The following is a 55747-nucleotide window of genomic DNA, read 5'->3' on the forward strand; positions in this document are numbered from 1 at the left end:
CCGACGCCGGACGCCTCACCGAGGCACGACTGGTGCTCGACAAGATGCTGACCTACGCCAACCCGCTCGGGCTGTACGCCGAGGAGATCGGCCTCACCGGCGAGCAACTCGGCAACTTCCCGCAGGCGTTCAGCCACCTGTCGCTGATCAACACCGCGATCCGCCTCAACCACCGACTCGACCACGGTGTCCTCGCAACCGTCGCATGACACTCCCTGTGTCAACCTCAGGCAGCGACCAACGTGGTTTGTGTGGGTTGGTTCAGTCGTACAGCGTTGCCGTGCCGGTCGGGGTTGTATGGCGTCTGGTCGGTCCAGCAGCGCCAGATGACGCGGATCCAGGCTCGGGCGAGGACGCGGATGGCGTGTGGGTGGTCCAGGCCGCGGGCGCAGGCGGCGGCGTAGACCCTTGCTGCCCAGTCGCTGTCGTGGCGGCTGTTGTCGGCGAAGGTGGTGACCGCGACGCGGAAGCGTTTGTTGCACGCCCATCTGAAGTGCACGGCTCGGTGTTTGCCGGATTCCTTGGTCACCGGGGTGACACCGGCGAGCGCGGCGATGGAGTCGGGTCCGGCGTAGGCTTCGCGGGAGTCGCCCCACTCGGCGAGGATCTGCGCGGCGTTGATCTGACCAGACCTTGGCAGCGATGTGAAGATCTCGGCGTCCGGGTGTTCGCCGAGTGTGGCGACGACACTGCGGCTGAGCGTTTTCAACGCGGCCACGACCGCGCGCAGGACGGTGACGAGGGCGGTCACCGCGTCGCGGACGGCCTCGCACAGGACTTCGTCGGTAGTCCCCGCTGGGGCGGCGCGCAGCCGGGCGAGGAGCTGCTCGCCGGTGCGCCGGCCGGAGTAGCCGTGTTTGACGCAGAACGCGGTGAGGCGTTTCGCGCCGAGGTGCGCTGCGTGGCGGGCGGTCGGGTAACGGGTCAGGAAGTCCAGGGCGATCGGGGACTCGACGTCGGCGAAGACGGCCACGGCGCCGGGCCAGTGCGTGTCCAGCAGCGCGGTGAGCTGGTTGGTGGCCGCGACGCGCATGTCGACCAGGTCCCCGCGGGTCCGGGTCACGGTGCGCAGCGCCTTCGTCTGCGCCGTGTACGGGGTGGCCAGCTGCAGCCGGTGGTGCCGCAACCGCAGGTACTCGGCGATGACTTCCGCATCGCCCGCGTCGGACTTGGCGCCGGACAACACTTCGCCGTCCCGCCAGGTTTTGATCGCGTTGGGTTTGACCGGCACCACAGGGTGTCCGGCCTCCAGGAGGATGTCGACGAGCCGACCGTCGGGTCGTTCGATCCCGATCGGCATGGCCTCGGGGTGCCCGAGACCGGCCAGGCGGCGCAGCAGCCCGGCAAGACCGACGGCGGTGTGCTCCACGGTGAACGCGGCGACCCGCCGCCCGGCGCTGTTCTGGACACAGACCGCGTGGGTGGCCGAGGCCCAATCGATCCCGACGAAGAACTCAGCTCCAACAACGTTGAGCGACAACGGTTCTCCTCAGCTTGGCAGCGATGTGACTCGACGAACGGGGCTGACTGCCGGGTGGTCACTAACCGGCGCTCTACGGCGCTTCTCCCTGTTGCCGGTCGGCAGCCCCGACAAGAACCGAGAGCGGCGGTGTCATGCAGGCCCTCGAAGGGCGACCGGCACAGGCCGTCTCTCAGTTCTCGCCGAGTTCCAACAACAACCCTCTCAGAGGGCCCTGTCAGAAGGATGGTGCCCTAGTGACCGGCGCCGATGAGCACCGCCGAGGTGCAGGAGCCGGAGCGCGGAGGCTGGCGGTCCTGGCTGTTGCCGGCCTCGCAGCGCAGGACGATCGGCGAGCTGGCCGACCACGTCGACCTCGCTGGCGGGGACCGGGCCTCGAAGCGGTCCGCGTTCTGGTCGATGCTGGTCATCTCGGCGGTGATCGCCGGCGCCGGCGTGCTGGCCGACTCGACCGCGACCGTGATCGGCGCGATGGTCATCGCTCCGCTGTCGCGGCCGATCATGGGCATGGCCCTGGGCATCGTGACGGCCGACCGGCGCCTGCTGCCGCGCTCGGCCGGTGTCGTCGCGCTCGGTGTCGTCGTGGTCGTCGGCGTCGGTGTGATCGCCTCGCTCGCGGTGCCGGGCGGCGTGGACCTGCTCGCCAACACGCAGGTGTCCGGGCGCACGTCACCACGGCTCGCCGACCTGGTCGCCGCGGTCGCCACCGGACTGGCCGGGGCGGTGGGGCTGTCCCGGCGCGACGTCGGCGGCGTGCTGCCGGGCGTTGCCATCGCCATCTCCCTCGTGCCGCCCCTCGCAGTGGCCGGGATCTGCCTCGGCCAAGGAGAATTCGCGCTCGCCGCCGGCGCGTCGGTGCTGTTCGCGTCGAACGTGCTGTCCCTGGTCCTGGCCGGCACGGTGGTGTTCGCCGGCTACGGCTACGCATGGCAGGCCGCCCGTGCCACCCGGGCCACCCGGGCCTACGCGACCATCGCGCTGCTCATGGTGCTGGTGCTCGTTCCGCTCGGTGCCAACACCGCGGCCAACCTCCTGGTCAACGCGTGGACGAACCGGATCACCGCCGCGGCAGTCCGCTGGGTCGCGGCCGTCCCGGGCGCCGAAGTCCGCGGGGTCAGCATCGCATCGCACACCGCGACGATCGACGTCATCGCGCCGCGGCAGCTCCCGCCGGTCGGCACGCTGCTCAGCTCCCTGCACGACCAGGTGCCGGCCGGGGTACGGATCGTCGTCAACGTGGTCAACGGGCAGCGGATCGACGCGGGCAGCGTCCGCTGAGCAGCCGACGGGTGCCTCATCCGATGACGCGGTGGACGGGGCAAGAGGAGCGAGGCCGGTTCTGGACGGGATGGCGCCGTTGCCGTGTGCAACGGACCCCCGCATCCGGTTGGCGGACCTGGCGCCGCTGCGGACTGCGCCCCGACCCCGCGACCTGGCAGACCCGGATCGTCCAGCCGATCGCCTGACGGACCGGGAGCGCGGCGGAAGCGGCGCTGCCTCAGCCCGGCGCGGCCGGGACGGGCGCGTCGCCGGGCAGCAGGCCGGCGGCCTTCAGGTCTTCCCACAGCCGGGCCGGGATCGCGTGTGCGAGCAGCGCGGCGTTGTGCGCGACCTCGCCGGGCTGCCGCGCGCCGACGACGACGCCCGCCACGGCCGGGTGCCCGAGCGCGAACTGGATCGCGGCGGCCAGCGGCGGCACGTCGTGGCGGGCGCAGACCCCGGACAGGGCGCGGGCCCGCTCCAGCACGGCGGCTGGGACCTCGGCGTAGCCGTACCCGGGACCGGGGCGCGGCGCGGCCAGCAGCCCGGACTGGAACACCCCGGCGGCCAGCACCGCGATCCCGCGCTCCCGGCAAAGCGGGAGCAGGTCCTGGAGGCCGGACTGGTCGAAGAGGGTGTACCGGCCGGCGAGCAGGACGGCGTCGAGCGGCCCGGGCGCCTCGCGGATGAACCGGGCCGCCACGTCGGCGTGGTTGACGCCGATGGACACGGCGCGGATCAGGCCGTTCGCCCGCAGTTCGGCGACGGCGCGGTACGCCCCGGTGACGGCGGCGCCGAAGTCCTGGTCCGGGTCGTGGACGTGCAGCACGTCGATGCGACCGGTGCCCAGGCGGGCCAGGCTGTCCTCGAACGAGCGCATGACGCCCGCATAGCTGTAGTCCAGCCGCGGACCGACGCCGGGCGGCGGATCCGCCCAGATGGGCTGGGTGTCCGCGCCACCCGCCACGATCAGCCGGCCAACCTTGGTGCACAGCACGTACTCGTCGCGTGGCCGGTCCCGCAGCGCCCGCCCGGCGCGGATCTCGGAACGCCCGTAGCCGTAGACCGGCGCGGTGTCGAACACCCGCACTCCGCAGTCCCAGGCGGCGTCGACCGTCGCGGCGGCCTGCTCGTCGTCGACGGGCTCGAACAGCCCGCCGATCGACGCCAGACCCAGGCCCAGCCGGGTGACGCTCAGCCCCGTGCCACCTAGCGGCACCCTGTCATCGGCCCGCATGACACGCGGTTCGCGAGGAGCTGTCACGGCGGGCTACTCCTCGCCGTCCAGGGCCGGGCCGGAGATCAACGGCGGCCGGTCGGGATCGTCCCGCATCCGCGGTTCCGGCACCACCGTGATCCGGTGATGCGCCATCGACGTGCGCTCGTGGCCGGCCTCGACGTCGACAACCATCAGGCGTGCCTTGACCCCGGGCCTGGTCGACCGCGACACGGCCGGCTCCAGCTCCAGTTCCACCCGCCCGAGCCGGAACCACAGGCCCTTGTTCTCGCCCTCCCACATGTCCAGGGCGAACTCGCCGCGCACCTGCCGGATGACGTCCGCAAGCTCGATACCGTTGTCCAACACAGACCGTCCCAGGAGTTGGCGTCAATTGTAGGAAAGAGTCCCGCCGTCTGCGACCAGGCGTTGGGTGATGTGCCGGCCGATGCCGTTGCAGCCCTCCACCGCCCAGACCCGGTCTTTGTGCTGCCGGCCGAGCTTGAGCATCGCGGTGCAGCCGTCGCGGCCGGTGCCGAACCGGCCTTGCGCCAGAACCTTCTCCCGGCTGTTGATGATCTCGATGGTCGCGGACCGTTGTGCGGGTCCATGCTCGCCAACGCCATCTGAGAGCGGCGGCCCGCTGGCTCAACGCACCTACCGATCGGCTGACGCAACAGCGCCGCTGTCAGTCCTGCGTCGCCGTCGTGTCCGCCGGCATCGTGGTTGACGGTGCGCTGGAGGGACGGCGGGCGAACCTCGTCGGCCGGCGTTTGACGGCGCTGATGCGTGGTCGCCGGTCGCCCCAGCCGGGAAGCCACTCCACGTCGCGCAGGCGTGCCTGGTGGATCGCGTCGCGGTACTGCTCGTTGGTGAACAGCGTCAGGCTGTGCTCCTCGGTCCAGTGCCGGATGCCCGTGCCTGTCTCGCCGAGCAGGTAGTGCATGGTCAGCGTGGATGTCGTGCCGGCACTACGGGACACGCACATCCTGGTGAGGTGTCGCCGGCCGTCGGTGGCCGTGCCGGTGTCGACCGGTCCGGCAATCCACTGGGTCGGCGTGAACCACGGCTCCAGCAGCAGGACGCCGCCCGGATCCAGGTGCGCGGCGAGACAGTCCAGGGTCTGGTTGAGTTCCTCGACCGACCGCGCGTAGCCGATGGACGAGAACAGGCAGGTGACCGCGCTGAATGTCCGGGGCAGCCGGAAGTGACGCATGTCGCCGGCGTGCACCGGTACACCGTCGAGGCGGTCGATCGCGGCCCTGCGCATCGGCTCGGCGATCTCCAGGCCTTCGACGTGCGCGAAGCTGTGGCGGAAGTGGGACAGGTGCAGGCCGGTCCCGCAGGCTACGTCGAGGAGGCTGTCCGCGGTGGGATTTCGCCGCCGGATCAGGTCGGTGATGTCGTAAGCCTCGCGTTGGTAGTCCTTGCCCGCGGCGACGGTGTAGATGAGCTCATAGGCCGAGGCGAGATCCTGGTCGTTGGCCACGTTCGTTGTTCCTTAGTCGGCAGGCCGGTGGCTGATCATGGTAGGTGGACGACGTGGCCCGCGTCGTGCCCGGCCGACGTCGCTGCTGCGTCACCTGCCTGCGTCACCTGTCGCAGTCGCCTTGCCGGTGCGGTGGATCGGCACCGTACGTGCCGGCGTTGCGTCGGCACCCGCGGCGGTCGCGGCGCGATTGCAGGGGTCCGATTGATATGAGGTACAACCGATCGGCGATGACCTGCAGCAGTTCGGCAACGTCGGCCCGATCGCTGCCTTCGGGTATGCCGCGCAGCGCGGCGAGCAGCATAGGGCCGTGTTCGCCCCACAGCGGTGCGTACCGCTCGATCCGCACGACCAACCCGCGCAGCTCACCATGGGTGGCTGCCGGCCGGATCGTTTCGTCGTTCACGGCCGGCAACAATCGGCGGGTCATGGTGAGGTAGGCGTCCCATGCCGTCCGCTGTGCCGCCGGCATCCTGCCCGCAACCTCCCTCGACGTGACGTCGCCTGCGAGTGTGGAGGCCGGTCGGATCGCTCATGTCGATCCCGCCGCCGATCCGCAATTGCAGATGTTTGCAATGTATCATGTCATCACTCGTACGGGACCTGATGATCCTCATCACAGTCCGTCCGACTCCTGCCGGCTACGGGGTTTGCCGACGCGGTGGGCGGGGCCATCGGTGAGGTGGTGCTGTTGTGTTGGCGGTTCGCGTGATCGAGGCACGCTTGAACGGTGAGGCGTGCACCCCAGCGCAGCCGTGTCCTTCCATCCCGTTATTTTCCGCAATAGTGAAACCCTCTGCCTAGGGTCTGTGAGCAGCCACGACGGTTCCTTCAACGCGCAGCAGGCAGAAGGGCGCTACCGCATCGATGGTCGTGCTGAGGCAACGCCCCTGGTCGGAGGCGGATCACCAGGGCAAGCTGTCGATGCCGCCGGGGCGTGTTCTGGGACGTCTTGCTTCGCTCGCCCTGTAGCGAGATGGGTGGGCGCGTCGCCTCGAACAGGCGTCGGTCATTGGTGCGGTCGAGTCTCTGGGACCAACGAGGCGCGGGATCGGCTCAGCCCTTCGGGGTCAGCGCTGTCGTCCTCGGTGCTTGAGGTGCCAGTAGGCGATCCGGGTGCGCACGGAGCGGCGGTCGGCGCGGCGCCAACGGACAGCCCCGCTGCGCTCGATCGAATGTTCCGGCGCTTCGCCGGCTTCGGCAACTGGACCCCCGAAGGCCCACGCATCCAGCGGCATCCGTGCGGCTGTGGATGAACCTGTGGGCAACATCGTCGACAGCGCGGCAGGGAACGGGCGGACGGCCGCTCGGACATCCGGAGCGACGACGATGCCGCAGACCTCCGCCCGACCGGTAGGGAGGCGCCTGTCTCGGCCGCGCCCCACAACGCACAACGCTGAAGGACGGGAACAGCAGCGGCCGACCGGCACGACCAGATGTGGACCGTGGGCTGTGCCGACCGATGCGTGCCATGGGCCGATGCTGACGCCGACCTCGAGCGTGGCCGTGACGAAGGTGTGTCACAGCACGTGGGGTGCGTCCGGTGCCCACGTCGACGGCGCCCTTGCCATGAGGAAGGGCGCCGTCGCTGGGTACGGGTCAGCGCTCGACGGTCGAGGAGCGCCGCTGCTGTACGCCTGGGATCGCCTTGTTCCCGCCCGTGGTGAGGCCTCGCTTGGCGGAGGTGCCGGCGAGGGATCTGGCCGTGGACGGTGGGACGGTGAACGTCTCGGTGTAGTCGACGTACTTGTGGTAGCCGGGCACCGAGATGGCGTCGCCGACGGGGGTGATGAGGCTGCTGTTGAGGGCGAGCGGGCCGCCGAGCAGGACCCCGTACTTGATGGTGGAGGAGTTGCGGGACAGGTAGTCGCGGGTCTGGGGGCTGAGGCTGCCCGGCGCGCTGAGCAGCAGCGGGCCGAGGTTGCCGCCGATCATCGCGCCGCCGGTGAGCGCGTCGTACCAGGTGGTGGCGGTGGCGACGGCGGCGGTGCGGGGGCCGGTGAAGAAGAACTCGGCGACGGCGATGGCGGTCTCGAACGCGGTGGCCCCGTAGACGGGGTAGTAGGAGATGCGGTCGGGCCAGTTGGGCATCTGGCCGGCGTCGTAGGCGTTGAGCAGGGCCCGCACGCCGGGGCCGCCGACACCGATCATCGCGGTGCCGGTGTCCGGGTCGGGGTCGAGGCTGTTGAGGTACGCGGCGGTGGCGGCGGGCATGGTGTCGCCGGCGGTCAGGACGATCACGGTGCCGGGGTTCGCGCCGGCGGCGGCGCCTGCGGCGAGGGCGTCGTAGTACTCCAGCGAGGTTGCGATGATGACGCCGGTGGGGTTCGGAGTGATGGCCTTCGCCACGGCGATGGCGGTGTCGTACCCGCTCTGGCCCCACAGCCGGACCGTGGTGTATCCGAGGGTCTTGAGCCGGTTCTCGACGTTCACCGACAGTGCGATGGTGCCGCCGAGCAGGTACACGGTGCCGCCGGGGGCGAGGATCCGCTGGATCTCCGCCTCGGTCTGCCCGTGCAGTGACCCGGGTGGCGTGATCAGTAGCGGGGCCTGCTTGTTCACGGCGAGGGCGGAGCCGCCGAGCGCGTCGAAGTACATGTCGTCGCGGGACAGCACGACGGCCTGGGCCTGCACGCGCAGGCCGTCGCTGACGCCCTTGTCCGCGAAGTTGTACCGCGACGTGGCGACCGCGGTGCCCAGGGCGGTCTGGCCCCAGACCCGCTCGACGTAGTTGGGGTTGAGCGGCTGGCAGGTCGGCTCGCTGCCGTTGGTGACGACGGTGGTTACGTTGCCGGTGGTCACGTCGACCCGCTTGACGCTTGGCGAGCCGTACGGGTCGCTGGTGAAGAGGATGAAGTCACCGTCTGGCGACCAGGAAGGGTCGCGGTTGTTGTTGCTGCCGGTGCTCGCCACCGTCGTCAGCTGCTTCTGATTGCTGCCGTCCGCGTCGGCGAGCCAGATCTGCCAGCCGTCCGGCGCCTGCAACCGCACGAATGCGATCTTCGAGTCGTCGGGCGCGAAGTCGGGGGACATGGCCGAGTCGATGAGTTTCGTGACCTTGTCGAACGCGTCGATGCGGTAGATCTTGGACGAGGAGTCGTCGGCGGAGCTGCCGTGCTGGAAGATGATCGTTCCGTCGCTCGCCGACGCCGGGTAGCTGTCGGTGCCGTCCTTGATCTCGGGGACGCTGAACAGCTGCAGCCCGGTTGTGCCGGTGCCGTCGGCAGGCGTGATCGACAGCTTGCCGAACCAGGAGTAGATGACGTACCGGCCGTTGTACGCGTACACCGGGCGGTCGATGGAGCCGGTGCTGCCCCGGTACCCGAACAGCAGCACGTCGGTGCCGTCGGGGCGCACCGAGACCGGGCCGCCGCCCGCGTAGACGAACCGGCTGCCGTCGGGCGCCCAGCTGCCTGCACCCGGCCCGGCGGCCTGCACGAGCACCCGCTCGCCGCTGCCGTCGGGTTCGGCGATGAAGACCTGGTACCCCCGCCGGAACGTGATCTTGCCGGTCTGGCCGGGCGGTGACGCGTGCGCCGACCTCTGCCTCGGCACGATCCCCGGCACTGCCACCGCGGTGGCCGCGGTAGCGGCCCCCAGGATGGCGGAGCGTCGCGTAAGTGCGAACGACAACGTTCCTCCCCATGCAGTATCCGACCGCCGGGAGAGCCCCGTGATCATCGCGAAGAGTGTATGGGCGCCCAGACCGTTTCCACAGACCCGAACGACCGGATCAGTGCTGTGGCCGATCTATGCCGTGGTGCTGCGCAACCTGCCGTGGGCGCCGTTCATCTGGTTCGGCATCGAGCAGGCCGCCCGATAGACGGGGCGGGGCGTGTGTCAGCCGATGCCTGCGTAGCGGCCGGCGACGGCGACGGCGACGGGCGTCAGTGGCAGCAGCGCGGCGGCAACGGCGGCGACCCGGGTGCTGGCGCGGGGCAGTGGGATCGGTGGCTGGAGCAGTCGTTCCAGTCGCTCGGCGGTGTCCCCGCCGTCGGCGGCCAGCAGCCCCGGGTTGGCTGCGGCGGGGCGGGCGCCTGATTCGGCGAGGGTGACCAGCGCGCGGGCGAGCGCGATCGGCCGGCTGGACCGGACGGCGACCTCGTCGGCGCGCAGCTCCACGAGCCGGTGCACCTGGTGCAGGGCGGTCGCGAACAGCGGCACCCACGGGAACGCAATGTGGGCGAGGCGCACGGAACGCAGCAGCCAGTGGTGCCGACCGCTGGCGTGTGCCCGCTCGTGCGCCATGACGGCCTGCAGCTCGTCGGGCGCGAGCTGCCGTACCGCGGCGGACGTGACGACCACGTCGGCTGCGCCGCCGGGGACCAGGAACGCCGCCGCGTGCTCGGCCGGCACGACGGTGGCGTCCAGCGCCGGTATCCGGTTGCCGGCCAGGCGCAGCATCGTGCGCACGGAACGCCGCTGCCGTCGCTCCGTGACGGTCACCTGCCAGGCGCCGAACGCCAGCCGCCCGGTCAGGCCGACCAGCAGCGAGGCGCCGAGGATCGCCGCGGCCTGCGCGGGCCGGCCGTGCGCACCCTGCAGCGCGTCGAGGCAGAGCCGCCACGCGCGGCACATCAGCGAGTGGGTGGTGTCCCAGTGCAGGGTGGTGGTGAGGCCGATCAGCGCCACGGCGACCAGCGCCGTCACGCACGTCATCTGCCAGGTGAAGATCGCCAGGCCGGGGGCGCGGAGCACCCATCGGGCCCGCGCGAGACGTGGGGCGGCGACCAGGATGAGGCCGGTGACGAAGGCGCCGAGCAGGACCGCGCTCATGATCCGGTGATCCGCTGCTCGTAGCTGCGCAGCGCCTGGCGCAGGGCGGCGGCCTCGTCCAGGGTCATCTGCCCGACGAAATGCAGCAGCGCCTGGGCCCGGTCGTCGCTGTCGGTGAGCGCCTCGCGCATCAGCCTCGCCACGTACTCCTCCCGGCTGATCACCGGCTGGTAGGTGTGCGCCCGGCCCTGCGGCGCCCGCCGCAGGTACTTCTTGCGGTACAGCTTCTCCATGACGGTCAGGACGGTGGTGTAGGCGAGATCCCGGTCGCGGATGAGGTCCGTGTGCACTTCGCGCACCGTCGCGGGTGCCGATCGTGCCCAGAGGTGCTCCATGACCGCAGCCTCCAGGTCGCCGAATCCCCGCACAGCGCCTCCTCATCCATCACGCCCCGGCTTGGTCCCCGAATGCTACGGCCATGGCGGAGACCTGCCATCCCTGGACCTGCGGAAAGTGCGCTCCACGGCCCGTCCGGTCGCTGGCGCGGCGGGCGCCGCCGGGGCGATTGCGCCACCCGCTGGGCCGGCGGGCGTACGGACACAGATGCTCCTACTCATCATAGGAGCGCGAGTGTACGGGCGGGAAAAGCGGATCAGCCCAAACCGGCGGTTTCACGGAAGCATGGCTTCCGCGTATGCGCCCGTCAGCGATCTGCGCAACAGGTCTGATCGACCGTAGGAATGCACAACACGTGACGATCCGGCTGCACAGCGAAGGAAGTCGGCCATCGGGTTGATTTGCGGTCACCGACCTCTTTACGGTTGGCCACGGCCCGTCCTGGCCGTTGGCCTCTGCCCCCGAGGCCCCGGGACGGTTGCCGCCGCACGATGCCCGTCGCCTGGCCCCGGCCCGGTGACGGAGCGGTCCGTGCGGGGGATGGTGAGGAAGGGCGTCTCCTCGGTGGACCGTAGCCGCATGTTCTCGATCGTTCGCAGAACGCTGGTAGTGGCCGCCGTCGCCCTCGTGGGACTGGCGCCGTCCGTCTCCGCCCACGCCGAGCCGTCGCTGCCGGAGATCGAACGGCAGCTCGACGAGGCCTGGGAGAAGCTCGAACCGGTCATCGAGCAGTACAACGACCTGCACAGTCAGCTGCTGGCGAACCAGGCCAAGGCCAAGACGCTCACCGACACGCTCACCCCGCTGCAGCAGCAGGTCGACGCCGCCATGCACGAGGTCGGAGCGATGGCGTCCCGGCAGTACAAGTACGGCAGCGCGTCGGTGCTCAACGTGCTGCTGTCGACCGACTCGCCGCAGACGTTCGCCGAGCAGCTGGCAACGCTGAACCGCCTGGCGAAGAACAGTGCCGATCAGATCTCGTCGGTGGCGCACCTGCGTGACGGGTACGCCGCGGACAAGGAGAAGATCGACGCCCTCGTGGCGCAGCAGCAGGCGCAGGAGACCGAGCTCGCCGCCCGCAAGAAGTCGATCCAGGCGGAGGTCGACCGGCTGCAGGCGCTGCGCCGTCAGCTCGGCGCGACGGACGTGCCCAAGAGCGCGCTGTACATCGGCCAGTGCCCGGCCGTGTACATCGGCGGCGCGGCGGGCACCGCGGTCAAGACCGCGTGCGCGCAGATCGGCAAGCCGTACGTGTTCGGCACCGTCGGCCCCAGCACCTTCGACTGCTCCGGCCTCACCCAGTACGCGTGGAAGGCCGCAGGGGTGTCGCTCACCCACTACACCGGGGCGCAGTGGAAACAGGGCAGCGCCGTCAGCAAGGCCGACCTGCGACCCGGCGACCTGGTCTTCTTCTACAGCGACCTGCACCACGTCGGCATGTACGTCGGCAACAACCTGATGGTCCACGCTTCCCGCGCCGGGGTGCCGGTCCGGATGTCCCGCATCGACACCATGCCGTACATGGGCGCCCGCCGCCCCGGCTGACAGATCTCAGCCGTCGCGAACCCGTGCCGGCCGCGCAAGGTGGCGGACATGGGCGATGGCGCCGGCCACTCCGCCAGGCGATCGGCGTTCGTCGCAACCGGGTGACTCCTATGCAGCATCGTTGAGCAGTGGATTCCGCTGTTGTCCGCCAGTACGGCATCCATGACCTGCTCGCGAAGTCCACGCCCCGGGGGCGGCAGACGTCATCCAGCGTGTTCGACGGCGCGCTGTGGTCGCTGGTGTACGAGGTTCTCTGCTACGCCGTGACCGGGCTGCTCGCCGTGACCGGGCATCTACATCTACGGGTTCCTCATCCAGCAGATGTTCGCCGCCTATGGCTGGAACCGGTGGGGGTTCTGGCCGTACACCGTGCTGTCGCTGCTCGCCACGGTCGCCGTGGCGGCCCTGTCCTGGCACCTGGTGGAGCGGCACGCGCTGCGCGGCAAGGACTGGACGCCGGCCCGCAGGTCGCATCCGGTGTGACAGCGGGGGAGTTCGTGGCGTGCGACGGCGCCGTCCGGCAGTTGGTGTGCCGGACGGCGCCCGCGGTGCCCGCCGAGTTCACCCGCCGGGGATGAGCCGGACCCGGCGCAGCAGTTGGGCGTTGAGCGCGACGACGATCGTCGAGGCGGACATCAGCACGGCACCGACGGCCGGGCTGAGGGTGATGCCGGCCCAGGCGAGGACGCCGGCGGCGAGGGGGATCGCGACGATGTTGTACCCGGCTGCCCAGGCGAGGTTCTGGATCATCTTGCGGTAGCTGGCCCTGGACAGGCGGATCACGCCGGTGACGGCACGCGGGTCGGAGGACGCGAGGACGACGCCGGCGGATTCGATGGCGACGTCGGTGCCGGCGCCGATGGCGATGCCGACGTCGGCGCGGGCCAGGGCCGGGGCGTCGTTGACGCCGTCGCCGACCATCGCCACCCGCAGCCCGCGCTGCTGCAGTTCCGCGACGGTGCGGTCCTTGTCCGCCGGGAGCACCTCCGCGAACACCTCGTCGACGCCGGACCGCAGACCGAGGTCGGCGGCGACGGCGTCGGCGACCTGCCGGGCGTCGCCGGTGATCATGACGATCTTGCCGACGCCGAGCTGCCGCAGCTGCGCGATCGCCTCCTTCGCCTCGGGCCGGACCTCGTCCTCCAGGGCCAGCGCGCCGACGGCCTGGGCGGCGTCACCGTCGAGGCGGACGAGGTGCAGCACCGCGGCGCCCCGCCCCGCCCATGCCGAGGCCGCGGCGGCGATCTCGTCGGGCAGGCCGACGTGCAGCTCCCGTAGCAGGGCAGGGCCGCCGACGGCGTAGCGGATCCCGCCGACGGTGGCCTGCACGCCACGACCGGTCAGCGACTGGAACTGCTCGGCGCGCAGGTGCGTCGCACCGTCGCGGCGCGCGGCGGCAACGATGGCCCGGGCCAGGGGGTGCTCGCTGTCGGCCTCGACGGCGGCGGTGGTGTGCAGCACCTGCTGCTCGGTGAGCCCGGCCGCCGCCGCGACGCCGGTGACGGTGTGCGCGCCCTTGGTCAGCGTGCCGGTCTTGTCGAACAGCACCGCGTCGACGGTTCGCATCCGCTCCAGCGCGAGGCGGTCCTTCACCAGGATCCCCGCCCGGGCGGCGACGGCGGTCGACAGGGAGATCACCAGCGGGATGGCCAGGCCGAGCGCGTGCGGGCAGGCGATGACCAGCACCGTGACGGTCCGCACCACGGACCCGGTCAGGTCGCCGAGCGCCCACCAGGCGGCGAAGGTGACCAGGCCGGCGCCGGCGGCGATGAAGAACAGCCAGGCGGCGAACCGGTCGGCGAGGACCTGCGCCCGGCCGCGGGACTGCTGGGCCTGCCCGACGAGCCGCTGGATGCCGGCGAGGGCGGTGTCGTCGCCGACGGCGTCGACCTGGACGCGCAGCGCGGAGTCGGTGGCGACGGTGCCGGCCACGACCCGGTCGCCGACGGTGCGTGGGACCGGCCGGGACTCACCGGTCACCATCGACTCGTCGAGCTCGGCGCGGCCGTCGACGATGCGGCCGTCGGCGGGGACCCGGCCACCGGAGCGGACCAGCACCGTGTCGCCGACCCGCAGCTCGCCGACCGGCACGGGCTGGGGCCGGCCGTCGGCGTCGAGGCGTTCTGCGTCGTCGGGCAGCAGCGCGGCGAGGGCCGCGAGGGCGCCGCTGGCCTGGCCGATGGCCTTCATCTCCTGCCAGTGGCCGAGCAGCATGATGGTGACCAGCGCGGCGAGCTCCCACCAGAACTCCAGGTCGAACCAGCCGAGGCTGGTGGCCAGCGACGCGGTGTAGGCGACGGTGATCGCCATCGAGATGAGCAGCATCATGCCGGGCGCGCGGTCGCGGACCTCGGTCACCGCACCGGCGAGGAACGGCCGGCCGCCGTAGAGGAACACCACCGTGCCGAGCACCGGTCCGACGAGGCTCATGCCGGGGAAGTCGAGCTGGTAGCCCAGCCAGTCCATCACCATGTGGCTGGTCGCGACGACCGGGACGGTCAGCGCGAGGCTGAGCCAGAACTTGCGCCGGAACACCTCCGGGTCGTGCCCGGCGTGCTTGTCGTGGACGCCGTGCTGGTGGCTCGCGTGGTCATCCGGGTGACCGAGCGGGTGCCCCCGCGCTTGGTGATGGTCATGTCCGGCGTGGTGGCCGGGGGTGGCTGTGCGGTGCGGCTGCGACATGGCAGGCTCCTTCCGTCACTCGGACAATACCCCTGGGGGGTATAGGCGGCAAGGGGTGGTGGTTCTCGCCACCGTCTACGATGGTGCGTAGGAGGTGGTCGGGGAGTGGTGCACAGCCGTCGCAAGCGGCCTGCCGGCAAGCGATCGCACGCCCGGCTGCTGACCGCTGCGCTCCTCGTGCTCGGTGTCGCGTGGATGCACGCGCTCGCCGCCGCTCCCATCCCGGCCGCCGTGCACGCGGGCGCGATCATGGCCACCCAGGCGACGCCGCGGTGCGCATCGGACGGCGACCACGACCCCTGCCCGGATTCTCAGCACGACGGCGGGCACGCCACGGCGATGTGCCAGTCCGGTCTCCCGCCCGCCATCGGCACCCCCACCCCGACGTTCACCGTCTCGCAGGCCGCCGTGCCGGCGACGCCGGCACGGGCGTTGACCGGCACCGTCGCGGCCGACGCCGCCGACGGCACCGGCTGCGGGCCACCACAGCGCAGCGAGCTGTCGATCTGGCGGACGTAGGCCGGCTCCGGAGTCGAATGACGCCGCCGGACGCACCCGTCCCGCGGCGACGTCCTCGACGCGTCCGCGTCACCGTTTCGGAACTCCAGGAGCTCGATTCACCATGCGTACGATCAACCTCCGCCGGGCCGTCCGGGCCGTCCTGGCCACCGGCGCGCTCGGCCTCGCCCTGCTCGCCGGCGGCTGCGGCGGGCACGGGACGGACCACGACACCATGGGCGGCAACCCGTCCGCCGCGGCCCCGAAGTCCGGTGCGACCTTCAACGCCACCGACGTCAAGTTCGCCACCGACATGATCCCGCACCACCGTCAGGCCCTCGACATGGCCAAGGCCGCGCAGTCGAAGGCCGTCACGCCAGAGGTCAAGGCCCTCGCTGACAGGATCGCCAAGGCGCAGGAGCCGGAGATCGCCACCATGTCCGGATGGCTGACCGCCTGGGGCGAACCGGTCCCCAGCCCCGGCGCCATGCACCACGGCATGGGCGACATGGGACAGATGCCCGGCATGATGACCGACCAGGAGATGCAGGACCTGGACAAGGCCGCCGGCAAGCACTTCGACATGATGTTCCTGCAGATGATGATCAAACATCATCAGGGTGCGGTCGAGATGGCCAAGACCGAACAGGCCCAGGGCCGGGACCCGGCGGCCAGGCAGCTCGCCGCCAGGATCGCCGCGGACCAGACCGCGGAGATCACTGAGATGCAAGGCCTGCTGGCCAAGCTGTAGCAGCGCGAGTCACCCCGCGGGTGGGGTCAGCAATACCCCCCCACCCGCGGGTCGTTCAGTGTCGAGGCTCGGGGCGGATCGCGGCGATCGTGACCGTGACGAGCCGTTCCACCGCCGCCTCTGACGGCAGATCCGCCGCGGCCCCGAGCGCGTGCCGGCAGAACTGCGCCAGTTCCGCGGCGTCCACGTCGGAACGGGCAGCGCCGGCCGCGGCGCTGTCGGCGATCAGGTCGCGGATGAGCGCGTGCAGATGCTGCTCGGCCGCGGCCAGGTGCGGGCCGCGGTGCAGCCCGGCGGCGAGGTCGGAGCCGTGGTGCCGGTGGCCGATGAGCGCATACGTGCGCAGCACCGCGGCCAGCTTGTCGAGGGGTTCCCCGGCCGCGTCGCGGGCCGCGGCGAGCTGCCGCACATGCCCGGCGACCTGCCGTTCGTGCCACGCCAGGAGCACCGCCTGCACGTCGGGGAAGTACTTGTACAGCGTGGCCCGGCCGATTCCCGCGGCGGTGGCCAGCTGCGACATCGTCACCCCGGTCAGCCCGTGCTCGTGCACCAGCGCCGCCGCGGCGTCCAGGATCGCGTCCCGCACGGCGTGCCGGTGCTCGGTGATCGTGTCGTTCCACAACTTCGGCACCCCACCACTGTACGTCTCGCCGCTGCCGTGACACTATGAATCGGTCGTAGACATTGTGTATTGAAAAACTGGAAGGTCGAGATGGCGAACGAAGACGACGCGACGCGGATGCCGCGGTGGGTGAAGATCGTCGGCGCTGCGGCGGTCGTGCTCGTCGTCCTGCTGATCGTCGCGCTGCTCAGCGGGCACGGACCGGGGCGGCACATGGGCGGGCACGGCGCGTCGGCGCCCCTGACGGCGGTGGACGGGGTCGCCGGGTGGCTGCGGTGAGGATGGCGCCGCCGCTGCGCAAGGCGATGCTCACCGTGCACGTCACCGCGTCGGTCGGCTGGCTCGGCGCGGTCGCGGCGTCCATCGCCCTGGCCGTCGCCGCGCTGACCTCGCACGACGTGCGGGTGGTCCGTGCCGCGTACCTGGCGATGGACGTGCTCGGCTGGGCGGTGCTGGTGCCGATCAGCGTCGCGTCGCTGCTGACCGGACTGGTGCAGTCGCTGGGCACCGTGTGGGGTCTGGTGCGGCACTACTGGGTGCTGTTCAAGCTGCTGATCAACGTGGTCGCCACGGCCGTGCTGCTGCTCTACACCCAGACCCTCGGCCTGCTCGCCGACCGCGCCGCGGACCCGTCGTCGACCCTGGCACAGCTGCGGAGCCCGTCACCGCTCGTCCACGCGTGCGCCGGCCTGCTGCTGCTGGTCGCCGCGACGGTGCTGTCGGTCTACAAGCCGCGCGGTGTCACCGGCTTCGCCGTGCGCCGTGCGGCCGCCGCGTAGTGCGGGTGGTCAGCCGCGGCGCAGCAGCCGGCCGACGGCGGCCATCATCTCGGTCGCCATCTCCTCGCCCTTGCCCTCCTCGGCGCCGTGCTGCATGCAGTGCCGGGCGTGGTCGTCGAGCAGCCCCAGCGCCACCTTGTCCAGCGCGGCCTGGATCGCGCCGATCTGGGTGAGCACGTCGATGCAGTAGCGGTCCTCGTCGACCATCTTCTCGATCCCGCGCACCTGCCCTTCGATGCGTTTCAGGCGGCCCTGCAACTGGTCCTTCGTCGCGGTGTAGCCCCGTGCCGGTGTCGTCATGCCACCAGTGTATGTACCCCCGAGGGGTATGTGCCAGGTCGTGGTGGCGTCGCCGTGCGGGTCGGTCGGCATCGTGCTCACCCGCTCAGCGGACCGGATCGGCGCACGGACCTGGTGCGGACCTCGTCGCGGGCCTGGGCGGGGAGCCCGTCGGCGGCGAGCCGGCCGAAGAGGCGGCCGCGTTGCCGGCGCCGGGTTCGAACACCACGGTGGGAGCGCCGGAGCCGGTGCAGTGCAGGTGCAGGCGGTGGCCGCCGACGTCGATGCGCTGCCCGGGCATCGGGTGTGCGCGGGCGTCCGCTGCCGCCCGGGCGGTTTCGTAACCGCCGCTGACGGAGGCGAGCGCAGGCAGGGCGATCACCGGGTACAGCAGCCATCGTCTGCCCCGGCCGAGCGGATCCCGGTGGGCGCGGACGGACATCCAGATGGCGAGGGCCAGAGCGGCGGGTGGCCACAGCCAGTTGAGCACCGGGTTCGCGGCGGGACCGAACCCGATCAGGAGCAGGCCGCTCACACCCAGGAACAGGGCGGGCGCGGCCGCCCACCGCTGGGGCCGGTCGGTGTACCGAGTCGACAGTGCGGCCAGGGCGACCCAGCCCAGTGCGAACCCGCACAGCACAGATACCGCCTGGGGGTATTTCCGAAAGAGTTGACACCGATACCCCTGGGGGGTAAGGATGACGTCACGCAGATACCCCATGGGGGTATGAAGGAGTGTGATGGAGATGGCAACCGCATCCCGGCGATGGTGGGCCCTCGGGCTCATCGCCCTGGCTCAGTTCATGGTCATCATGGACACCTCGATCATCGGTGTCGCCCTGCCCCGCATGCAGGGCGACCTCGGCTTCACCCCGGGCAACCTGTCCTGGGTCTTCAACGCCTACGTCGTCGCGTTCGGCGGCCTGCTGCTGCTCGGCGGCCGCCTGTCGGACCTCTTCGGCGCCCGGCGCGTGTTCACCGCCGGCTGGGCGGTCCTGCTCGCCGGCTCGCTCGCCGCCGGCCTCGCCGACGATGTCGCGGTCGAGCTGACCGCCCGCGCCGTGCAGGGTGCCGGTGCGGCGCTGATCGCACCGTCGGCGCTGACGCTGCTGATGATGCTGTTCGGCGCCGAGGCGAAGGAGCTCACGAAGGCCCTCGCGCTGTATGGCGCGGCCGCGCCCGCCGGCGGCACCGCCGGGGTGTTCCTCGGCGGGGTCATCACCGAGTACGTCAGCTGGCCCTGGGTGTTCTACGTCAACATCCCGATCGCCGTGCTCGTCCTCGCCGCTATCCCGGCGGTCATGCCGGCCGGCGGCGCCCGCCGCGGCTCCCTCGACCTGCTCGGCGCGCTCACCGTCACGGCCGGCCTCGCCGCCGCCGTCTATGCCATCGTCCGCGCTCCGGAGATCGGCTGGGCGTCGGCGCAGACCTGGCTGGTACTGGGTGCCGCGGTGCTCGCGCTCGGTGTGTTCGTCGCGATCCAGGCCACCCGCCGTGAGCCGCTGGTCCGCCTGTCGATCTTCCGGGCGCCGGACCTGGCCGCGGCCAACGTCGCACAGCTGCTGCTGGGCGCGGCGTGGATTCCGATGTGGTTCTACCTCAACCTGTACCTGCAGCAGGTCCTCGGCTACAGCGCCTTCCCCAGCGGTGCCGCGCTGCTGCCGATGACCGTCCTCATCATGCTCGGCATGATCCTGCTCGCGCCGCGGGCGATCGGCCGGTTCGGCCCGAAGGCGACACTCGTGGCCGGCCTGACCGTGCTCGCCGCGGGGCTCGGCTGGCTGGCGTTCGTCCGCCCGACCGGCAGCTTCGTCGCCGACGTGCTGCCCGCCTCGCTCGTCGCGGCACTCGGCATGTCCCTGGCGTTCATCCCGTCGCTGGGCACCGCGATCGGCGCGGCCCGCCCCGAGGAAGGCGGCCTGGCCGCCGGCATCGTCAACACCAGCTACCAGGTCGGCTCCGCGCTCGGCCTGGCCGCGATGACCGCCGTCGCCGCCGCGGCCGGCGGCGACCAGCTCGGCAACCTGCCCGCCCTCACCGACGGCTACTCCGCCGCGTTCACCGGCGCCGCCGTCATCGCCCTGGCCGGCGCGGTCCTCGCCGCGCTCACCCTGCGCCCCGCGCCCTCCGCACCGGCCGCCGCGGCCGAACCCGAGCAGCAGACCGCCGCCCGGGTGTGAGCATCCTCTACACATGCCCGCTCGATACCCCTAGGGGGTACAGGTACCATGGAAGCAGACCAGCCACTCCCGGAGGAGCCCGCCATGACGACGACCACCTACACCGTGACCGGGATGACCTGCGGCCACTGCGTCAACTCCGTCAGCAGTGAGATCGGCAAGCTCAGCGGCGTCAGCAACGTCCAGGTCGACCTGACCACCGGCGCCGTCACCGTCACCAGCGACCAGCCCCTCGACGACGACGCCGTGCGCGCCGCCGTCGACGAGGCCGGCTACGAAGTAGCGAGGTAGTCATGCGCACACCGCTCAGACTCGGCGCCTACGCGCTCGGCCTGGCGGCCGTGTTCACCGCCGCGCTCGGGATCGGCCACCTGGCCGGTCCCGCCGCGGCCCCGGCCGCCCACACCAGCACCGACCACGACCCCACACAGCAGCCCGCCGCCGGCCACGACCAGCACACCGGCACCGCGGCACCGCTGCCCGGCGGACTGCAGATCACCGAGGACGGCTACCGGCTCCAGCCGCTCACCGCGACCCTCAGCACCGGCACCGCGGCACCGTTCCGGTTCCGGATCCTCGGACCCGACCAGCAGCCCGTCACCAGCTACACCACCAGCCACGACAAGGACCTGCACCTCATCGTCGTGCGCCGCGACCTCACCGGGTTCCAGCACGTCCACCCGCAGCGCGACCCCGACGGCACCTGGAGCATCCCGCTCACCGTCAGCGCCGCCGGACAGTACCGGATCTTCGCCGACTTCCAGCCCACCGGCCACTCCCGCGGGCTCACCCTCGGCGCCGACGTCCCCGCACCCGGCAGCTACCAGCCGCAGCCGCTCCCGGCCGCACAGCGCACCAGCACCGTCGACGGCTACACCGTCACCCTCGACGGCGACCTGGTCCCCGGCACCGCCTCCAGGCTGACCCTCACCGTCAGCCGCGACGGCGCACCCGTCACCGACCTGCAGCCCTACCTCGGCGCGTACGGACACCTCGTCGCGCTGCGCGACGGCGACCTCGCCTACCTGCACGTCCACCCGGACGGCGCGCCAGGCGACGGCCGCACCGCCGCCGGGCCGCAGATCACGTTCTACGCAGAGGTCCCCACCGCCGGCACCTACCGGCTGTACCTGGACTTCCAGCACAACGGCACCGTCCGTACCGCCGAATTCACCGCCGTCGCAGGCACATCACCTGCCGCCGCGAAGGCCCCCACCTCGACCGCGCCGAGCCCGGCACCCACCGCGACCGGGCACGGCGAGCCCGGCCACACGCACAGCTGAGGACACGTCATGGCAGTCAAGCCGCCGCTGATCGCGGCACCCCAGCAGTTCGAACTGACCATCGGCGGCATGACCTGCGCCTCCTGCGCCGCGCGGATCGAGAAGAAGCTCAACCGCATCGACGGCGTCACCGCCACCGTCAACTACGCCACCGAGAAGGCGTCCGTCTCCGTCACCGGCGACACCACCGCCGCCGACCTCATCACCACCGTCGAGGCGACCGGCTACACGGCGGCACTGCCGAAACCCGCCGAGGACGCCGCCCCGGCCGACGAGCTCGCCGCGCTACGGACCCGGGTGTGGGTTTCGCTGGTACTGACGGTGCCGGTGATCCTGCTCGCGATGGTCCCGGCGTGGCAGTTCGACTTCTGGCAGTGGGCGTCGCTGACCCTCGCCGCGCCCGTCGTCGTCTACGGCGGGCTGCCGTTCCACAAGGCCGCCTGGACCAACCTGCGGCACGGCGCCGCCACCATGGACACCCTGGTGTCCCTCGGCACGATCGCCGCGTTCGGCTGGTCGCTGTGGGCGCTGTTCCTCGGCACCGCCGGCACCCCCGGCATGACCCACCCGTTCGAGCTCACCATCGAACGCACCGACGGCGCCGGCAACATCTACCTCGAGGCCGCCGCCGGCGTCACCCTGTTCATCCTCGCCGGCCGCTACTTCGAGGCCCGCGCCAAGCGCCGTGCCGGCGCCGCCCTGCGCGCCCTGCTCGAACTCGGCGCCAAGGACGTCACCGTCCTGCGCGACGGCGTCGAGCACCGCATCCCGGTCGAGCAGCTGACGGTGGGGGACCGGTTCGTGGTCCGGCCGGGGGAGAAGATCGCCACCGACGGCGTCGTGCAGGACGGCACCTCCGCCGTCGACGAGGCCATGCTCACCGGCGAGTCCGTCCCCATCGAGGTCGGCCCCGGCAGCACCGTCACCGGCGCCACCGTCAACGCCGGCGGGCGCCTCGTCGTGCGCGCCACCCGCATCGGCGCCGACACCCAGCTCGCCCAGATGGCGAAGCTCGTCGAACAGGCCCAGACCGGCAAGGCCGCCGTCCAGCGGCTCGCCGACCGCATCTCCGGCGTCTTCGTGCCGATCGTCATCGCCCTGGCCGCCGGTACCCTCGGCTACTGGATCGGCACCGGCGCCGGCCTCACCGCCGCGTTCACCGCCGCCGTCGCGGTGCTCATCATCGCCTGCCCCTGCGCGCTGGGCCTGGCCACCCCGACCGCGCTGCTCGTCGGCACCGGCCGCGGCGCCCAGCTCGGCATCCTCATCAAGGGCCCCGAGGCCCTCGAATCCACCAGACGCGTCGACACCGTCGTGCTGGACAAGACCGGCACCGTCACCACCGGCCGGATGACCCTCCTGTCCACCGTGACCGCGGCCGGCACCGACGCCGATGCGGTGCTGCGGCTCGCCGGCGCGCTGGAAGCCGGCTCCGAACACCCCATCGCGCAGGCGGTCACCCGCGCCGCCACCGATCAGCTCGGCACCCTGCCCGCGGTGACCGGCTTCAGCAACGCCGAAGGCCTCGGCGTCCGCGGCACCGTCGACGGGCACACCGTCGTCGTCGGCCGCGCCCGGCTCCTGCTCGACGACGGCCTGACGATCCCCGACGAACTGCGCGCCGCGCAGGCCGCCGCCGAACACGCCGGGCAGACCGCGATCCTCGCCGGCTGGGACGGCCAGGCCCGCGGCGTGCTCACCGTCGCCGACGCGGTCAAACCCACCAGCCGCCAGGCGGTCACCGAACTGCGCCGGCTCGGCCTCACCCCGATCCTGCTCACCGGCGACAACCCGACCGTCGCCCGCACCATCGCGGAGCAGGTCGGCATCACCGACGTCATCGCCGACGTCCTACCCGCCGGCAAGGTCGACGTCGTCAAACAGCTGCAGGCCGACGGCAAGGTCGTCGCCATGGTCGGCGACGGGGTCAACGACGCCGCCGCCCTCGCCCAAGCCGACCTCGGTCTCGCCATGGGCACCGGCACCGACGTCGCCATCGAGGCCTCCGACCTCACGCTGGTCCGCGGCGACCTCCTGGCCGCCGTCGACGCGATCCGGCTCGCCCGGCGGACCTTGCGCACCATCAAGAGCAACCTGTTCTGGGCGTTCGCCTACAACGTCGCCGCCCTCCCGCTGGCCGCCGCCGGCCTGCTCAACCCGATGCTCGCCGGCGCCGCCATGGCCCTGTCATCGGTGTTCGTCGTGTCCAACAGCCTGCGCCTGCGCGGATTCACCTCGGCGCACGCCACCGCATGACGGAGCCGATGACCCGTGATCACGGGCGGGTGAACCGCAGTGTTCGCCCGCCCGTACGACCGCACACCGGATGATCGACAAGTCGTAGGCGTCGGCAAGGAGGGCGCCGAGCGGACGGCCGGAACTCACCTGCGGTGACCCGGTCGACGAGGGCCGTCGCGGTACCATCGCCGGGTCGACCGATGTGCGACCAGGGTTGCGCCGGGCAGCTTCCCGGGGCCGGTCCGAGCGTCGCGACTGCCGCGAGGCAGACACCTTGAAGCAGCATGAAGGCGCTGTGGCCGCGGCTCGTCCCGGACGGCACCACCCTCGGCACCGCGTACGCCGCCGAGTCCCTGATCCAGCAGGTCCTGCTGCTTGTTGCGCCGCTGCTGGCCGCGGCGCTGCTGACCTGGTCCGGGCCGGCTGCCGCGCTGTGGACCGCGGCAGCCGCGACGCTGTTCGGCACGGTCGCGTTCGTGTCCGCCGGCGCCGGGCTCGATGACGGTACACCGCCCGCGGAGCACGGCACCGGCAGCGCGTTCGGTGTCCCGGAGATCCGGGTGCTGCTCGCCGCCACCGCGGTGCAGGGCCTCATCTTCGGCGCCCTTCCGGTGGTGCTGTACGGGTTGGCCGCCCGCGCCGGCACGCCCGCTACCGGTGCACTGCTGCTTGCCGCCTGGGTCGGCGGTGGCGTGAGCGGCAGCTTCCGCCGATCCGATGCCGACTACCCGCGGGCCCTCACGTGGCTGGCCGGTGCCCTGGCCGTGCCGGCTCTGGCCACCGCGGTCACCGGCGGATCGCTGATCGCGGCGGCGGTGACGTTCGCCGTGGCGGGACTGTTCCTCACCCCCGTCGCCGCGGCCAGCTACGTCCTCGTCGCCGACCCGGCGCCGCCGGCGCGCCGGATCGAGACGTTCACCTGGATGTCCACCGCGCTCGCCGTCGGCGGCTCGGCCGGCTCGGCGCTGGCCGGATTCGCCGTCGCCCGTCGTGGGGTCGTACCGGCGATGTTCCTGCCCATGCTGGCCGCCGGCTCCGCAACGGCGATCGCCGCTGTCCTGCGCCGGGAGCGGGGTGCGACGGGCCGGTCCGGACGGGCCAGGCCGTGACGCGGTCGAGGAACGACAGCAGCGCACCGTACCTCTCATTGCTGGCTGAGCGGCCGATTCTCCGCCTGCCCGGTGATGTTTACGTTTGGCGGGTGGACGGGCGGTGGCGCGGGATGGGTATCGACTTCGGCACGTCCAGCACGACCGAGCTGATGGGGAGCCGATGAAAAAGGTGTCCTGGGTGACTCCGGTCGTCCTGCTGGTCCTCGCCGCCGGCTGCGGCCTCTTCGGCTGGTACTTCGCCGACAAGGGTGAACGGCTCGACCGGTTCGGCATCACCACCGAGGCGGTCATCGCGGAGCAGGGCACGTCCGGCAGGAACGGCCACAGTGCGAAGGTCACCTTCGTCACCGAGAACGGCGAACGCCCTGAGGTCCCGTGCGACACCTGCTCCAAGGACCTGCGCAAGGGCGAGCGCCTCGACATCCGCTACGACCCGGACAACCCGTTGGACCCGGTCGAGCAGGCCGGCCGCCCCGCCGGCCCGGAAGGTGCCAGGTTCGGCTGGATCGGCGCCGCCGTCCTGCTGGCGCTGTCACTGCTCACGACCTGGCTGCGCATCAAGCAAACCCGGGCGGCGCGGCGGCCGTGATCGACAGCCTGAGCCGGCCCAGTCGCGGATCTGCTGGTTGCACCGCCGGCACTGCGATGCGACGAACGCGCAGCGGTTACCTACCCGTCGCGACCGTTACAGCCCGGCGGTGGGCAGTCCCGCCAGGGTGAAGCGTTCCTGGAGCCAGGGCAGCAGGTACTGGTAGGCGGTGATGGTGTTCGGCTGGCCGTTGTCGTGGGACAGCACGATCGAGCCTGGGCGCGTGTGGCCTTTGACGTGGTTCACCACGCGGGAGATGTGCGCCGACGCGCCGTTGTCGTGGGTGTGTTCCCAGTCGCGCGGGTCCACGTCCCAGGAGATCGAGTCCATGCCCAGCGAGCGCGCCTTCGCCACGAGGGCGGGTGTGAAGTTGCCGCCGGGCGCACGGAAGTACCGGATCGGTACGTCGGTGCCGACCGCCGCGTGGATCATGTCGTTGGTGTGTCTGAGGTCCCAGTCGATGTAGGTGTCGTCGCGCTGGGCGAGGTTCAGCAGGTGCTGCCACGAGTGGTTGCACAGGGTGTGCCCGTCGGCGTGGATGGCCCGGACGAGGTCGGGCCGGTCGCGGACCCGGAACCCGACCATGCAGAACGTGGCGTGGATGTGCCGTTCCCGCAGCATGGCCAGCAGTTTGGGGGTGTTGATCGGGTCCGGTCCGTCGTCGAAGGTCAGGGCGACCGCTTGGCTCCTCGTGGTGATGAAGGCGCCGAAGCGTCCGTCGCCGTCGTGGAAGGTCGGGCTGGGTGACGGGGGCGGCGACGTGGTGGGGCTGGGCAGGGGCGCGGCGGCGGCCGGGACGGCGGACACGGCCGGCTGCGGGGGCCGTGTCACGGTGATGCTGTCGCCGGACAGCGTGACCAGCAGCAGCACCAGCACGGCGGCCGGCAGGCCGAAGATTGCGAAACGCACACCTGCCAGACGGGCGGACACCGCGACAGGGTTGCACGCCGCACCGGCCGCCGAGCCGGCGACCCGGTCAGTAACTGAAGGTCACGGCGGGATCGCTACGGGGTCGCTACAGGGGTCTTGCGCCACGGAGTGCGTCCCGGTCGAATACCTCAGCCTCGGAATGTCTTCCGGTACACGTACGTCTGACCATCCCGGCGGGCGAAGAAGACGTCCACCCTGTTCGGTCCCCAAGAAGCGACGGCCGGGGGACGTGCCGCATCGATCTGGTTTGTCGCCGTGTCGTCCAGTGGGGTAGGTGGCGTGTTCCAGCCGTGACCGTGAATCCATCGGCGGTCGACGAGTTGTCCTCCGGAGTTGTAGAGCACATGGATGGAGTTCAGTTGATCGGCCACGGCGGACGGATCGGAGCTCAGGGATCCTCCGAGGTCCTCTTCGCCGGCCGCCGCGCCGTTGCGGTCCTGCAACGAGCTCCACACGACGTCGATGCGGTTCGGTCCCCAGGACACGGCGGTCGGACACGCCATCATGGATCGCATGGACGACCACACGGTCGCCGGCCGAGTAGTGGTCATACTCGACGCGGTCGCACGCCTGGGCGGCGGGACGTCCCTGGCCGCCCTCACCCGTGCGACGGGCCTGCCGAAGCCCACGGTCCGGCGCATCGCCGCCGACCTGGTGGCGCGCGGCCTGCTGCAGCGCTGTGAGGACGGGTACCGGCTTGGTCCGCACCTGCTGCAGCTCGGTGTACACGCGGCCGAACAGCAGGGTCTTCGCGGCGCCGTCACTCCGCACATCCAGGACCTGTTCGCGAGGACCGGCGAGATCGTCTGGGCCAGTGCCTTCACCGACACCACCAACGCGATCGTGAGCCACGCCTTCGGCAGTCACCGTGCCGCCGACATGCGCCGCCCCTGGCCGACCGCGATCCGTAACGCCGGTTTCCTGGCCAGCGCGGTCGGTAAGATCGTGCTGGCAGACCGGCCAGACCTCGCCGCGGAGGTGCGCTCACACCCGTTGCCACGGCTGACCCGGTACACGCCAACCAACTGGGCGCAGGTTTCGCGGACCATCGAGGGTGTGCGCGACGGCGGGGTGGCGATCGAACACGAACAGACCATGCTCGGCTACAGCTGCATTGCCGCACGAGTCCTCGGCCGTGACGGCAATGCCGTTGGCGCCATCGGCATCATCGGGCGGACAGGCAGCTTCGTCGCCGAGCGTCTGACCCGGCCGGTGCTCGACGCGGCGTCCGCGATCAGCCGCATCGTCTCCACCGTGTCTCCCGATCCGCCGCGCCTCGTCTCGCCGACTGCCGGCGACGCCGACGTGGCCGACCAACGCTGGAAGTCCATCGAAGGCGCACGGTAGTCCCGGACGCGGTTGCCCAGAAGCAGAATTACCGCGACCGGGTCACTCAGTGACACGAAGGGCTGTCGTCGTCCCCTCAGGGTGCCTGAACGTGGAACGTGACAGCTTGACCATTGCCGGTAGGGGGCAGCATGAACCGCTGGATCAGTAAGCTCGGGCGGGCCGGAGCGGCTCTGCTCGTCGTCGCCGCCGTGCTCGTGCCCGCCGGTGGCGCCTCGGCCGCGGACGAGGTCGACGGCCCGTGGTACATCGTCAGCAGTGCCGCGGGCAACCGGTGCCTCGACGTCCCCGCGCAGTCCGGCGGCGGCAACGGCACGACGCTGCAGGTGTGGGACTGCTATCCGCCCAGTCAGACCAATCAGATGTGGTGGCGGCGCTGGCGCACCAGCAACACCTTCGAACTCATCAGTGCGGCCAACGGCAGGTGCCTCGATGCACCGGCCCAATGGGGCGGCGCCGATGGCAAGCCGATCCAGTTGTGGGACTGCTACCCGCCCAGTCAGACCAATCAGATGTGGCGTCTCATGGCGCCCACGGTCGGCTGGCGGTTGCAGAGCGTCGGGTACAGCAAGGTCGTCCAAGCTGGTCCCGGTCAGGGAAACCAGAACGGGACCGGTGTTCAGAGCTGGTACCTGGATACCGGCAACCTCAACCAGGCGTGGACGCTCAAGAGCCCCAACGGGTTCTAGGATCTGTAGCGCCTGCAGTACGCCGGTGACCCGCCGGGACGGTGGGTCACCCACCGTCCCGGTAGCCTGCTCGTGTGGCGAATCTGCTGGTGCGGCGGAGGATGCTCGTGCATCCGACGTACCGGATGTTCGTGCTGCACGACCCGGAGTGCGACGACAGCTCGAATTTCAACGAGGCGATCGTCGCGGCGATCGCGGACTCTGTCGGCTGGGCGTATGGCATGGTCGCCGTCACCACCGTCGCGGAGGTCGGCCGGGTCCCGGTGACCGTCGAGATCTGGGACGCCGCGGCCGAGGACCCTGGTGCGGCCTGGTTCACCGACCTGGACTTTCCCAGCGGGCGGTACTGCATCGACGCGGCCGTCGAGGCGGAGGACCGGCTCGGCATCGACCTGCCCGGCGGGCCTGCCGTCTATCGCGTCCATCTCACCGCCCGGCGCGACGCCGAGGAGGAGTACCTCTTCCACCTGTGGCGGATCGCAGACTCGCCGCCGTTGCCGGACGACGACGAGTAGGCCGGCGTTTTTGTCATACCCATGTGGGCGCTCGTGCCGGCGGTGTTGAAGGCTGGCTTCGGCGAGCCTCGCGTCGACGTGCACGGCCGTGACGGATCGGTACAACGAGGCGTTTCAGCGCCAGTTCTCGGGCGAATCGCATCCAGGTCGCGGCCAGCTCCGGTCGTTCGCTGTGCTCGCCGGCCAGGATCTCGACGCAGGCTTGCGCGCCGTGCTGGGCCATGGCGGCGGTGACGGGGCTGGGGCGGCGCGGCGGTCCGGTCGGCACCCCTTGGCACTGGTTGCCACCTTGACAGCGCACTGATCTGAGCCGATGACCGTGCAGCCGATCATCGCCAGGAAAGGAAGTCGCTCGAGCGCGGATCGCTTGCTGTTTCAGCCGGGAACGATGGGCGGGCCGAGGTCGACCACTCCGCCGATTCTCGCGACGATGCCGGATCCGGTACGGGTCGCGCTCGCGGAGATCGATGATGGTCTCTTGAGTGTGTCACCCTGGTGGACTTCGATGTCGCCGTTGCCGGAGGTGTCGAGGAGGTGGGCGGCGAGGCAGCCGACACTGTTGGCGTTCGCGATGTCCTCGTTGATCCCGATCGCGGGGGCGAACATGCGGGCTGCCGCCGTTCTCGCGGTCGGCGAGAGTGCGTAGGTGAAGCAGCCGAGATATCCGAGTCGCCGGCACTCGGTTGCCAGCCGATCGAAGTCGGGCTGCATGGACTGCAGCGTCCCGTGATCCTGGACGGGGACGAGCAGCCGTGGCGTGCCCGGCGAAGCGACTCGTACGCCGGCGGCGATGTCCGCTCGTTGCAGGCCGAGGGCCGCGATGATGCCACCACCGGTGGCGTCGCCGTCGTCAGCCAGGACGATGGCGCCTTGGTCGAACCAGACTTCGATGCCTTCGCGACGGCGGATGGCGGTCGTGGCGAAGGTGCGGCCTGCGGTGCGCTGGCACCCGCGGTGCTCGGTGGCGCCGCTGCGGTGCAGCAGGACGGCTTGCGCGGCGATGGTGCCATGGCCGCAGTTGGTGAGTTCCCCGGCGCTGGTGAAGAAGCGCACCGTGGGCGTGTCCGCTGTGCCGGTGTCGATGAACGCGGTGTGGGAGGTGCCGGTCCTGCGGGTGATGGCGTGCCGGTCGCCGTCGGTGAGCGTGGCGTCGTCGATCACGACCGCGGTCGGGCTGCCGCCCTGCCCGTCGCGGGTGCAGGCGTTCACCACTGCCACCGGTGGGCCGGCCATCAGGTGGGTGTGACGTCGGCGAAGCGAGGAGCACCGGCCTCGAGGTCGACGCGAGCGGCGCGGGCGGCGAAGCAGATCGCGTGGTACCACCCGCACAGCAGGAGCACGTCGAGCAGTTGTCGCTCGTCGAACGATTCCTGCGCGGATCGCCACAGTGCGTCGTTGATGTCGCACGAGTCGTGCAGGGCGTCTGCCATCCGGATGAGCGTGGCTTCGCGGCCGGCCGTCCAGCAGGGATCGTCAGGGCACCCGTGGGTGAGCGAGGTGACCTCGGCCGCCGTGAGTGCAGCACGGTCAGCGAAGACCATCACGTGGACGCCCCACTCGTATTCGCAGCCGCAGCGCGCGCAGATGCGCAGGATGACGATCTCCCGCTCTCGGAGTGTCAGGGTCAGGTCACGGCCGAGTTCATACCTGCCCAAATGGCTCATCGCGACGGTCATCGGCAAGTTCTTGGCCAATGTCCGGAAAAGGCCGATGGGAGGCACGCCGGCCGGCATCATCGTGGCGAGTTGTGCCGCCACGTCTGGCGTGAATGGCGGTTCGAGCGCTGGGATACGGGCCACAACCCCTCCAGGTGATTCGGATTCAGAAGCACCGTAGCGATTCGGTTTCCGAAGCGCCAGGGGGCGGGGCGGTGCTTCAGGGGTTCAGTGTTCGCCGTCCTCGCCCAGGGCCGAGGCCCACGCGTCGGACCAGCGGGCGAGCGGACGCAATGCCTGGTAGGCGCCGCGGCCCAGCTCGGTGAGCGTGTAGGCCGCGTCCGGCTGCTGGGCGACGAGGTGGGCGTCAAGGAGCTCGGTCAGCCGTTGCCGCAGGACGCTGGAGGACATGTTGTCGCAGCGCTGCTGCAACGCGCGGAACCCGACCGGCCCCTGTCGCAGCTCCCAGACGATGCGCAGGTTCCAGCGGCGGCCGAACAGGTCGAGGGCGGCCATGAGAGGTCGCCCGGTGCTCGATCCGCGTACCGGCCGGCCTGGCCTCGGTGCCGTCATCGCCTGTGCCACCCCTCTTGATGCTTCGAACTTCGATACAGTACCGTCCGCTGTGGTGATTCGATTTCCGAAGCGATGGGGGAGGGCTTCGTGAGGCGACTGCGCGGCGTGGCCGCATCACCTCCACGACATCGGCGCGGGCCCTACCGACAGGGCAGTGACGTCGACGTCGACGGCGTGCTCGTCGATTCGTACCTCGCGTACCGCCGGATCTGGAGCCGATGGGCAGACCACCGCAACCTCGATCCAGATCTGGCCTGGTCACACACCCACGGCCGGGCCGTCGACACCATCCAGGTGGTGGCGCCACACCTCGACGCCGCCGCCGAATACCGGCTGATCAGGGAACTCGTGACCCACGAAGACGGCAGCTTTCCCGTGTACCCCGACGCCGCCGCGGTGTTGGGCCTGCTGAAGGACCGGCGGTGGGGCGTCGTGACCTCAGGCCGGACGGCCACGGTCCTACACCGCCTGCGTGTCGGTGGGCTACCCGATCCTCCGGCCCTGGTCGACAGCAGCCAGATCCTGCGCGGCAAACCCGAGCCGGAGGGCTACCTGCGCGTGGCCCAGCTCCTCACGATGAACTCGCCGGCGCGCACCACCGCGCCGACACCCTCCCCGTCATCACCGACTGGCTAAACAGGACGCAACCGTAACCAAAGGAACCGAACGATTCGATCTGATCGTTGCCGATGCGGGCCGTTGGCTCCGTGCCCGCGATCCGCGCCGCTCAGGTCGCCAGCTACTCAACGGAGGTTCTCATGCACAAGCTGGTGGTCCTGTACCCCCACCCCGCCGATCCCGACCACTTCCGGGACTACTACGTGACCAACCATCTTCCGCTGGTCACCCGCATGCCCGGCCTGCTCGCGTGGCGCTACAGCTTCGACGTCGCAGCCACACAGGGACAAGCGCCATACTTCGCGATCTTCGAAGCCGAGTTCGCTGACGCTGCGACCATGAACGCGGCGAGAGCGTCGCCGCACGGCCAGCAGGTGGCCGCCGATGTCGCCAACTACGCCACCGGTGGTGCGGTCGTCATCCACTACACGGTGCAACACGGCACCGGCTGAGCCTGAACCCGGACGAAGCGCCCCACGTCCAAAGAGCGCCACGTCGGCCTCAACACCAACGGCGCCGGCCCCGGCGGGTCAACACCGCGACCGTCATCACCGCCGTGACCGCGTTTGTTCGGTCGCCTGAGTGCGGGCTCGAGCCGCTCGATCGAACGCCGAGGAACTGCCGCCGAAAGGCCCTCGCCAAGCCGAGAATCGCTCGAACCGAACCCCGCGAAGGAAGGTGCGCTGCCCCCGACACGTTGTTGACCTCGACACAGAGAACGTGCAGTTGCAGGCAAAGGCTTTGGTCGACCGGCGAGACGCATGCGGCGAATTGTCTCGGCCGCTGATCGGCTGCGCGTTCATGCCGCGTCGCGCCGCGACCAGCGCCAACGCCCATCACGCCCCGCAGTCCGGATGTCAGCGCCGGCCGCAGCGCGCCTGTTGGTCCACGCGCGCCCGGTGAAATGTGCTGGCCGGGTCACGGTGGCCCACACCGACCGGATCGATCGGGTCTGTTGGAGAACAGACGTACATACCCGCAGGAGGAACTGGGTGATGCGCCGCAGCGAAGCGCGGTGCGTGCGCACCGCCGATCGCGGCCCGTGCAGGCGTTCAGCACAGTGCCGACGAAAGGACCACTGGCCAAGCCACCTGACCTCTGGTTAGAGTGCGGCGATGCGACTGTCGGAGCATGTGCACCTGGTAGGGAGCGGCTGGCTCGGCTATTCGCTCTCCGACCGCCACGACGGCCATGTCTACCTGGTCGAGGGCGGCACGGCGTCCTTCCTCATCGACGCGGGGTCCGGGCTCGACACGGCGAGAATCGCGGCCCGGATCGAGGCCGCGCAGGCGCCCCCCGTGACTCACATCCTGGTGACCCACGGCCACGCCGACCACGCCGCCGGCGCGGCTGCCCTCGCTCGGCTGCTCGGCGCCGAGATCTGGTCGTCGCCTGAGGTGGCCCGGATGCTCGCCGAGGCCGATGAGGTCGCTACCGGTCTGGCGCTCGCGCGCTCCGCAGGCGTCTACCCGGCCACGCTGTCGCTGACGCCGACCGAGGTGCACCGGCGGCTCGGGGATGAGACGTTCAGCATCGGGGCCGCGACCGTACGCTGCATGCCCACACCCGGTCATGCGGTGGGGCATGCCTGCTATCTCGTCGATGTGGACGGTGTCCGCGCTGTCTTCACCGGTGATCTCGTCTTCGCCCGTGGGAGGGTCGCCGTGCTGGGCACCACCGAAACCGACGTCGGCGCGCTGCGCGACAGCATAGCCGCGGTGGCTGCGACTGCACCCGGCGCGCTCTTCCCGGGTCACGGCAGCGTCGCCCTGAGCGACGTGGACCGCCACCTGGCGGCGGCCCTCGACGCCTTCGATCGCGGTCAACTGCCGCCGGGGCTGCTGCCATGAACGCCATCCCCGACACGAGTGGTGCTCCGGAGCGGCTCCGGGTCGGCGTCTGCGGGTTGGGCTCCATCGGGCTGCGCCATGCCCGGCTGCTGGCGGAATCGCCCGGGGTCCGCGTCGCGGCCTTCGACGCGGCGCCGCACGGGCTGCGGCTGCCACCGGCGGTCGAGGCGAACCTGGCGATTGTCTCCTCGTTCGAGGAGCTGCTCGACGCGGCGCCGGACGCACTGGTGGTGGCCACCCCCGACGCCCTGCACGCGCCGCAGGCGATCGAGGCCTGCCGGCGGGGGATCACGGTACTGGTGGAGAAGCCGGTCGCCGACAGCGTCGCTGCGGCCGAGGAACTGGCCAGGGTGGCGGCGCAGAGCGGCGCGCGGGTGCTGGTGGGATACGTGCTGCGCCACTACGCGGTGCTGCGACGGGTTCGGGAGCTGCTCGCCGACGGAGCCGTGGGCACGCCGGTCTCGGTGCACGTCAACCTCGGCGCGTACGAGACGCTGAGGGTGGCCCGCAACCGGTTCTCCGCAACGGACCGCTACCGGCTGCCGTACGACTACAGCCACGAGTGGGACTACCTGCAGTGGCTGCTGGGTCCGGCGGCCGAGGTCGCTGCGGTCGCCCGTCTCGCCGGAGATCTCCCGCTGCGTCAGGATCCCAACGTCATCAACGGAGTTGTCGCTTTCGCCTCCGGTGTGACCGGGACGTTCCACCTGGACTACGTGCAGGAAGGGCAGGGCCGCCGGCTCGACGTCGTCGGAGACCGGGGCACGCTGCGGGCCGACCTCGCCAGGGGTCGCGTCACGGTGCGGGCCCACGCTGACGCCCTCACCCGTTCCTACGACTGTTCCGAGGAGCGTGATGTCGCGTTCGGCCGCCAGCTCAGCCACTTTCTGGACGTGGCCCGTGGTGTCGCGGTCCCGCTGGTGAGTGTCGAGGACGGGATCCGGGCGCTGCGGGTCGCCGACGCGGTCGTGGCCGCATGCGACGGAGCGGGTTGGCGGAGCGTGGACGTTCGCATCTAGTGAAACAGCTCTTCCGCTACATGAAATGCGGCCGTACCGTGGGGCGATGACGAACGAGTCGGTTGAGCGTGAACGGCGAGTACTCGCGCGGATACCTGGTGGCGCGCAGCTGCTCTCCAAGCGGCCGGAACAGTTTGCGCCGGGTCAGTGGCCGCGGCACTATTCGCGTGCCAAGGGTGTGTATACCTGGGATCTCGACGGTCACCGGTACGTCGACATGAGCACCAGCGGGATCGGCACGTGTGTGCTCGGCTTCGCCGACGACGAGGTGGACTCCGCCGTCCGTGATGTCATCGCCAACGGTTCCATGAGCACACTGAACTGCATCGAGGAGCTGGAGCTCGCCGAACTGCTCTGCGAGCTGCATCCGTGGGCCGACATGGTCCGCTACGCGCGCAGCGGTGGCGAGGCGCTCACCATCGCGGTCCGGTTGGCCCGGGCAGCCACCGGACGGTCGACGGTGGCGTTCTGCGGCTACCACGGCTGGCACGACTGGTATCTGGCCGCGAACCTCGCCGGCCCGTCGAGCCTCGACGGGCATCTGCTGCCGGGCCTGGATCCCAGCGGCGTCCCGGCCCAGCTGGCCGGCACCGCGTTCGGGTTCCGGTACAACAGGTTGGACGAGCTCGAGGCGATCGTCGCCGAGCATCAGCTCGCCGCGATCGTGATGGAGCCCATCCGCGAGCATGATCCCGAGCCGGGGTTCCTGCCGGGCGTGGTGGAGCTGGCCCGCCGTGCGGGTGCCGTCCTCGTCTTCGACGAGGTGACCTCGGGCCTGCGCGTCAACACCGGTGGCATACATCTCGAGCTGGGTGTCGAACCCGATGTGGCGGTCTTTGCCAAGGCCATCGGCAACGGCTATCCGATGGCGGCCGTGGTGGGGCGCGCGGCTGTACTGGAACACGCGCAGCGTTCCTTCGTCAGCAGCACGTACTGGACCGAGCGGATCGGGCCGACAGCGGCGCTCGCCACCCTGCGCCGGCACCGGGCCAACTCGGTGGGGACGCGCCTGACGGTGGTCGGCGCGGCCGTACAGGCCGGCTGGCGGGCTGCGGCCGAGGAGGTGGGGCTGGCCGTGCGGATCCACGGCATCGCGCCGCTGAGCCACCTGCGTTTCGTGGAACAGCCGCAGCCCAGCGTCACCCTCTTCACTCAGCTGATGCTCGACCGGGGGTTCCTCGCCGGTGGCTCGTTCTATCCGTCCTTCGCGCACCAGGACGAGCACGTTGAGGAGTACCTGGCCGCGGTGCGCACCGTCTTCGCCGAGATCCGCGCGGCCCAGGACGCCGGACCGGTGCAGGCCGCCCTGCGCGGACCGGTGGCGCATACCGGCTTCACCCGCCTGACCTGACCGTTGGGCCCGACCATGGTCACCGTGGTGCGGGCGGCGAGGCCGATCTCCGCGACACGGTGACCACTGATCGTCAGGATTCGCTGGACACGGCGTACGCGTCGGGCAGGGCGGCGGGCTGGCGGTCCGGGTCGACCGTCTCGGTCCGGCCGGTGAGCATGCTGAGCTCCGCCGCCGCCAAGGTGCCGCACACGATTGCGGCGCTGTCGTACGAGTAGGGCCAGGCGGCCTCGCCGCGGACCGCCGCGAGGAAGGCGGCGATCTCCTTGGCGTACATCGGCTCGTACTCCTCCTGCCAGTCACACAGGACCCGGGAGTACCCGTCGCCGAGGTGCGGCAGCGCGCGCTCCAGGGTGCCGGTCAGCAGGTCGAACCGGATGAAGCCGCGGTCGCCGATCGCCCAGCCCTGACGCGCTGTCTGCGGGCTCGCCATGACCACCGTCAGCTGCCCGGTGGCGCCGGACGCCAGCTCCATCTGCAGCGACCAGCTGTCGGCACCGGGCAGGTCGAGGCCGCCGCGCCGGACCACCCGCCCCGAGGCCGCCACCGGCCTGCCGAAGACGTGGTCGAGTGCGATGAGCTCGAACGGCACCATCTCCCGGGCCGGCGCGGTGGCACGGTGACGGGCGTAATATTCGGCGCCCTCGCCCGGGTGCCAGCTCGGCGCGTCGACCGAGAGCACGTAGCCGTAGGCGTGCAGCGTGCCCAGCTCCTCCCGGACCACCCGGCGCAGTTCCTGGACAAAGGGGTGGAAGTACAGGGTGCAGGAGGGAGCCGCGACCAGTCCGCCCGATGTTCGTCGAGCGCTCGCCGCCACCACACGGGGGTCGAAGGCCCAGATGTCGGCTTCGCAGAAGAAATGCCGGCCGGTGTCCAGCGCCAGTCGCACATAGTCGGTGTGCTGGTCGGGCGGGGTCGAGATGATCAGTGCGTCCGGCTCGGTCGCCATCGCCTCGTCGAGCGAGGCCGTGGTGGCGACGCCGAACCGGCTCCCCGCGGCGGCCCGCCGGTCGTCCCGCTGGTCGAACAGGGTCACCTCGACGCCCTCACACGCGCGCAGGTCACGAAGGCGCCGTGTGCCCATGGAGCCGGCGCCGATCTGCAGGATCCTCATCCCTGTCTCCCTTGTTGTGGACTTGAACTCAACAGTGTCATCAGCCGAAACGACGGCCGGTCCGGCGTTACCGACCTGACATCACACCGTCGGCCAAATGTTACGGCAGATGAAATGCACATTCCATCTGTTGACATGGCGGCGCTCTGCATCGCAGACTTCCGGCACAACGCCGTGACGACAGGCATGCGGGAGGATCGATGACGACGGAAGCGGTACCGGCACGCGAGAGCGTGTCACGCCGGATCTCCCGCCGGGTGGACCGGCTCAGCGACCGCCGCTTCGCCCTGTTGCTGTTCGTGCCGGCAGCCGTGCTCATCGGTGTGATCGTGCTTCCACCGATCGCGGCGGTCTTCGTGATGAGCCTCTACCGGATCGAACTGCTCAAGGATGGACCGACGAGGTTCCTGGGTCTGGACAACATCACCCGGATGTTCAACGACTCATTCTTCGTCGACTCCATTCCGCGCACCCTCTGGTTCGCGGTCGGCACCACCGTGCTCACCATCCCGTTGGCACTGGCCACCGCGCTGCTGATGAACAGGCGGTCGCGGTTCGAGACGCCGCTCGCCGTCGCGTTGCTGCTGCCATGGGCGATCGCCCCGATCGTGACAGGGTTCTTCTGGCGCTTCATCTTCCAGCCCAGCTTCGGGCTGGCGACCCAGGTCAGCAACGGACTCGGCCTCACCGAGGGCGCGGTGCCGTGGCTGCAGGAACCGACCACCGCGCTGGTGCTCGCGATGCTCGCCACGGCGTGGCGATCGGTGCCCCTGCTGGCCCTCATCATCCTGTCCGCGCTCAAGGCGATCCCCAACCAGCTCTACCGCGCGGCCCGGATGGACGGTGCCACGCCGTGGCAGGCCTTCCGATCGATCACGCTACCCAGCATCGGGTCCACCCTGCTGATCGCCACGATCCTGCAGATCATCGTTTCACTGCAGGTCTTCGACCTGCTCTTCCAGCTCACCCGTGGTGGCCCCGGCTTCGAGACGACGACCATCACCTACTACATCTTCACCGCCGCCTTCGACAACCTCAGTCTCGGCTACTCGGCGATGCTGGCCCTGTTCCTCATGGCGATCATCGTCGCTGCGAGCGGTGCGACGCTCTACCTGCGTTCGGGCGGACTCCGCCGCCGCCGTCGCCAGGCGAAGGACTCCGCCGACGAGCCTGCCGGGCGGTTGCGGCTGGACGGCGCGGCGCGGTCGGATCAGCCGCAGGAGTGGCCTGAGGACACGCGCAAGCGGCGCCGGTGGACGCTGCCACCCGCCGCACGACGAGTCGGTTCGACGGTGGCGATCGGCGCGCTCCTCGTCTGGTCGATCGGCCCGACCCTGTGGATCGTGCTGGCCAGCCTGCAGCCGGAGTCCGCTGTCACCTCGGTGCCGCTGGACCTGACCGCGCGGCTGGACTTCTCCCAGTACGTCGACATCCTCACCAACGACAAATGGCTCTCCTCGATCTGGGTGAGCCTGCAGATCACGGTCGGGTCGACGCTGCTGACGCTACTGGTCGGCGCACTCGCCGCGTATCCGCTGGCCCGGCTCGACCTGCCCGGCAAGGGCGCCGCGATCGCGGTGCTCATGTTCACCTACACCGTGCCGGCCATCGTCCTGCTCATCCCGCTGCTGTTCATCTTCAACGCGCTCAACCTCAACGACTCGGTGATCGGGCTGATCGTGGCCCACGTCGCCTTCGGGTTGCCACTGACGATCTGGTTGCTGCGCAACATCTTCGCAAGTGTCCCACCGGCGCTGGAGGCCTCAGCGCGGATGGATGGATGCACCAGGATGGGCACCCTGTTCCGGGTGACCATCCCGTCGGCTTCGGCCGGCCTGGCCGCCACGGCGATTCTGCTGCTCATCAGCGTCTGGAACGAGTTCCTGTTCGCGGTTGTGCTGGGCAACCAGGGCGCGGTGACGGTCACGCGGCGGATCGGCTACATCAACTCGCCGTCGGGGACCAGTGGCGAACCACCCTACACCTACCAGGCGGCGGCGGGCATCGTCGCCGTGCTACCCGTGATCGTTCTGGTGATCCTCTTCCACCGCCGGATCAGATCCGGCTTGAGCGAGGGCTACCTCAAGGGCTGAAGGGGCACAACTCATGAACCAATCTGCATCCCACGGTACCTCCCGGCGTACGCTGCTGCGAAGCGTCTTCGCCGTCGCGGCGGCCACGCCGATCCTCTCTGCCTGCACCGACGACGACCCGGCACCCACTGCGACGAGCCAGGGCGACGGGAAGTTCCCCGGGGTCACGATCAACGTCGCTTGCAACCCATCCAGCGTGCAGGCATGCACGGAGGCCGGCAAGCAATGGGGCCAGGTCACCGGCGCCAAGGTCAACGCCAAGGTGATTCCCTTCGCGGAACGGGCCACCAGCTACGCCTCGTGGATCGTCTCCAAGGACGCGAGCTACGACGTGCTGTACGGCGGCGTCGACTTCATCTCCAACTTCGGCGACAAGCTCTACCTTCCGCTCAAGGACATGCTCGGCGACACCGGCGACTACGTTCCGGCCGCGCTCGGTCAGCTCACCAAGGGCGGTGCGCTGCTCGCCGCGCCACTCTTCGCCGACATGCTGCTCTTCTTCTACAACAAGACCGACTGGTCCGCGGCGGCACTGCCGGAGAAGATCCCGGGGACGTGGGACGAGCTGTACGGGTACGCGCCCAAGCTGACGGTGGGCAACCGCGAGCCCTGCGTGATCCCGTGGAACAACAACGGCGTCCCGTTCTGGATCGCGTTCTTCAACTCCACCAAGGGGCAGCTGTTCAGCGACGACAAGAGCCAGCTGCTCTTCGACAACGACAAGGGCCTCGCCGCCTGGCAGGCGATCAGCCGCGGCTTCCAGTCGAAGTTCTTCGGGCTGGCGGGCGCCAACGCGGTGGGCGACCAGGACACCTCGTTGCTGTTCAACCAGAACCTGGCCGCCAGCCAGGCCGCGACCACCGGCTTCGGCAGCACGGCCGGCAGCACCGACCCGGACAAGAAGTCGGTCATCACCAAGGCCGAGGTCGGCGTCAGCGTGATGCCGGGCATCACGGCCGGCACGAGCGGCAGCGTCATCGTGGCCGAGGGCCTGGGTATCAACAAGTTCACCCGTAACCGCGACGCCGCGCTGAGCTTCGTCAAGTACACCACCGGGCCGGAGTTTCAGAAGCAGATGGTGCTCGGCAAGGCCGGTCAGGTGCTGCCGTCGAGCCGCCTGTCGGTCAGCAAGGACCCTGAGGTGGCCGCGGGCTTCCCGCTCGCGGCGACGCTGGCCGAGCAGGCATCGGCGCAGCTGGCCTGGCCGGGCAACGCCCCGTTCAAATGGAACGCGCCGTTCCTGCTGGGCCTGACCAACCTGTCGAAGGGCACGTGGACGCCCGACCAGGCCCACGAAGAGACGATCAAGGCGGTCAAGAAGCTGATGATCGCCCAACTCGGCTCGTAGGTTGCCTGGCTCATAGCTTCCGGCGTTCGTTGTTTCTCGGAGGAGTTGGACATGGCGGGTATGTCGCTACGGCTGGAATCGATCTACCGTCGCTACGGCAAGGTGACGGCGGTGAACGACCTGTCGCTGGAATTGCCGGCGGGCAAGTTCATCACACTGCTCGGCCCGTCCGGGTGTGGCAAGACCACAACCCTGAATCTGATCGCCGGCCTGGACCAGGCTGACGGCGGCTCGATCCACATGGGCGAGCGTGACATCACCAGGGTGCCCCCGAACGAGCGTGGCATGGCGATCGTGTTTCAGAACTACGCGCTGTACCCGCACATGTCTGTCTTCGACAACATCGCCTTCGGGCTGCGGCTCCAGCGCCGTCCGAAGCCGGAGATCCAGTCCCGGGTCCGGCACACGGCCGAACTGCTCGCCATCGAGCACCTGCTGGACCGTCGGCCCGGGCAGCTCTCCGGCGGCCAGCAGCAGCGGGTGGCGCTGGGGCGGGCGATGGTGAAGAAGCCCGCGGTCTTCCTGCTTGACGAGCCGTTCAGCAATCTCGATGCGGCCCTGCGCGCACGCATGCGGACCGAGGTGAAGCATCTCCACCAGACGCTCGGCACCACCAGCGTCTTCGTCACCCACGACCAGGAGGAGGCGATGACCCTCTCCGACCTGATCGCGGTGATGCGCGACGGCAAGCTGGTCCAGTACGGCACCCAGCACGAGGTCTACGGCAGGCCGCGGGACATGTACGTGGCGACCTTCCTCGGCAAGCCGAGGATGAGCCTCATCGAGGGAAGCCTGGAACGGCACGCCGCCGGAGTCGTGTTCACGGCGCCGGACGTCCGCCTCGAACTCGGCACCGCCGCGTCCATCGGGCTGCGCGACGGCGAGTGGCCGCGGGTCGCGGCCGGCCTGCGGGCCGAGGACGTGTCGCTGGGCGCACCGGGCGGGTTGTCCTTCGACGCGAAGGTCGCCCTGCTGGAGCCGATCGGGTCGGACACGTTCGTGGAACTCGAGGTCGGCGGAGCGACGGTCGTCGCCCGGGTGCCACCCGAGGACCCGGTCGCACTGGGCGACCGCGTCACCGCGGTGATCAAGCCCGGCCGCGTCCACCTCTTCGACCTCGACTCCACCGAGCGCATCATCCGCTAGCGCAAGCCCACTCGGGTGGGTCAACTTCGACTCAGCCCGTCGCGGACACCACAAGGGTCTCCGCCGCGGCCTGCTGCATCGCTGAGCACACGCCGTTGCCGCGCCTTCCGCTCCGAGCCGTCAGACGGCACGGGGCGCCAGGGGCGGCAACGGCGTGTGCTCGTCAAGCGCGCTCAGGCGCCCACGCTTCCACACGCGCGGACTGCGGGCCTGGTCCCACCCGGTCAGTGGGCGGTCCAGCCGCCGTCGACCATGAGGTTCACACCAGTCACATAGCCGGAGGCGTCCGAGGCCAGGAAGACCACCGGGCCCTTGATGTCGTCGGGTCCGGCCAGTCGACCCAGCGGCGTGCGTTCGGCGTAGGCGGTGACGAATGCCGCCGGCTGGTCCGGGGTCGCCAACCCGCCCGGAGACAGGCAGTTCACCCGCACGCCGTGGGGCGCGTAGAAGCACGCGAGGTACCGGGTGAGGTTCACCATGCCACCCTTGTCGAACGCGTAGAAGGCAGGCGAGGTCATCTCGGTGCCCGCGTAGACGTCGAAGGTGGGCCCGACCACACCGTAGATCGAGCCGATGTTGACGATGCTGCCCGAACGTTGGGCCATCATCTGCTCGCCGATGTGTTTCGTGATCAGGAAGAGCCCGGTGGAGTTCACCTCGCTGGTGGCGGCCCAGTCCGCGGCGGTGGTGCGGTCGGGGTCGCTGCCCTGGCGGTGCACCGAGCCGTTCACCAGCACGTCGATGCGGCCCAGCGACGCCACGACAGCATCGCGGAGCTCCACGATGGACGCCTCGTCGGACTGGTCGAGCCGGTGTGCGCTGGCCTCGTGACCGTCCCGGCGGAGGGCGGTGGCGGCCGCCTCGCACGCGGTCAGGTCGCGGGAGGTGACCACCACGTGCGCACCGGCCTCGGCCAGTGCGTAGCACATGTGGCGACCGTAGAGGCCGGCTCCGCCGGTCACGATCGCGACGCGACCGGTGAGGTCGTAGAGGCTGCTGATCGAGCGCGGTGCAGACAAGGCGATCCGGCCTTCCATTAGCGGAGGATGTCCATCGCGGCGGTGATCTGGTCGGCGGTGATCCGGGGCACCGGGTCGTCGCCGGCGAGCCGGGCGAGGGCGCCGGCGTCCTTGTAGCCGGCCCCGGTCGCGACGATCACCGCCCGGTCGGAGGGGTCGAGCCGGCCCGCCGCCGCGTCGGCGAGCAGCCCCGCGAACGCGGTCGCGCCGGCCGGTTCGACCAGGATGCCGTGCCGGCGGGCGAGGATACGCTGCGCATCGAGGATCTCCTCGTCGGTGACCTCGGTCAGGTGCCCGCCGGACTCGCGCACCGCGTCGACCGCGCCGACGCCGTCGAAGAGGACGGCGACCTGCAGCCCGGAGACGGTGGTGGTGCATGGGCCCCGAAGCCCGGTGAGGTCACCGGCCAACGCCGGGCGCAGCGTCGGGCAACCGGCCGGCTGCACACCGACGACCCGGGGGCGCGCACCGTTGGCGATCAACCCGCCGGCGGTGAAGCCACGGCCGATCGCGGAGAGCAGCCCGCCGCCGCCGACCGGCGCATACACCACGGTCGTGGCCGGAGCGTCCTCGGCGATCTCGTACGCGATCGTGGTCGCACCCTCCATCGCCTCGGGGGAGAACCGGCCGCCGGTCAACAGTGGCATCAGGCCCCGGTCGGCGGCGATCGCGGCAATGGTGGTGGCCGCCGAGTCGGTGGCTGCGGCGTCGTGGCCGAGGCCGTCGACGAGATGGACCCGCGCGCCGAGCGCTCGGATCTGGCGCAGCTTGGGCGCGGCGGTGTCGGCGAGCGCGAACAGCGCCGCCGGCACGCCGGCCCGGCTCGCGTAGGCGGCGGCGGCCGCGCCGCCGTTACCGGAGGAGGTGCCGACGCAGCCGGCGAGTCCGCGTTCGCGCACGATGGAGAGGGCGACCGAAGCGATGCGGTCCTTGAAGGAGCCGGTCGGGTTCAGATGCTCGCACTTGACCTGCACGGAGGCGATGCCGGACACGGCACCGGTCAGCTCCACCAGCGGCGTGGCGCCCTCGCCCAGACTTACGATGTTCGCCGGGTCGTGCAGCGGTAGCCGGTCCCGGTAGCGCCAGACCCCGCGCCGCGCCGGGTCCTGCCAACCGCCGGAGGCGGCGGCGTAGCGCACGACCAGTTCTCCGCCGCAGTCGGCGCAGCGGTAGCGCAGGGAGCCGGCTTCCCGGGACCTGCCACAGACGCGGCATTGCAGCCAGAACCGGCCGGACCCGCCATGAGTGGCCCTTCCGCTGCGCTCCGGACCGTTCATGGGCCCTCCACCTTGCTCCGGACCGCTCATGGCTTCACGCCGGGCCGGTCTGCGAAGGTCGTCGGCGGGAGGGTCATCGGCGTTGTGCTGCGGGGAAGTGAGGCCACGTCGATCGGGCAGGCGCCGGGCGTGGCAACCTCGATGACCTCGGCGGCGATGTCACCGAACGCGGCTCTCCAGGCGATGGCGCCCTTCGCGACGATGATCTTGGCGGAGCGGGCGTCCACCCCGACGGAGGAGAGCTGCTCGGCGTGGAACGGCGGCGTCGGCCTCTCGGTCACCACGAGGGTGATGCCCTCGACGCGCAGCACCGCGGTGGTGCCCATGCTGAACTCGCGTCCGGTCATCCAGCTGCCCTGGGTGCGGTAGTGGCCGTCGGTGACGGTGACGACCCGTCCGCGCACGTGCACCGGGTCGCCGTGCCGGCGGTCGGACTTCCCGCCGACCAGCGCTTCGATCTCCGCACCAGTGCCGAGGTCCGCTGCCAGGCGGGCGACCCGCGCGTCGGCCACGGTCACCACGGCGTCCTGTGCGTGCTGGGCCAGCAGTTCGGCGAGCAGTGCGGTCCCGTCGCCGGGGCTGCCGCCGCCGATGTTGTCGGCGACGTCGGCGAGGACGACCGGGCGGGCCGCGCTGGCGATCGCCCGGCGCACGGCCGTGGCGGCGTCGTCGCGGGCCACCATGAAGGCGTCGGTCTGTTCGGTGATGTCGGCGAGGGTCTCGGCGATGACGTCGCGCGCGGCCGCCTCGTCGCCCTCGTCGTGGATGGCGAGCACGCTCATGCCGACCCGGTCGACGTCGCTGTAGGCGAATCCGGCCGGGATGCAGACCCGCACCAGACCCGCGGCGCGGGCCCGGGCCGCAGCCCGTCGCTGCAGCGAGCGCATCGGCTCGGCGTCGGTCGCCTGGGCCAACGGGCAGACCAGCAGCGGAAGCTTGCCGACGGCCGTGCGCAACCGCCGCCCGGCGAACACGTCGCCGAGCAGCCGGGCCGCCTCGCGGCCTCGTTCGCGCATGTCCACGTGCGGGTAGGTGTCGTAGCTGACGAGTACCTCGCAGGACTCGACCAACTCGGGTGACGGGTTGGCGTGCAGGTCGAGCACCGCCGCCAGGGGCACGGACCCGACGGTCTCCCGGACCACCGACAGCAGCGCCGTCTCGGTGTCGGGATAGCCGTCGGCGACCATCGCTCCGTGCAGGTTGACGAGCAGCCCGTCCAGCGGGCCGGCCGCGCGCAGGGCCCGGCCGGCGCGCTCGAGCAGTGCCTCGATGGTGACCCGATCGGCCGGGCCGCACGGCCAGGCGCCGGCCGAGAAGATCGGCACCAGTTCGTGGTCGGGGGAGTCGGCGAAGCCGCCGATGACCGATCCGGTGCCCACGTTCTGCTCGAGAACCTCGTGACCCTGTGCGAGCTCGAAGTCGGCGAAGTCCGCGAGGGTGGCCTGGTGCGTGGCGTAGGTGTTGGTTTCGTGCCAGAGACCGAGAATGCCGACCCGCATGTGCCCGGACCCCCTACGCGTCTGATTCGTTCAGCGCATCGTCCACGCGCTCAAGCGTGGTGGCGAGCTCACGCGGGCCGTGCGCCGCTGAGACGTACCAGATCCCTCGCCCGGCGACCCAGACCCCGTACCCCGCCAGCACCTCGGCGAAGCGGGCGTACCGGGCAAGGTCGAGGTTGCGCAGTTCGCGGTGGTCGGTGACCGGCTCCCGAGGGCCGAACGAAGCGTGGAACGCCATCGGGACACCTTGCACCCGCAGCGGCACCTGGTGCTTGTCGGCCAGTTCGAGGAGCCCGGCCATCAACGCCGTGCCGTGCTCGGCGATGCGCTCGTATGGCGGGTCCGAGGTCAGCAGGTCGATGGTGGCGACCACCGCCGCGGCGGCCATCACGGAGCCGTTGAAGGTGCCCGAGTGGTTGACCTCGCCGGTGCCGAAGCGTTCCATCAGGTGGGCGCGGCCGGCCACGGCCGCGACCGGCCAGCCACCCGCCATGGCCTTGCCGTAGGTGGCAAGGTCGGGCGTGACGCCGTAGCGGGCCGCCGCTCCGCCGAGGGCGACCCGGAAGCCGCTGATCACCTCGTCGAAGATGAGCACCACGCCGTGCTCGGTGCACAGTTCGCGGACGCGCTGCAGGTAGCCGGGCCGGGGCTCGATCGTGCCGGCGTTGACCATGATGGGTTCCATGATGAGCGCGGCGATCTGGCCATGGTGCTCGGCCAGCGCGGCCGCGACGGCCTCCGCGTCGTTCCACGGCAGCACCACCGAGTCGGCGAGCTGCGCGCCGACCTGGCCGGCGCTGGCGGGTCCGGTGCCGGCGGCGTCGACGAGCACGTTGTCGAGCCAGCCGTGGTAGTGGCCCTCGAACCGGATGAACCGCCGGCGTCCGGTGGCCGCACGCGCCAGCCGCAGGGCCGCCTGGACCGACTCGGTGCCGGTCAGGCCGAGCCGGACCATCTCGGCCCAGCCGAGCGCCGAGCAGATCCGCTCCGCGGCCTCGACCTCCAGCACGTGTGAGTTGCCGTAGAGCATGCCGCCGCCGCAGGCGTCGTGGACCGCCTGGTTCACCGCGGCGTTGGCGTGGCCCAGGAAGCTCGGTCCCTGCCCCAGCAGGTAGTCGACGTAGTCGTTGCCGTCCACGTCCCACATCCACGCGCCCTGGGCGCGGCTGAAGAAGACCGGCGGCGCGGACAGCCGCACGTTGGAGTTGACCCCGCCCGGGAGATGACGGCTCGCTCGCGGCCAGTACTCCGCTGACTTGACCCTCGAGGCTTTTGACACCACTCGGCTCCCTTCCGGTGTCCGCCGTGCCGTCCGCGTTCTACCTAGTGGATTTCGCAGACCGACAGTTGAAACTGACACGACGGTAGCCGCCGCCGCGCCCGGTGGTCAACACCGCGCGTGGGGATGGCTGTGCGGATGGTGGATTGCTTGTGGAGAGCGCGCTTCAGGCGCTGGCGTGGTAGTCCCGCACGAGCTGCATCGCAGTGCGGCGCAGCGCCCGGGCGACCGTCTCGACCTTGTCGGAGGTCAACCGGCGGGCCGGCGCGCTCACGCTGATGCCGCACAGGAACGGGATGCTCTCCAGCACGACCGCCACGCAGCGTCCGTCGGGCTGGTTCTCGCAGTCGTCGAGCCCGTATCCCTCGCGCCGGACGCGCTTGAGCTCGGCCAGGTAGTCCTCGACGGAGGTGATCGTGCTGTCGGTGTACCGGAGCATCTGCTCGGCCGACAGGATGGCGCGCACCCGGTCATCGGGCAGCTCGGCGGCGATCGCCTTGCCCAGCGCGGTGGCGTGGATGCTGCCGCGCTCGCCGACACGCGCCGCGAGCCGCATCATCTCGTTGCTCTCCACGACGAGGGCGTGCACGATGTGGGCCCCGTCCAGCACGCCCAGGTTCGTGGTCTCGCCGAGCCGGTCGCGCAGCTTCTCCAGGTGCGGCCGGGCCTGGTTGACGAGCACGTCGACCTGCCGGGTGTGCTGCGGCCGGAAGGCCAGGCCGAGGCGGTACAGGCTGTTGGCCGCATCGCGCTCGACGTAACGGCGGGCCTCGAGGGCCGACAGGTAGCGATAGGCCGAGCTCTTCGGCAGTGCCGTCACCTCGGCGACATCCGAGAGCGACGCACCGTCACGGGATCGCTGCAGCACGTCAAGAATGTCGCAGACGCGCTCGACTGCCCGGATCGGGTAGCTGGCGGCGGACTCAGCCGTCTGCTTCATCGGTCTGTCCTGTCTCGTGACACTGGGGACGCTGGCGCGGTGCGAGTGTGAGATCGCACGGGCGATGGTACCCCTGGTGGGCCCGTGCTGGCGCCTCATCGTAGTCGATTTGTTTCACCTGTCAAAACGCTCTGGCCTGCCGGATACCCGGCGCCAGAAGCACGTGGTCAACAATATCGGAACGACCGTTTCAGCCGTTGACATGACTTTGCGGGCGAGCTAATACTCAGTCACGCGTCAGAAGATCGCGTCCCGCCTGGTGGCGGGCGGCTTCGTCGAAGTGGGGACAGTCCTGATGTCTACGCGCCGCAGGGGAACGTACTCCCGGCTGGTCGCCGGTGGTGCCGTGCTCCTCATGATCGCCGCCGCCGCAGCGTGCGGTTCGGCAGATACCCGCGACTCGGCCGGCGGCGGGACGCTGCACATCGCCGAGGGCGCCGAGCAGCCAACCCTTGACCCAGCCAAGAACATCCAATATCTGAGTGACGAGATGGCCGCCATCTACGACACGCTCGTGGTGGTCAACGCCGACGGCACGATCGGTCCCAGCCTGGCCGAGTCCTGGACCGTCGAGGGCCCGTCGATCACGTTCAAGCTCCGCACCGGAGTCAAGTTCCACGACGGCACCCCGTTCAACGCCACAGCGGTCAAGGCCGCGCTGGACCGGGTCGTCGACCCGGCCACCAAGGCGACCAACTCCAAGAGCGTTCTCGGCCCGTACGACAACAGCCAGGTCATCGACGACAACACCGTGAAGGTGACCTGGAAGACGCCCGTGGGCGCGGCACTGATCAACCTCGCCAACGCCGACCTGAGCATCCCGTCGCCGGCCGCGGCGAGTGCCGGCACGCTCGACGCCAAGCCCGTGGGAACCGGACCCTACAAGTTCGTCAGCTACGTCAAGGGCGACCGCCTCGAGGTCGAGCGGAACGCCGACTACACGACGATCCGTCCCGACCTGACGAACAAGGGCGCCGCGAAGTACGCGCGGATCGTCTTCCAGTACGTGACCAACGCCAGCACCCGGGCGAACCTGCTGACCACCGGTGCGGTGCAGGTGGCCCAGCTGACCGGGCCGGACGCCAAGCGTCTGGCCTCCGCGTCGAACCTCAACAACGCCTCCTTCCCCGGGGTCAGCGAGACCGCCCTGTGGATCAACGCGAAGAACGTGCCGGACCTCAACGTCCGCAAGGCGATCTCGGCGGCGATCGACCGCGACGCGCTCATCCAGGCCGTGGCCAGCGGCTATGCCGAGACCAACTGGAGCACGGTGCCGACCATCGTCCCCGGCTACGACAAGACCGTCGAGAGCGCGGTGACCAAGTACAACCAGGCCCAGGCCAAGTCGCTGCTCGCGACGGCCGGCTACACCCCGGGTGCCGACGGCGTCATGCAGAAGGACGGCAAGCCGCTGACGCTGTCCATCCTGTCTGCGAGCGACGACCCGTGGCCCGCGATCGACCAGCTCGTCCAGGACCAGCTGGCTCAGGTGGGCATCAAGGCGCAGATCAAGACCGAGGAGTTCGCCACGGTCACCCAGACCCGGCGCAAGGGTGACCAGTCCATCTACATCGGCCGCTACGGCATCCTGGACCCGGCCGGGTCGATGCGGATCCTCTTCGCCTGCGCCAACATCCCGTCGGCGCAGGTGCCGCAGGGCACCAACCTGACGTTCAACTGCAACCCGGATGTGGACGCCGCGCTGGAGCAGGCGATCAGCGAGGTCGACGACGCCAAGCGCAACGCGCTGGTGTCCCGGGCGCAGCACCTCATGGCGGCCGACCACACGGCCCTGGTGCTGTACCAGCCGAAGAGCGTCGTGTTCTCGGCGAAGGCGGTCGGCGGGATCGGCATGCAGCCGGACGGCATCCTGAAGATCAACGACCTGGTGCCAGTCGGGTGAGCTTCGTACGATTCGTCGCGCGGCGGGTGCTGGTGACAGTTCCCGCCGCGCTGGCGGTGCTCGTGATCACGTTCGCGATGATCCGTCTTGTGCCCGGCGACCCGGTGCAGGTCATCGCGGGCACCAACCTGGACCCGCAGGTCGCCGAGGACCTGCGCGAACAGCTCGGACTCAACGAGCCGCTGCTGGTGCAGTTCTTCACCTATCTGCAGAACGTCCTGCACGGCGATCTGGGCACCTCGTTCCTCACCCGGCAGCCGGTGGCCGACGTCGTCGCCGAGCGCCTGCCCAACACGCTGCTGCTGACGGCAGCCGGCGTCCTCGCCGGCCTGCTGCTCTCGCTGCCGATCGGCATCGCCAGCGCGCTGCGCGACGCGAAACGGCGCCGCACGGGGCTCAGCTTCACCACCGTGACCACGATGCTGGTGGCCACACCCGACTTCCTGCTCGCCACGGTGCTCGCCACGGTGTTCGCGGTGTACCTGCAGATCTTCCCGGTGGCCGGCGCGGAGTCCTGGTCCTCGATCGTGCTGCCCGCGCTGGCGCTGGGCATCCCGCTCGCCGGCATCCAGGCGCGGGTCGTGCGGGCGAGCGTGCTGGACGCGGTGGGCCGGCCCTTCGTGCGGACGCTGCGTGCCGTCGGCGTGCCCCAGCGGCGGCTGCTCACCCGCAACGTGCTGCCCAACGCGTCCATCCCGGTGGTCACGCTGCTCTCGGTCGAGTTCGGGCGGCTGCTGGCGGGCGCCCTCATCGTGGAGAACATCTTCTCCTGGCCGGGTCTCGGCACCACGATCTTCGACTCGATCGGCCGGCGGGACCTGCCGGCCGTGCAGGGGGAGATCCTCGTCGTGGCGTTGTTGATCCTCGCCATCAACCTGCTCATCGATGTGGTCTATCGCATCATCGACCCCCGGATCGGCCTGTCATGACGACCAGATCCAGCGCGGCCCGCCGGTTCCTGTCCCAGCGGCTGACCAAGGTGGGCCTGGTGCTGCTGCTGATCGTGGCGGTCGTCACCGTGGTGGGGCCCCTGGTCTACGGTGCGTCACCGACCCGCACACATCCGATGGACGCCTACGCCGGCCCGTCCGCGAGCTATCCGCTCGGCACCGACAACCTCGGCCGCGACATCCTGGCCCGGCTGCTGCACGCCGGCGTGCTGTCCATCCCGGCCGGCCTGCTCGCGGTCGGCCTGGGCGCGGCCGCCGGCAGCCTGCTCGGCATCGCGTCCGGCTTCATCGGCCGGACGTTCGACACCGTCGTGATGCGCGTGGTGGACGTGCTGCTGTCGTTCCCGACGCTGCTCACCGCGATCGTCGTGGTGGCGATCCTGGGACCGAGCGTGACGAGCGCGGTGCTCGCGGTCTCGATCGCGGCGTTGCCGTCCTACGCCAGGGTCATGCGCGGGTCGGTCCTGCCGTTGCGCAGCGCGGCGTTCATCCAGGCGGCCCGCGTCAGCAACACCTCGCTGCCGCGGATGCTGCGCGTGCACGTGCTGCCCAACGTCGCGGACGTGCTGGTCGTCCTGCTGGTGATCGGAATGGGGAACGGGATCGTGGTGCTCTCGGCCTTGAGCTTCCTCGGCATCGGTGTGCAGCCGCCGGAGGCGGACTGGGGAGTGATGCTCACCGAAGGGGTCCGGGCGATCTACACCGCCCCGGTGGCCGCGCTCGCGCCCGCGCTGATGCTGATGCTGACCGTGCTCGGCATCAACTTCGTCGGCGAGGGGCTCGGCGCCGCGCTCCGCATCGACGTGTCCAGCAGGAGGCCGCGATGAGCCTGCTCTCGGTCCGCGACCTGACCATCGCCTACGACGACGTACGGGCCGTCGCGGGCGCCTCCTTCGACGTGGCGTCCGGCGAGCGCGTCGGCATCGTCGGTGAGTCCGGCTCGGGCAAGACGACGCTGGCGCTGGCACTGATGCGGCTGCTGCCGCCGTGGTCGAAACAGGAGTCCGGCTCCATCACGATCGACGGCGTCGAGCTGTCGGACCTGCCGGAGGAGCGGATGCGCAGGCTGCGCGGCAGCAAGGCCGGCATGGTGTTCCAGGACCCGCTCACCTCGTTCGACCCGCTGCGGACCCTCGGCGACCACCTCTCCGAAGGGCTGCGCGCGCACGGCGAGACCGACCGCGGGCGCCGCCGGGACCGGGCCGTCCAGGCGCTGCGGGCGGTGGGCATGCCCGCGCCGCGCAGCCAGCTCGCGCGACGCCCGCACGAGCTCTCCGGTGGCATGCGGCAACGCGGCCTGATCGCGCTGGGGCTGTCGAACAACCCGCTGCTGCTGATCGCGGACGAGCCGACCACGGCGCTGGACGTCACCATCCAGGCGCAGATCATGGAACTCTTCGCCACTATCGGGACGCCGGGCCCGCAGGCCGACATGGGCCTGGTCATCGTCTCGCACAACCTCGGCCTGATCCGCCAGCTCTGCACCCGGGTCATCGTCATGTACGGCGGCCGGATCGTCGAGGACGGCCCGGCGCCGGACTTCTTCGCCCGGCCGCGCCATCCGTATGCGGCCGCGCTGCGCGATGCGACCCCGCGGATCACACTGCGGCGAGGGGAGGTCGCAAGCATCGCGGGGAGCGCGGTGGACCTCGCCGATCCACCGCCCGGCTGCCCGTTCGAGCCGCGCTGCACCTACCGGCTCGACGCCTGTGCGCAGACCATGCCCGATCTGTTGTCGATCGGCGGCGACCACCGGGTCGCCTGCTTCAACCACGACGCGGTCGGGCAGGGGCCCCGCAAGGGAGGCGATGACGACCCGGCACCGTCACCCGGGCCGGTGCCGTCGGACCAACCCGTGGAGCAGCCGGTGGTCGGCGAGCCGCTCGTGGTCGTTCGCGCGGCGACCAAGGTCTACCGGGTCCGCCGCAGGAAGCTGCACGCGTTGGCCGGCGTCGACCTCGACGTGCGGGCCGGCGAAACGGTGGCGCTCGTGGGCGAGTCCGGCTCGGGCAAGTCCACCCTGGCGCACCTTGTGCTGGGCCTGCAGCCGCCCACGTCGGGCACCGTCAGGGTCGCCGGCGACAATCCGGCCGACCCGCGCAGCGGCGTGCGGCGCCAGCAGCGCATGCAGGCTGTCTTCCAGGACCCGCACGGCTCACTCAACCCACGTCAACGGGTCGGCGACGCGATCGCAGAGCCGCTGGTCAATCTCGGCATGCCCGGGGATCAACGCCGCAAGCGGGTGGCCGAGCTGCTCGACGAGGTACGACTGGGTCAGGCCCTGGCCGGGCGGTATCCACATGAACTCTCCGGTGGCCAGGCGCAGCGGGTCGCGATCGCCCGTGCGCTCGCCGCCCGTCCCGAGCTGATCGTGCTCGACGAGCCGACCGCCTCACTCGACGTGTCGATCCAGACGCACGTCATCGCGTTGCTGCGGGACCTGCAGCGCGAGCACGGCCTCGCCTACCTGTTCGTCTCGCACGACCTGGTCGCGGTCCGGGAACTCGCCACCCGGACCTGGCCCCGGGGGCGGCCGACCGGATCGTGCTGACCGGCGAACCACCCTCGCCCCTGGACGTGCCACCCGGCTGCCCGTTCCAGCCTCGCTGTCCCGTGGCACAGGACATCTGCGTCACCAGCCCGCCACCGTTGTCGCCGATCACATCCGACCGCCAGGTCGCCTGTCACTTCCCCGGATCGCTCATCAGTCCCGCAACGTCGCCCACCGCTCATTAGGAAGGTCTCCATGACATCGCTTCGCGTCCCGGTCCCCCCGCCGATCGCCGGTGTGATCGTGCCGATGGTCACCCCGATGCTGCCGTCGGGTGCCCCGGATCTCGAGTCACTCGACGCACTCGTCGACCACCTCATCGGGCGGGGCGTGACCGGGCTGCTCGTGCTCGGCTCGTGCGGCGAGAACGGCGCGCTCTCCCGTGACGAACGGCTCGAGGTCGCTGCCCGCGCGGTGGCCCGGGTCGACGAGCGGACCCACCTCATGGTCGGCGTGCCGGCGCTCGGCACCCGCGAGGCGGTCGCCGACGCGAAAGTGTACGCGCAGATGGGCGCCGACTCGTTGCTCGTGCCGCCGACGTTCGTCTTCCCGCACTCCGCCGCCGAGCTCGGCGGACACTTCCGCGCTGTGGCCGCGGCCGCGGGCCCGGTGCCGGTCCTCGCCTACAACATTCCCAGCCGGGTCACCGTGGTGCTGGAGCCGGACCTGATGCGTGAGCTCGCCGGCGAGGGAGTTGTGGCGGGGGTGAAAGACTCATCGGGCAACGTGGAGGCCCAGCGGATGCTGGCCGAGGCGACGGCGGACATCGAGGGGTTCCGCCGCTACACGGGCAGCGAGTTCGCGATCGACGGGCTGCTGCTGGGCGGGTTCCACGGCGCCGTGCCGGGCCTGGCCAACGTCTTCGCCCCGTGGCACGTCGAACTCGCCGCGCGCGCGACGGCCGGGGACTGGAAGGGCGCGGCCGAGATGCAGGGCCGCATCGTGGCGTTCTTCAAGCTCTACCAGCATCCGATGCCGGGCGGCAGTTTCAGCGCCTCGGTCATCGCGTCGTTGAAGGAGGCTCTGGTCCAGCAGGGGGTCATCGCACATTCGACGACCGCGTTCCCGTTCGTGCAGGTCGACGACGACATGCGAAACCACGTGCGGGAAACGTTGGCGACGGCCGAGATCGGGCGGCCGTGACCGGAGTGCGTAGTGCGCAAGCCCCTGGATGGCGTGAGACCAGCTCGCGTCTGGCGCGGGAGAGCAGCAATCGATGAAGAAGGAAACCCCGGACCGTGAGGTCCAGGAATCCCCCCGCTTCAGCCGTGGGGAGGAAGTCAAGACACACCGGATCGACCTCGGCGAGGCCACGGTCGTGATCCGGGAACTGGCGGGCTCCGCCACCGGCCCGACCGTGGCCCTGCTTGGCGGGGTGCACGGCGACGAACTGGAGGGCATCGCCGCCGTGCGGGCAATCGTGGCGCACCTCAGCACCGACCCGCCGCAGTGGTCCGGGCGGATCCTCGCGGTGGCGGTCGCGAACCCGCCGGCGCACGAGGCGGGCACCCGGACCAGCCCCATCGACGAGGGCAACCTGGCCCGCAGCTTCCCCGGCCGCGCCGACGGCACGGTCACCGAACGGATCGCGGACGCCCTGGCGCAGCGCGTCATCCGCAACGCGGACCTGCTCATCGATCTGCACTCGGCGGGACTCAACTACGCGATGCCGTTCTTCGCCGGTTTCAGCGATCCGACCGGCCGACCGGCGGCGCACGCGTTCGGTGCGCCGCTGGTCTGGGCGCACGACCAGCTCAATCCGGGGCGCAGCCTTACCACGGCCTCGTCCTACGGCGTGCCGTCCATCTACGTCGAGGGCGGCGGCGGCGGATCGTTGCGCCGCTCGGAGCTGCTCGGCTACCGCGACGGCGTACTGCGGGTGCTCGGCCAGCTCGGCATGCTCGCCGCCGCGGACGTGCCGGCGGGATCGGGGCCGCAACGGATCCTGCGCGGCGGTGACGGCGACGTCGACTCGTCGGTCGCCGCATCGGTGTCAGGCTGGTGTGTCACCGCGGTCCGGGCCGGCGACCAGGTCAGGCGCGGCGACCTGGTGGCGGAGATTCTCGACGGCGACGGGTTGCCGGCCGAGGAGATCTCGGCCCCGCACGACGGAACGGTGATGATGCTGCGGCGGCGGGCCGAGGTCGAGCCCGGCATCGGCATCGTCATGCTCGGGCCCGACGCGGAGGAGGTGTCGTGGCAGTGACCGGTACCGCCGGGTTGGCCGGGCGGGTGGCCCTGGTGACCGGCGGCGGCAGCGGGATCGGCGCGGCGATCTCGGCCCGCCTCGCCGATGAGGGCGCGCACGTCCTCGTCGGTCAGCGAACCCCGCAGACCGCGGCCGCGGCGGCGAGCCGGCTCGCCGCGCCCCATCGCAGTCTCGACGTCGCTGTGGCCGACCTCGCCGACGCGGCGTCCTGCAGGGCGCTCGTCGCGCGTTGTGTGGAGCGCTTCGGCGGCATCGACATCCTGGTGAACAACGCGGCGGTCACTGGGCCGGGTGCGTCGCGCCCGCTGCTCGACTGCGATGACGAGTGGCTGGACCGCGTTGTCGGCGTGAATCTCACCGCTGCGTTCCGGTGTTCCCGCGAGGCCGCCCGGTACATGATGGCGAGCGGCACGCCGGGCGTGATCGTCAACATCGGCTCGGTGGCCGCGTATGCGGCCCAGCATCACGCGACCGCCTACACGACGACCAAGGCGGGGATGCTGGGGCTGACCCGGGGGCTGGCGTTCGAATTGGCGCCGCACAACATCCGAGCGGTCCACGTCGCACCGGGTGACATCGCGCTCGACGAGCGCGCCGGCACCCCGGCACCCCCGCCGGAGCTGTCCGAGCCGCAGCGGTGGTGGGAGCGACACACGCCACTGGGCCGCCGCGGCCATCCCGACGACGTGGCCTCGATGGTGGCCTACCTCTGCTCGGCCGAGGCCGGCTTCGTCACCGGCGCGAGCATCCTCGT

Annotated in this window: 59 protein-coding genes (2 of these 59 cut by a window edge); 36 read left to right on the top strand and 23 right to left on the bottom strand. The window is 70.7% G+C overall.

What is annotated here, in order from left to right; translation table 11 throughout:
- Together OHA72_RS26650 and OHA72_RS26655 are read left to right on the top strand one after the other, a co-directional pair.
- Window positions 1-51: the 3' portion of a glycoside hydrolase family 15 protein gene (locus OHA72_RS26650; RefSeq protein WP_327010525.1), read on the top strand. Its footprint begins 480 nt before the window's first position; the window shows 51 of its 531 coding nt (coding positions 481-531); its start codon lies beyond the left edge, outside the window; its stop codon occupies window positions 49-51.
- Window positions 33-209 carry a glycoside hydrolase family 15 protein gene (locus OHA72_RS26655; RefSeq protein WP_327010526.1) on the top strand — a complete coding sequence of 59 codons (177 nt, stop codon included), beginning with the start codon at window positions 33-35 and terminating at the stop codon, window positions 207-209. Before OHA72_RS26650 ends, OHA72_RS26655 begins: the two co-directional genes overlap by 19 nt.
- Window positions 210-226: 17 nt before the next feature.
- Here the strand turns inward: OHA72_RS26655 and OHA72_RS26660 are convergent, their stop codons facing one another.
- Entirely contained in the window at window positions 227-1480 is a 1254-nt protein-coding gene (locus OHA72_RS26660) for an IS110 family RNA-guided transposase (protein WP_327001770.1), read from the bottom strand.
- Window positions 1481-1729: 249 nt separating this feature from the next.
- Here OHA72_RS26660 and OHA72_RS26665 point away from each other — a divergent pair, with 249 nt between their 5' ends.
- Complete coding sequence (locus OHA72_RS26665; RefSeq protein WP_327010527.1) at window positions 1730-2758, top strand: TIGR00341 family protein; 1029 nt, start codon at window positions 1730-1732, stop codon at window positions 2756-2758.
- A gap of 220 nt (window positions 2759-2978) precedes the next feature.
- On the opposite strand, the gene OHA72_RS26670 is transcribed toward OHA72_RS26665, so the two are convergent.
- Window positions 2979-3977, bottom strand: coding sequence for an aldo/keto reductase (locus tag OHA72_RS26670; protein ID WP_327010528.1), 999 nt, complete (start codon window positions 3975-3977; stop codon window positions 2979-2981).
- 33 nt (window positions 3978-4010) lie between these two features.
- On the bottom strand, window positions 4011-4325 hold the full coding sequence (locus OHA72_RS26675) for a trypco2 family protein (protein WP_327010529.1): 315 nt from the start codon (window positions 4323-4325) through the stop codon (window positions 4011-4013).
- 60 nt (window positions 4326-4385) lie between these two features.
- Between OHA72_RS26675 and OHA72_RS26680 the strand changes: the two genes are divergently transcribed.
- Window positions 4386-4586 carry a hypothetical protein gene (locus OHA72_RS26680; RefSeq protein ID WP_327010530.1) on the top strand — a complete coding sequence of 67 codons (201 nt, stop codon included), beginning with the start codon at window positions 4386-4388 and terminating at the stop codon, window positions 4584-4586.
- A 58-nt stretch (window positions 4587-4644) separates the two neighbouring features.
- Here the strand turns inward: OHA72_RS26680 and OHA72_RS26685 are convergent, their stop codons facing one another.
- The 3 genes from OHA72_RS26685 to OHA72_RS26695 form a co-directional block, all read right to left on the bottom strand.
- Window positions 4645-5445, bottom strand: a complete 801-nt coding sequence (locus OHA72_RS26685) for a class I SAM-dependent DNA methyltransferase (RefSeq protein WP_327010531.1) — start codon at window positions 5443-5445, stop codon at window positions 4645-4647.
- A gap of 103 nt (window positions 5446-5548) precedes the next feature.
- The gene (locus tag OHA72_RS26690; protein WP_327010532.1) at window positions 5549-5917 is read right to left on the bottom strand and encodes a hypothetical protein; all 369 of its coding nucleotides are present in this window, start codon (window positions 5915-5917) and stop codon (window positions 5549-5551) included.
- Between the two features lie 1127 nt (window positions 5918-7044).
- A complete protein-coding gene (locus OHA72_RS26695) occupies window positions 7045-9000 on the bottom strand; it encodes a cell wall-binding repeat-containing protein (protein WP_327010533.1) in 1956 nt (651 codons plus the stop codon).
- A 118-nt stretch (window positions 9001-9118) separates the two neighbouring features.
- On the opposite strand from OHA72_RS26695, the gene OHA72_RS26700 reads away from it, so the two are divergent.
- Window positions 9119-9268 (top strand): hypothetical protein, encoded by a 150-nt coding sequence (locus tag OHA72_RS26700; RefSeq protein ID WP_327010534.1) that lies wholly within the window; start codon window positions 9119-9121, stop codon window positions 9266-9268.
- A gap of 17 nt (window positions 9269-9285) precedes the next feature.
- On the opposite strand, the gene OHA72_RS26705 is transcribed toward OHA72_RS26700, so the two are convergent.
- Both OHA72_RS26705 and OHA72_RS26710 read right to left on the bottom strand, forming a co-directional pair.
- On the bottom strand, window positions 9286-10221 hold the full coding sequence (locus tag OHA72_RS26705) for a M56 family metallopeptidase (protein ID WP_327010535.1): 936 nt from the start codon (window positions 10219-10221) through the stop codon (window positions 9286-9288).
- Window positions 10218-10589, bottom strand: coding sequence for a BlaI/MecI/CopY family transcriptional regulator (locus OHA72_RS26710; RefSeq protein WP_327010536.1), 372 nt, complete (start codon window positions 10587-10589; stop codon window positions 10218-10220). Before OHA72_RS26710 ends, OHA72_RS26705 begins: the two co-directional genes overlap by 4 nt.
- Before the next feature lie 547 nt (window positions 10590-11136).
- Between OHA72_RS26710 and OHA72_RS26715 the strand changes: the two genes are divergently transcribed.
- Together OHA72_RS26715 and OHA72_RS26720 are read left to right on the top strand one after the other, a co-directional pair.
- A complete protein-coding gene (locus tag OHA72_RS26715; RefSeq protein WP_327010537.1) occupies window positions 11137-12102 on the top strand; it encodes a C40 family peptidase in 966 nt (321 codons plus the stop codon).
- Between the two features lie 321 nt (window positions 12103-12423).
- The gene (locus tag OHA72_RS26720) at window positions 12424-12585 is read left to right on the top strand and encodes a hypothetical protein (protein ID WP_327010538.1); all 162 of its coding nucleotides are present in this window, start codon (window positions 12424-12426) and stop codon (window positions 12583-12585) included.
- A gap of 78 nt (window positions 12586-12663) precedes the next feature.
- On the opposite strand, the gene OHA72_RS26725 is transcribed toward OHA72_RS26720, so the two are convergent.
- Entirely contained in the window at window positions 12664-14784 is a 2121-nt protein-coding gene (locus tag OHA72_RS26725; protein WP_327010539.1) for a heavy metal translocating P-type ATPase, read from the bottom strand.
- 105 nt (window positions 14785-14889) lie between these two features.
- Between OHA72_RS26725 and OHA72_RS26730 the strand changes: the two genes are divergently transcribed.
- Window positions 14890-15303 (top strand): DUF6153 family protein, encoded by a 414-nt coding sequence (locus OHA72_RS26730; protein WP_327010540.1) that lies wholly within the window; start codon window positions 14890-14892, stop codon window positions 15301-15303.
- Between the two features lie 103 nt (window positions 15304-15406).
- Window positions 15407-16033 carry a DUF305 domain-containing protein gene (locus OHA72_RS26735; RefSeq protein ID WP_327010541.1) on the top strand — a complete coding sequence of 209 codons (627 nt, stop codon included), beginning with the start codon at window positions 15407-15409 and terminating at the stop codon, window positions 16031-16033.
- Window positions 16034-16088: 55 nt separating this feature from the next.
- Here the strand turns inward: OHA72_RS26735 and OHA72_RS26740 are convergent, their stop codons facing one another.
- Window positions 16089-16664: a TetR/AcrR family transcriptional regulator gene (locus tag OHA72_RS26740; RefSeq protein ID WP_327010542.1), complete on the bottom strand. Its 576-nt coding sequence runs from the start codon at window positions 16662-16664 to the stop codon at window positions 16089-16091.
- 81 nt (window positions 16665-16745) lie between these two features.
- Here OHA72_RS26740 and OHA72_RS26745 point away from each other — a divergent pair, with 81 nt between their 5' ends.
- Window positions 16746-16934, top strand: coding sequence for a hypothetical protein (locus tag OHA72_RS26745; protein ID WP_327010543.1), 189 nt, complete (start codon window positions 16746-16748; stop codon window positions 16932-16934).
- A complete protein-coding gene (locus tag OHA72_RS26750) occupies window positions 16922-17434 on the top strand; it encodes a DUF2269 domain-containing protein (protein WP_327010544.1) in 513 nt (170 codons plus the stop codon). The genes OHA72_RS26745 and OHA72_RS26750 overlap by 13 nt, the downstream gene beginning before the upstream one ends.
- 9 nt (window positions 17435-17443) lie before the next feature.
- On the opposite strand, the gene OHA72_RS26755 is transcribed toward OHA72_RS26750, so the two are convergent.
- Window positions 17444-17734 carry a metal-sensitive transcriptional regulator gene (locus tag OHA72_RS26755; protein ID WP_327010545.1) on the bottom strand — a complete coding sequence of 97 codons (291 nt, stop codon included), beginning with the start codon at window positions 17732-17734 and terminating at the stop codon, window positions 17444-17446.
- A gap of 85 nt (window positions 17735-17819) precedes the next feature.
- Entirely contained in the window at window positions 17820-18353 is a 534-nt protein-coding gene (locus OHA72_RS26760; protein ID WP_327010546.1) for a hypothetical protein, read from the bottom strand.
- A gap of 106 nt (window positions 18354-18459) precedes the next feature.
- Between OHA72_RS26760 and OHA72_RS26765 the strand changes: the two genes are divergently transcribed.
- The 6 genes from OHA72_RS26765 to OHA72_RS26790 all read left to right on the top strand — a co-directional run bounded on the left by OHA72_RS26765 (window position 18460) and on the right by OHA72_RS26790 (window position 25115).
- On the top strand, window positions 18460-19893 hold the full coding sequence (locus tag OHA72_RS26765; RefSeq protein WP_327010547.1) for an MFS transporter: 1434 nt from the start codon (window positions 18460-18462) through the stop codon (window positions 19891-19893).
- An 84-nt stretch (window positions 19894-19977) separates the two neighbouring features.
- Window positions 19978-20184: a heavy-metal-associated domain-containing protein gene (locus OHA72_RS26770; protein WP_327010548.1), complete on the top strand. Its 207-nt coding sequence runs from the start codon at window positions 19978-19980 to the stop codon at window positions 20182-20184.
- 2 nt (window positions 20185-20186) lie between these two features.
- The gene (locus OHA72_RS26775; protein ID WP_327010549.1) at window positions 20187-21176 is read left to right on the top strand and encodes a DUF8832 domain-containing protein; all 990 of its coding nucleotides are present in this window, start codon (window positions 20187-20189) and stop codon (window positions 21174-21176) included.
- A 9-nt stretch (window positions 21177-21185) separates the two neighbouring features.
- Window positions 21186-23432, top strand: a complete 2247-nt coding sequence (locus OHA72_RS26780; RefSeq protein ID WP_327010550.1) for a heavy metal translocating P-type ATPase — start codon at window positions 21186-21188, stop codon at window positions 23430-23432.
- Between the two features lie 266 nt (window positions 23433-23698).
- On the top strand, window positions 23699-24523 hold the full coding sequence (locus tag OHA72_RS26785) for a hypothetical protein (protein ID WP_327010551.1): 825 nt from the start codon (window positions 23699-23701) through the stop codon (window positions 24521-24523).
- 181 nt (window positions 24524-24704) lie between these two features.
- A complete protein-coding gene (locus OHA72_RS26790) occupies window positions 24705-25115 on the top strand; it encodes a DUF3592 domain-containing protein (RefSeq protein ID WP_327010552.1) in 411 nt (136 codons plus the stop codon).
- 96 nt (window positions 25116-25211) lie between these two features.
- Here OHA72_RS26790 and OHA72_RS26795 read toward each other — a convergent pair whose 3' ends face one another.
- Both OHA72_RS26795 and OHA72_RS26800 read right to left on the bottom strand, forming a co-directional pair.
- Window positions 25212-26024 (bottom strand): polysaccharide deacetylase family protein, encoded by an 813-nt coding sequence (locus tag OHA72_RS26795; protein WP_327010553.1) that lies wholly within the window; start codon window positions 26022-26024, stop codon window positions 25212-25214.
- A gap of 149 nt (window positions 26025-26173) precedes the next feature.
- Window positions 26174-26560, bottom strand: coding sequence for a PLL family lectin (locus tag OHA72_RS26800; protein ID WP_327010554.1), 387 nt, complete (start codon window positions 26558-26560; stop codon window positions 26174-26176).
- On the opposite strand from OHA72_RS26800, the gene OHA72_RS26805 reads away from it, so the two are divergent.
- The 3 genes from OHA72_RS26805 to OHA72_RS26815 all read left to right on the top strand — a co-directional run bounded on the left by OHA72_RS26805 (window position 26559) and on the right by OHA72_RS26815 (window position 28596).
- Window positions 26559-27392 (top strand): IclR family transcriptional regulator, encoded by an 834-nt coding sequence (locus OHA72_RS26805; RefSeq protein ID WP_327010555.1) that lies wholly within the window; start codon window positions 26559-26561, stop codon window positions 27390-27392. The genes OHA72_RS26800 and OHA72_RS26805 overlap by 2 nt on opposite strands.
- Window positions 27393-27523: 131 nt before the next feature.
- Window positions 27524-28081, top strand: coding sequence for an RICIN domain-containing protein (locus tag OHA72_RS26810; protein ID WP_327010556.1), 558 nt, complete (start codon window positions 27524-27526; stop codon window positions 28079-28081).
- Window positions 28082-28155: 74 nt separating this feature from the next.
- Complete coding sequence (locus OHA72_RS26815) at window positions 28156-28596, top strand: hypothetical protein (RefSeq protein ID WP_327010557.1); 441 nt, start codon at window positions 28156-28158, stop codon at window positions 28594-28596.
- Window positions 28597-28971: 375 nt separating this feature from the next.
- Here OHA72_RS26815 and OHA72_RS26820 read toward each other — a convergent pair whose 3' ends face one another.
- From OHA72_RS26820 to OHA72_RS26830, 3 genes are all read right to left on the bottom strand, one after another.
- Window positions 28972-29829, bottom strand: coding sequence for a PhzF family phenazine biosynthesis protein (locus OHA72_RS26820; RefSeq protein ID WP_327010558.1), 858 nt, complete (start codon window positions 29827-29829; stop codon window positions 28972-28974).
- Window positions 29829-30353, bottom strand: coding sequence for a carboxymuconolactone decarboxylase family protein (locus OHA72_RS26825; RefSeq protein ID WP_327010559.1), 525 nt, complete (start codon window positions 30351-30353; stop codon window positions 29829-29831). The genes OHA72_RS26820 and OHA72_RS26825 overlap by 1 nt, the downstream gene beginning before the upstream one ends.
- A gap of 126 nt (window positions 30354-30479) precedes the next feature.
- The gene (locus tag OHA72_RS26830; RefSeq protein WP_327010560.1) at window positions 30480-30767 is read right to left on the bottom strand and encodes a winged helix-turn-helix transcriptional regulator; all 288 of its coding nucleotides are present in this window, start codon (window positions 30765-30767) and stop codon (window positions 30480-30482) included.
- Between the two features lie 147 nt (window positions 30768-30914).
- On the opposite strand from OHA72_RS26830, the gene OHA72_RS26835 reads away from it, so the two are divergent.
- The 5 genes from OHA72_RS26835 to OHA72_RS26855 all read left to right on the top strand — a co-directional run bounded on the left by OHA72_RS26835 (window position 30915) and on the right by OHA72_RS26855 (window position 35665).
- Entirely contained in the window at window positions 30915-31463 is a 549-nt protein-coding gene (locus OHA72_RS26835; RefSeq protein ID WP_327010561.1) for an HAD family hydrolase, read from the top strand.
- A gap of 71 nt (window positions 31464-31534) precedes the next feature.
- The gene (locus OHA72_RS26840) at window positions 31535-31897 is read left to right on the top strand and encodes an EthD family reductase (protein ID WP_327010562.1); all 363 of its coding nucleotides are present in this window, start codon (window positions 31535-31537) and stop codon (window positions 31895-31897) included.
- Window positions 31898-32560: 663 nt separating this feature from the next.
- Complete coding sequence (locus tag OHA72_RS26845; RefSeq protein WP_327010563.1) at window positions 32561-33295, top strand: MBL fold metallo-hydrolase; 735 nt, start codon at window positions 32561-32563, stop codon at window positions 33293-33295.
- Window positions 33292-34314: a Gfo/Idh/MocA family protein gene (locus OHA72_RS26850; RefSeq protein ID WP_327010564.1), complete on the top strand. Its 1023-nt coding sequence runs from the start codon at window positions 33292-33294 to the stop codon at window positions 34312-34314. The genes OHA72_RS26845 and OHA72_RS26850 overlap by 4 nt, the downstream gene beginning before the upstream one ends.
- A complete protein-coding gene (locus OHA72_RS26855; RefSeq protein WP_327010565.1) occupies window positions 34220-35665 on the top strand; it encodes an aminotransferase class III-fold pyridoxal phosphate-dependent enzyme in 1446 nt (481 codons plus the stop codon). Before OHA72_RS26850 ends, OHA72_RS26855 begins: the two co-directional genes overlap by 95 nt.
- 73 nt (window positions 35666-35738) lie before the next feature.
- Here OHA72_RS26855 and OHA72_RS26860 read toward each other — a convergent pair whose 3' ends face one another.
- On the bottom strand, window positions 35739-36779 hold the full coding sequence (locus OHA72_RS26860; protein ID WP_327010566.1) for a Gfo/Idh/MocA family protein: 1041 nt from the start codon (window positions 36777-36779) through the stop codon (window positions 35739-35741).
- 200 nt (window positions 36780-36979) lie between these two features.
- Here OHA72_RS26860 and OHA72_RS26865 point away from each other — a divergent pair, with 200 nt between their 5' ends.
- Genes OHA72_RS26865 through OHA72_RS26875 form a run of 3 tightly spaced genes read left to right on the top strand, consistent with a single transcriptional unit; the run spans window position 36980 to window position 41366 of the window.
- The gene (locus OHA72_RS26865; RefSeq protein ID WP_327010567.1) at window positions 36980-38872 is read left to right on the top strand and encodes an ABC transporter permease; all 1893 of its coding nucleotides are present in this window, start codon (window positions 36980-36982) and stop codon (window positions 38870-38872) included.
- Between the two features lie 13 nt (window positions 38873-38885).
- A complete protein-coding gene (locus tag OHA72_RS26870; RefSeq protein ID WP_327010568.1) occupies window positions 38886-40220 on the top strand; it encodes an ABC transporter substrate-binding protein in 1335 nt (444 codons plus the stop codon).
- A 51-nt stretch (window positions 40221-40271) separates the two neighbouring features.
- Window positions 40272-41366, top strand: a complete 1095-nt coding sequence (locus OHA72_RS26875; protein ID WP_327010569.1) for an ABC transporter ATP-binding protein — start codon at window positions 40272-40274, stop codon at window positions 41364-41366.
- A 224-nt stretch (window positions 41367-41590) separates the two neighbouring features.
- On the opposite strand, the gene OHA72_RS26880 is transcribed toward OHA72_RS26875, so the two are convergent.
- The 5 genes from OHA72_RS26880 to OHA72_RS26900 form a co-directional block, all read right to left on the bottom strand.
- On the bottom strand, window positions 41591-42295 hold the full coding sequence (locus tag OHA72_RS26880; RefSeq protein WP_327010570.1) for an SDR family NAD(P)-dependent oxidoreductase: 705 nt from the start codon (window positions 42293-42295) through the stop codon (window positions 41591-41593).
- 107 nt (window positions 42296-42402) lie between these two features.
- Complete coding sequence (locus tag OHA72_RS26885) at window positions 42403-43662, bottom strand: threonine synthase (protein ID WP_327010571.1); 1260 nt, start codon at window positions 43660-43662, stop codon at window positions 42403-42405.
- Between the two features lie 26 nt (window positions 43663-43688).
- The gene (locus OHA72_RS26890; protein ID WP_327010572.1) at window positions 43689-45161 is read right to left on the bottom strand and encodes a M81 family metallopeptidase; all 1473 of its coding nucleotides are present in this window, start codon (window positions 45159-45161) and stop codon (window positions 43689-43691) included.
- 13 nt (window positions 45162-45174) lie between these two features.
- Entirely contained in the window at window positions 45175-46440 is a 1266-nt protein-coding gene (locus tag OHA72_RS26895; RefSeq protein WP_327010573.1) for an aspartate aminotransferase family protein, read from the bottom strand.
- A 166-nt stretch (window positions 46441-46606) separates the two neighbouring features.
- Window positions 46607-47380 (bottom strand): IclR family transcriptional regulator, encoded by a 774-nt coding sequence (locus OHA72_RS26900; protein ID WP_327010574.1) that lies wholly within the window; start codon window positions 47378-47380, stop codon window positions 46607-46609.
- Between the two features lie 295 nt (window positions 47381-47675).
- On the opposite strand from OHA72_RS26900, the gene OHA72_RS26905 reads away from it, so the two are divergent.
- From OHA72_RS26905 to OHA72_RS26935, 8 genes are all read left to right on the top strand, one after another.
- Window positions 47676-49283 (top strand): ABC transporter substrate-binding protein, encoded by a 1608-nt coding sequence (locus tag OHA72_RS26905; protein WP_327010575.1) that lies wholly within the window; start codon window positions 47676-47678, stop codon window positions 49281-49283.
- Window positions 49280-50212: an ABC transporter permease gene (locus tag OHA72_RS26910; protein ID WP_327010576.1), complete on the top strand. Its 933-nt coding sequence runs from the start codon at window positions 49280-49282 to the stop codon at window positions 50210-50212. Before OHA72_RS26905 ends, OHA72_RS26910 begins: the two co-directional genes overlap by 4 nt.
- Entirely contained in the window at window positions 50209-51060 is an 852-nt protein-coding gene (locus tag OHA72_RS26915) for an ABC transporter permease (RefSeq protein ID WP_327010577.1), read from the top strand. The genes OHA72_RS26910 and OHA72_RS26915 overlap by 4 nt, the downstream gene beginning before the upstream one ends.
- The gene (locus tag OHA72_RS26920; protein WP_327010578.1) at window positions 51057-52784 is read left to right on the top strand and encodes a dipeptide ABC transporter ATP-binding protein; all 1728 of its coding nucleotides are present in this window, start codon (window positions 51057-51059) and stop codon (window positions 52782-52784) included. Before OHA72_RS26915 ends, OHA72_RS26920 begins: the two co-directional genes overlap by 4 nt.
- The gene (locus OHA72_RS64880; protein WP_442788679.1) at window positions 52778-52969 is read left to right on the top strand and encodes an oligopeptide/dipeptide ABC transporter ATP-binding protein; all 192 of its coding nucleotides are present in this window, start codon (window positions 52778-52780) and stop codon (window positions 52967-52969) included. The genes OHA72_RS26920 and OHA72_RS64880 overlap by 7 nt, the downstream gene beginning before the upstream one ends.
- Before the next feature lie 10 nt (window positions 52970-52979).
- Complete coding sequence (locus tag OHA72_RS26925; RefSeq protein WP_327010579.1) at window positions 52980-53927, top strand: dihydrodipicolinate synthase family protein; 948 nt, start codon at window positions 52980-52982, stop codon at window positions 53925-53927.
- Window positions 53928-54000: 73 nt separating this feature from the next.
- Window positions 54001-54990 (top strand): succinylglutamate desuccinylase/aspartoacylase family protein, encoded by a 990-nt coding sequence (locus OHA72_RS26930; RefSeq protein WP_327010580.1) that lies wholly within the window; start codon window positions 54001-54003, stop codon window positions 54988-54990.
- Window positions 54981-55747, top strand: the 5' portion of a protein-coding gene (locus OHA72_RS26935) for an SDR family NAD(P)-dependent oxidoreductase (protein WP_327010581.1). The gene runs 25 nt beyond the window's last position; only the first 767 of its 792 coding nucleotides appear in the window; the start codon lies at window positions 54981-54983; its stop codon lies beyond the right edge, outside the window. Before OHA72_RS26930 ends, OHA72_RS26935 begins: the two co-directional genes overlap by 10 nt.

The sequence above is a fragment of the Dactylosporangium sp. NBC_01737 genome (assembly GCF_035963215.1).
Lineage (GTDB): Bacteria > Actinomycetota > Actinomycetes > Mycobacteriales > Micromonosporaceae > Dactylosporangium.

Excerpts from the sequence above, each read along its gene's own strand:
- OHA72_RS26870 (WP_327010568.1), top strand. The coding sequence starts at position 38,886 with ATGAACCAATCTGCATCCCACGGTACCTCCCGGCGTACGCTGCTGCGA.
- OHA72_RS26755 (WP_327010545.1), bottom strand. The coding sequence starts at position 17,734 with ATGACGACACCGGCACGGGGCTACACCGCGACGAAGGACCAGTTGCAG.
- OHA72_RS26745 (WP_327010543.1), top strand. The coding sequence starts at position 16,746 with ATGGCGAACGAAGACGACGCGACGCGGATGCCGCGGTGGGTGAAGATC.
- OHA72_RS26860 (WP_327010566.1), bottom strand. The coding sequence starts at position 36,779 with ATGAGGATCCTGCAGATCGGCGCCGGCTCCATGGGCACACGGCGCCTT.
- OHA72_RS26715 (WP_327010537.1), top strand. The coding sequence starts at position 11,137 with ATGTTCTCGATCGTTCGCAGAACGCTGGTAGTGGCCGCCGTCGCCCTC.
- OHA72_RS26925 (WP_327010579.1), top strand. The coding sequence starts at position 52,980 with ATGACATCGCTTCGCGTCCCGGTCCCCCCGCCGATCGCCGGTGTGATC.
- OHA72_RS26880 (WP_327010570.1), bottom strand. The coding sequence starts at position 42,295 with ATGTGCTACGCACTGGCCGAGGCCGGTGCGCACGTGGTGGTCACCTCC.
- OHA72_RS26820 (WP_327010558.1), bottom strand. The coding sequence starts at position 29,829 with ATGGCCGGCCCACCGGTGGCAGTGGTGAACGCCTGCACCCGCGACGGG.
- OHA72_RS26920 (WP_327010578.1), top strand. The coding sequence starts at position 51,057 with ATGAGCCTGCTCTCGGTCCGCGACCTGACCATCGCCTACGACGACGTA.
- OHA72_RS26905 (WP_327010575.1), top strand. The coding sequence starts at position 47,676 with ATGTCTACGCGCCGCAGGGGAACGTACTCCCGGCTGGTCGCCGGTGGT.
- OHA72_RS26890 (WP_327010572.1), bottom strand. The coding sequence starts at position 45,161 with ATGCGGGTCGGCATTCTCGGTCTCTGGCACGAAACCAACACCTACGCC.
- OHA72_RS26690 (WP_327010532.1), bottom strand. The coding sequence starts at position 5,917 with ATGCCGGCGGCACAGCGGACGGCATGGGACGCCTACCTCACCATGACC.
- OHA72_RS26775 (WP_327010549.1), top strand. The coding sequence starts at position 20,187 with ATGCGCACACCGCTCAGACTCGGCGCCTACGCGCTCGGCCTGGCGGCC.
- OHA72_RS26885 (WP_327010571.1), bottom strand. The coding sequence starts at position 43,662 with ATGAACGGTCCGGAGCGCAGCGGAAGGGCCACTCATGGCGGGTCCGGC.
- OHA72_RS26800 (WP_327010554.1), bottom strand. The coding sequence starts at position 26,560 with ATGCGATCCATGATGGCGTGTCCGACCGCCGTGTCCTGGGGACCGAAC.
- OHA72_RS26850 (WP_327010564.1), top strand. The coding sequence starts at position 33,292 with ATGAACGCCATCCCCGACACGAGTGGTGCTCCGGAGCGGCTCCGGGTC.
- OHA72_RS26765 (WP_327010547.1), top strand. The coding sequence starts at position 18,460 with ATGGCAACCGCATCCCGGCGATGGTGGGCCCTCGGGCTCATCGCCCTG.
- OHA72_RS26900 (WP_327010574.1), bottom strand. The coding sequence starts at position 47,380 with ATGAAGCAGACGGCTGAGTCCGCCGCCAGCTACCCGATCCGGGCAGTC.
- OHA72_RS26915 (WP_327010577.1), top strand. The coding sequence starts at position 50,209 with ATGACGACCAGATCCAGCGCGGCCCGCCGGTTCCTGTCCCAGCGGCTG.
- OHA72_RS26930 (WP_327010580.1), top strand. The coding sequence starts at position 54,001 with ATGAAGAAGGAAACCCCGGACCGTGAGGTCCAGGAATCCCCCCGCTTC.
- OHA72_RS26670 (WP_327010528.1), bottom strand. The coding sequence starts at position 3,977 with ATGCGGGCCGATGACAGGGTGCCGCTAGGTGGCACGGGGCTGAGCGTC.
- OHA72_RS26865 (WP_327010567.1), top strand. The coding sequence starts at position 36,980 with ATGACGACGGAAGCGGTACCGGCACGCGAGAGCGTGTCACGCCGGATC.
- OHA72_RS26705 (WP_327010535.1), bottom strand. The coding sequence starts at position 10,221 with ATGAGCGCGGTCCTGCTCGGCGCCTTCGTCACCGGCCTCATCCTGGTC.
- OHA72_RS26810 (WP_327010556.1), top strand. The coding sequence starts at position 27,524 with ATGAACCGCTGGATCAGTAAGCTCGGGCGGGCCGGAGCGGCTCTGCTC.
- OHA72_RS26720 (WP_327010538.1), top strand. The coding sequence starts at position 12,424 with ATGTTCGCCGCCTATGGCTGGAACCGGTGGGGGTTCTGGCCGTACACC.
- OHA72_RS26875 (WP_327010569.1), top strand. The coding sequence starts at position 40,272 with ATGGCGGGTATGTCGCTACGGCTGGAATCGATCTACCGTCGCTACGGC.
- OHA72_RS26770 (WP_327010548.1), top strand. The coding sequence starts at position 19,978 with ATGACGACGACCACCTACACCGTGACCGGGATGACCTGCGGCCACTGC.
- OHA72_RS26785 (WP_327010551.1), top strand. The coding sequence starts at position 23,699 with ATGAAGGCGCTGTGGCCGCGGCTCGTCCCGGACGGCACCACCCTCGGC.
- OHA72_RS26735 (WP_327010541.1), top strand. The coding sequence starts at position 15,407 with ATGCGTACGATCAACCTCCGCCGGGCCGTCCGGGCCGTCCTGGCCACC.
- OHA72_RS26665 (WP_327010527.1), top strand. The coding sequence starts at position 1,730 with ATGAGCACCGCCGAGGTGCAGGAGCCGGAGCGCGGAGGCTGGCGGTCC.
- OHA72_RS26845 (WP_327010563.1), top strand. The coding sequence starts at position 32,561 with ATGCGACTGTCGGAGCATGTGCACCTGGTAGGGAGCGGCTGGCTCGGC.
- OHA72_RS26830 (WP_327010560.1), bottom strand. The coding sequence starts at position 30,767 with ATGGCCGCCCTCGACCTGTTCGGCCGCCGCTGGAACCTGCGCATCGTC.
- OHA72_RS26725 (WP_327010539.1), bottom strand. The coding sequence starts at position 14,784 with ATGTCGCAGCCGCACCGCACAGCCACCCCCGGCCACCACGCCGGACAT.
- OHA72_RS26780 (WP_327010550.1), top strand. The coding sequence starts at position 21,186 with ATGGCAGTCAAGCCGCCGCTGATCGCGGCACCCCAGCAGTTCGAACTG.
- OHA72_RS26805 (WP_327010555.1), top strand. The coding sequence starts at position 26,559 with ATGGACGACCACACGGTCGCCGGCCGAGTAGTGGTCATACTCGACGCG.